Source organism: Sphingobium trunci, assembly GCF_022664535.1.
Lineage (GTDB): Bacteria > Pseudomonadota > Alphaproteobacteria > Sphingomonadales > Sphingomonadaceae > Sphingobium.
The window spans coordinates 57,672-114,663 of the sequence record NZ_JAKUJY010000006.1; the positions used below are offsets into that span (position 1 = coordinate 57,672).

56 protein-coding genes, 1 tRNA gene and 1 riboswitch (2 of these 58 only partly in view) are annotated in these 56,992 nt (G+C 65.9%); of the genes, 49 read left to right on the top strand and 8 right to left on the bottom strand.

Features of this window, described 5'->3' with window-relative positions:
- From MJ601_RS07335 to MJ601_RS07380, 10 genes are all read left to right on the top strand, one after another.
- Nucleotides 1-621, top strand: the 3' portion of a protein-coding gene (locus MJ601_RS07335; RefSeq protein ID WP_242124871.1) for an urea amidolyase associated protein UAAP1. The gene continues 204 nt to the left of window position 1, outside the view; 621 of the gene's 825 nt are visible here — the last part of the coding sequence; the start codon falls outside the window, past its left edge; the stop codon is at nt 619-621.
- A 15-nt stretch (nt 622-636) separates the two neighbouring features.
- On the top strand, nt 637-1,272 hold the full coding sequence (locus tag MJ601_RS07340; protein WP_242124873.1) for an urea amidolyase associated protein UAAP2: 636 nt from the start codon (nt 637-639) through the stop codon (nt 1,270-1,272).
- Nucleotides 1,269-4,877 (top strand): urea carboxylase, encoded by a 3,609-nt coding sequence (gene uca / locus MJ601_RS07345; RefSeq protein ID WP_242124875.1) that lies wholly within the window; start codon nt 1,269-1,271, stop codon nt 4,875-4,877. The genes MJ601_RS07340 and uca overlap by 4 nt, the downstream gene beginning before the upstream one ends.
- A complete protein-coding gene (gene atzF / locus MJ601_RS07350) occupies nt 4,874-6,643 on the top strand; it encodes an allophanate hydrolase (RefSeq protein ID WP_242124877.1) in 1,770 nt (589 codons plus the stop codon). Before uca ends, atzF begins: the two co-directional genes overlap by 4 nt.
- A gap of 45 nt (nt 6,644-6,688) precedes the next feature.
- On the top strand, nt 6,689-7,621 hold the full coding sequence (locus MJ601_RS07355) for a Vgb family protein (RefSeq protein WP_242124880.1): 933 nt from the start codon (nt 6,689-6,691) through the stop codon (nt 7,619-7,621).
- A gap of 40 nt (nt 7,622-7,661) precedes the next feature.
- Nucleotides 7,662-8,600, top strand: a complete 939-nt coding sequence (locus MJ601_RS07360) for a LysR family transcriptional regulator (protein ID WP_242124882.1) — start codon at nt 7,662-7,664, stop codon at nt 8,598-8,600.
- 93 nt (nt 8,601-8,693) lie between these two features.
- Nucleotides 8,694-9,116: a hypothetical protein gene (locus MJ601_RS07365; RefSeq protein ID WP_242124883.1), complete on the top strand. Its 423-nt coding sequence runs from the start codon at nt 8,694-8,696 to the stop codon at nt 9,114-9,116.
- 111 nt (nt 9,117-9,227) lie between these two features.
- Complete coding sequence (locus MJ601_RS07370; protein ID WP_242124885.1) at nt 9,228-9,560, top strand: UrcA family protein; 333 nt, start codon at nt 9,228-9,230, stop codon at nt 9,558-9,560.
- Nucleotides 9,561-10,021: 461 nt separating this feature from the next.
- Entirely contained in the window at nt 10,022-11,002 is a 981-nt protein-coding gene (locus MJ601_RS07375; protein ID WP_242124887.1) for a sterol desaturase family protein, read from the top strand.
- Between the two features lie 56 nt (nt 11,003-11,058).
- Entirely contained in the window at nt 11,059-11,685 is a 627-nt protein-coding gene (locus MJ601_RS07380; RefSeq protein ID WP_242124889.1) for a hypothetical protein, read from the top strand.
- Between the two features lie 215 nt (nt 11,686-11,900).
- Here MJ601_RS07380 and MJ601_RS07385 read toward each other — a convergent pair.
- Nucleotides 11,901-11,977: transfer RNA gene (locus MJ601_RS07385), tRNA-Arg, on the bottom strand.
- 83 nt (nt 11,978-12,060) lie between these two features.
- On the opposite strand from MJ601_RS07385, the gene MJ601_RS07390 reads away from it, so the two are divergent.
- Complete coding sequence (locus MJ601_RS07390) at nt 12,061-12,780, top strand: queuosine precursor transporter (RefSeq protein WP_242124891.1); 720 nt, start codon at nt 12,061-12,063, stop codon at nt 12,778-12,780.
- Here the strand turns inward: MJ601_RS07390 and truA are convergent, their stop codons facing one another.
- Nucleotides 12,781-13,527, bottom strand: coding sequence for a tRNA pseudouridine(38-40) synthase TruA (truA, locus tag MJ601_RS07395; protein ID WP_242124893.1), 747 nt, complete (start codon nt 13,525-13,527; stop codon nt 12,781-12,783).
- 5 nt (nt 13,528-13,532) lie between these two features.
- Nucleotides 13,533-14,438: a methionyl-tRNA formyltransferase gene (fmt, locus tag MJ601_RS07400; protein WP_242124895.1), complete on the bottom strand. Its 906-nt coding sequence runs from the start codon at nt 14,436-14,438 to the stop codon at nt 13,533-13,535.
- A 126-nt stretch (nt 14,439-14,564) separates the two neighbouring features.
- Here fmt and recR point away from each other — a divergent pair, with 126 nt between their 5' ends.
- Together recR and def are read left to right on the top strand one after the other, a co-directional pair.
- Entirely contained in the window at nt 14,565-15,161 is a 597-nt protein-coding gene (gene recR / locus MJ601_RS07405) for a recombination mediator RecR (RefSeq protein WP_242124897.1), read from the top strand.
- Nucleotides 15,162-15,209: 48 nt separating this feature from the next.
- Entirely contained in the window at nt 15,210-15,740 is a 531-nt protein-coding gene (gene def, locus MJ601_RS07410; RefSeq protein WP_242124899.1) for a peptide deformylase, read from the top strand.
- An 88-nt stretch (nt 15,741-15,828) separates the two neighbouring features.
- Here def and rnhA read toward each other — a convergent pair whose 3' ends face one another.
- Genes rnhA through ispH form a run of 3 tightly spaced genes read right to left on the bottom strand, consistent with a single transcriptional unit; the run spans nt 15,829 to nt 18,202 of the window.
- Entirely contained in the window at nt 15,829-16,275 is a 447-nt protein-coding gene (gene rnhA, locus MJ601_RS07415) for a ribonuclease HI (protein ID WP_242124900.1), read from the bottom strand.
- Nucleotides 16,272-17,249 carry a homoserine kinase gene (gene thrB, locus MJ601_RS07420; protein ID WP_242124902.1) on the bottom strand — a complete coding sequence of 326 codons (978 nt, stop codon included), beginning with the start codon at nt 17,247-17,249 and terminating at the stop codon, nt 16,272-16,274. The genes rnhA and thrB overlap by 4 nt, the downstream gene beginning before the upstream one ends.
- A gap of 5 nt (nt 17,250-17,254) precedes the next feature.
- Nucleotides 17,255-18,202 carry a 4-hydroxy-3-methylbut-2-enyl diphosphate reductase gene (gene ispH, locus MJ601_RS07425; protein WP_242124904.1) on the bottom strand — a complete coding sequence of 316 codons (948 nt, stop codon included), beginning with the start codon at nt 18,200-18,202 and terminating at the stop codon, nt 17,255-17,257.
- A 155-nt stretch (nt 18,203-18,357) separates the two neighbouring features.
- On the opposite strand from ispH, the gene MJ601_RS07430 reads away from it, so the two are divergent.
- From MJ601_RS07430 to tatC, 9 genes are all read left to right on the top strand, one after another.
- A complete protein-coding gene (locus tag MJ601_RS07430; RefSeq protein WP_242125169.1) occupies nt 18,358-18,966 on the top strand; it encodes a hypothetical protein in 609 nt (202 codons plus the stop codon).
- A 108-nt stretch (nt 18,967-19,074) separates the two neighbouring features.
- A complete protein-coding gene (gene argS, locus MJ601_RS07435; RefSeq protein ID WP_242124906.1) occupies nt 19,075-20,802 on the top strand; it encodes an arginine--tRNA ligase in 1,728 nt (575 codons plus the stop codon).
- Between the two features lie 19 nt (nt 20,803-20,821).
- Nucleotides 20,822-21,538 (top strand): SPOR domain-containing protein, encoded by a 717-nt coding sequence (locus tag MJ601_RS07440; protein ID WP_242124908.1) that lies wholly within the window; start codon nt 20,822-20,824, stop codon nt 21,536-21,538.
- A gap of 50 nt (nt 21,539-21,588) precedes the next feature.
- On the top strand, nt 21,589-22,602 hold the full coding sequence (gene nagZ, locus MJ601_RS07445) for a beta-N-acetylhexosaminidase (protein WP_242124911.1): 1,014 nt from the start codon (nt 21,589-21,591) through the stop codon (nt 22,600-22,602).
- 3 nt (nt 22,603-22,605) lie between these two features.
- Entirely contained in the window at nt 22,606-23,388 is a 783-nt protein-coding gene (locus tag MJ601_RS07450; protein ID WP_242124913.1) for a segregation and condensation protein A, read from the top strand.
- Complete coding sequence (gene scpB / locus MJ601_RS07455) at nt 23,385-23,978, top strand: SMC-Scp complex subunit ScpB (RefSeq protein ID WP_242124914.1); 594 nt, start codon at nt 23,385-23,387, stop codon at nt 23,976-23,978. The genes MJ601_RS07450 and scpB overlap by 4 nt, the downstream gene beginning before the upstream one ends.
- Nucleotides 23,979-24,007: 29 nt before the next feature.
- Nucleotides 24,008-24,241, top strand: a complete 234-nt coding sequence (locus tag MJ601_RS07460) for a twin-arginine translocase TatA/TatE family subunit (protein ID WP_242124916.1) — start codon at nt 24,008-24,010, stop codon at nt 24,239-24,241.
- 29 nt (nt 24,242-24,270) lie between these two features.
- The gene (gene tatB, locus MJ601_RS07465) at nt 24,271-24,711 is read left to right on the top strand and encodes a Sec-independent protein translocase protein TatB (protein WP_242124918.1); all 441 of its coding nucleotides are present in this window, start codon (nt 24,271-24,273) and stop codon (nt 24,709-24,711) included.
- Complete coding sequence (tatC, locus tag MJ601_RS07470; protein ID WP_242124919.1) at nt 24,708-25,493, top strand: twin-arginine translocase subunit TatC; 786 nt, start codon at nt 24,708-24,710, stop codon at nt 25,491-25,493. The genes tatB and tatC overlap by 4 nt, the downstream gene beginning before the upstream one ends.
- 47 nt (nt 25,494-25,540) lie before the next feature.
- On the opposite strand, the gene MJ601_RS07475 is transcribed toward tatC, so the two are convergent.
- Both MJ601_RS07475 and MJ601_RS07480 read right to left on the bottom strand, forming a co-directional pair.
- Nucleotides 25,541-25,669 carry an entericidin A/B family lipoprotein gene (locus MJ601_RS07475; RefSeq protein WP_242125172.1) on the bottom strand — a complete coding sequence of 43 codons (129 nt, stop codon included), beginning with the start codon at nt 25,667-25,669 and terminating at the stop codon, nt 25,541-25,543.
- Between the two features lie 406 nt (nt 25,670-26,075).
- Complete coding sequence (locus MJ601_RS07480) at nt 26,076-26,996, bottom strand: cell wall hydrolase (protein ID WP_242124922.1); 921 nt, start codon at nt 26,994-26,996, stop codon at nt 26,076-26,078.
- A 211-nt stretch (nt 26,997-27,207) separates the two neighbouring features.
- Here MJ601_RS07480 and MJ601_RS07485 point away from each other — a divergent pair, with 211 nt between their 5' ends.
- From MJ601_RS07485 to gcvPB, 27 genes are all read left to right on the top strand, one after another.
- Nucleotides 27,208-28,203: a cysteine synthase A gene (locus MJ601_RS07485; RefSeq protein WP_242125174.1), complete on the top strand. Its 996-nt coding sequence runs from the start codon at nt 27,208-27,210 to the stop codon at nt 28,201-28,203.
- Between the two features lie 42 nt (nt 28,204-28,245).
- Entirely contained in the window at nt 28,246-28,551 is a 306-nt protein-coding gene (locus tag MJ601_RS07490) for a hypothetical protein (RefSeq protein ID WP_242124923.1), read from the top strand.
- Nucleotides 28,552-28,566: 15 nt separating this feature from the next.
- Entirely contained in the window at nt 28,567-29,874 is a 1,308-nt protein-coding gene (locus tag MJ601_RS07495; protein ID WP_242124926.1) for a Gldg family protein, read from the top strand.
- 186 nt (nt 29,875-30,060) lie between these two features.
- A complete protein-coding gene (locus MJ601_RS07500; protein ID WP_242124928.1) occupies nt 30,061-30,558 on the top strand; it encodes a division/cell wall cluster transcriptional repressor MraZ in 498 nt (165 codons plus the stop codon).
- Entirely contained in the window at nt 30,555-31,523 is a 969-nt protein-coding gene (gene rsmH / locus MJ601_RS07505) for a 16S rRNA (cytosine(1402)-N(4))-methyltransferase RsmH (protein ID WP_242124930.1), read from the top strand. Before MJ601_RS07500 ends, rsmH begins: the two co-directional genes overlap by 4 nt.
- Complete coding sequence (locus MJ601_RS07510; protein WP_242124932.1) at nt 31,520-32,170, top strand: colicin transporter; 651 nt, start codon at nt 31,520-31,522, stop codon at nt 32,168-32,170. The genes rsmH and MJ601_RS07510 overlap by 4 nt, the downstream gene beginning before the upstream one ends.
- Nucleotides 32,171-32,172: 2 nt before the next feature.
- The gene (locus tag MJ601_RS07515) at nt 32,173-33,873 is read left to right on the top strand and encodes a peptidoglycan D,D-transpeptidase FtsI family protein (RefSeq protein ID WP_242124934.1); all 1,701 of its coding nucleotides are present in this window, start codon (nt 32,173-32,175) and stop codon (nt 33,871-33,873) included.
- A gap of 1 nt (nt 33,874) precedes the next feature.
- Complete coding sequence (locus MJ601_RS07520) at nt 33,875-35,344, top strand: UDP-N-acetylmuramoyl-L-alanyl-D-glutamate--2,6-diaminopimelate ligase (RefSeq protein WP_242124937.1); 1,470 nt, start codon at nt 33,875-33,877, stop codon at nt 35,342-35,344.
- The gene (locus MJ601_RS07525) at nt 35,341-36,729 is read left to right on the top strand and encodes a UDP-N-acetylmuramoyl-tripeptide--D-alanyl-D-alanine ligase (protein ID WP_242124939.1); all 1,389 of its coding nucleotides are present in this window, start codon (nt 35,341-35,343) and stop codon (nt 36,727-36,729) included. The genes MJ601_RS07520 and MJ601_RS07525 overlap by 4 nt, the downstream gene beginning before the upstream one ends.
- Nucleotides 36,729-37,802: a phospho-N-acetylmuramoyl-pentapeptide-transferase gene (mraY, locus tag MJ601_RS07530; protein WP_242124941.1), complete on the top strand. Its 1,074-nt coding sequence runs from the start codon at nt 36,729-36,731 to the stop codon at nt 37,800-37,802. Before MJ601_RS07525 ends, mraY begins: the two co-directional genes overlap by 1 nt.
- A 5-nt stretch (nt 37,803-37,807) precedes the next feature.
- Nucleotides 37,808-39,112: a UDP-N-acetylmuramoyl-L-alanine--D-glutamate ligase gene (gene murD / locus MJ601_RS07535; RefSeq protein ID WP_242124943.1), complete on the top strand. Its 1,305-nt coding sequence runs from the start codon at nt 37,808-37,810 to the stop codon at nt 39,110-39,112.
- Nucleotides 39,113-39,126: 14 nt separating this feature from the next.
- On the top strand, nt 39,127-40,329 hold the full coding sequence (locus MJ601_RS07540; protein WP_242124946.1) for an FtsW/RodA/SpoVE family cell cycle protein: 1,203 nt from the start codon (nt 39,127-39,129) through the stop codon (nt 40,327-40,329).
- Nucleotides 40,326-41,492 carry an undecaprenyldiphospho-muramoylpentapeptide beta-N-acetylglucosaminyltransferase gene (gene murG, locus MJ601_RS07545; protein WP_242124948.1) on the top strand — a complete coding sequence of 389 codons (1,167 nt, stop codon included), beginning with the start codon at nt 40,326-40,328 and terminating at the stop codon, nt 41,490-41,492. Before MJ601_RS07540 ends, murG begins: the two co-directional genes overlap by 4 nt.
- Nucleotides 41,489-42,922 carry a UDP-N-acetylmuramate--L-alanine ligase gene (murC, locus tag MJ601_RS07550; protein ID WP_242124950.1) on the top strand — a complete coding sequence of 478 codons (1,434 nt, stop codon included), beginning with the start codon at nt 41,489-41,491 and terminating at the stop codon, nt 42,920-42,922. Before murG ends, murC begins: the two co-directional genes overlap by 4 nt.
- A complete protein-coding gene (locus tag MJ601_RS07555; RefSeq protein WP_242124952.1) occupies nt 42,922-43,119 on the top strand; it encodes a hypothetical protein in 198 nt (65 codons plus the stop codon). Before murC ends, MJ601_RS07555 begins: the two co-directional genes overlap by 1 nt.
- Entirely contained in the window at nt 43,116-44,054 is a 939-nt protein-coding gene (gene murB / locus MJ601_RS07560) for a UDP-N-acetylmuramate dehydrogenase (protein WP_242124955.1), read from the top strand. The genes MJ601_RS07555 and murB overlap by 4 nt, the downstream gene beginning before the upstream one ends.
- Nucleotides 44,051-45,016 (top strand): D-alanine--D-alanine ligase, encoded by a 966-nt coding sequence (locus MJ601_RS07565; RefSeq protein WP_242124957.1) that lies wholly within the window; start codon nt 44,051-44,053, stop codon nt 45,014-45,016. The genes murB and MJ601_RS07565 overlap by 4 nt, the downstream gene beginning before the upstream one ends.
- Nucleotides 45,009-45,959 carry a cell division protein FtsQ/DivIB gene (locus MJ601_RS07570; RefSeq protein WP_242124959.1) on the top strand — a complete coding sequence of 317 codons (951 nt, stop codon included), beginning with the start codon at nt 45,009-45,011 and terminating at the stop codon, nt 45,957-45,959. Before MJ601_RS07565 ends, MJ601_RS07570 begins: the two co-directional genes overlap by 8 nt.
- 4 nt (nt 45,960-45,963) lie before the next feature.
- Entirely contained in the window at nt 45,964-47,250 is a 1,287-nt protein-coding gene (gene ftsA, locus MJ601_RS07575) for a cell division protein FtsA (RefSeq protein WP_242124961.1), read from the top strand.
- A gap of 110 nt (nt 47,251-47,360) precedes the next feature.
- Nucleotides 47,361-48,812, top strand: a complete 1,452-nt coding sequence (gene ftsZ, locus MJ601_RS07580; RefSeq protein ID WP_242124963.1) for a cell division protein FtsZ — start codon at nt 47,361-47,363, stop codon at nt 48,810-48,812.
- A gap of 110 nt (nt 48,813-48,922) precedes the next feature.
- Nucleotides 48,923-50,788: a tetratricopeptide repeat protein gene (locus MJ601_RS07585; RefSeq protein ID WP_242124965.1), complete on the top strand. Its 1,866-nt coding sequence runs from the start codon at nt 48,923-48,925 to the stop codon at nt 50,786-50,788.
- A gap of 10 nt (nt 50,789-50,798) precedes the next feature.
- Complete coding sequence (locus tag MJ601_RS07590; protein WP_242124968.1) at nt 50,799-51,956, top strand: deoxyguanosinetriphosphate triphosphohydrolase; 1,158 nt, start codon at nt 50,799-50,801, stop codon at nt 51,954-51,956.
- On the top strand, nt 51,956-52,246 hold the full coding sequence (locus MJ601_RS07595; protein ID WP_242124970.1) for a hypothetical protein: 291 nt from the start codon (nt 51,956-51,958) through the stop codon (nt 52,244-52,246). Before MJ601_RS07590 ends, MJ601_RS07595 begins: the two co-directional genes overlap by 1 nt.
- Nucleotides 52,247-52,312: 66 nt before the next feature.
- Nucleotides 52,313-52,412: riboswitch (glycine riboswitch) on the top strand.
- Nucleotides 52,413-52,584: 172 nt separating this feature from the next.
- Nucleotides 52,585-53,736, top strand: a complete 1,152-nt coding sequence (gene gcvT, locus MJ601_RS07600) for a glycine cleavage system aminomethyltransferase GcvT (RefSeq protein WP_242124973.1) — start codon at nt 52,585-52,587, stop codon at nt 53,734-53,736.
- Nucleotides 53,737-53,763: 27 nt separating this feature from the next.
- The gene (gene gcvH, locus MJ601_RS07605) at nt 53,764-54,135 is read left to right on the top strand and encodes a glycine cleavage system protein GcvH (protein ID WP_242124975.1); all 372 of its coding nucleotides are present in this window, start codon (nt 53,764-53,766) and stop codon (nt 54,133-54,135) included.
- A gap of 124 nt (nt 54,136-54,259) precedes the next feature.
- A complete protein-coding gene (gene gcvPA, locus MJ601_RS07610; RefSeq protein WP_242124977.1) occupies nt 54,260-55,618 on the top strand; it encodes an aminomethyl-transferring glycine dehydrogenase subunit GcvPA in 1,359 nt (452 codons plus the stop codon).
- Nucleotides 55,615-56,992 carry the 5' portion of an aminomethyl-transferring glycine dehydrogenase subunit GcvPB gene (gcvPB, locus tag MJ601_RS07615; RefSeq protein ID WP_242124979.1) on the top strand. 194 nt of this gene lie beyond the right edge of the window, so the window shows 1,378 of its 1,572 coding nt (coding positions 1-1,378); it begins with the start codon at nt 55,615-55,617; its stop codon lies off the right edge, out of view. The genes gcvPA and gcvPB overlap by 4 nt, the downstream gene beginning before the upstream one ends.

A 56,992-nucleotide genomic window follows, 5' to 3' on the forward strand; every position in this document is an offset into this window, starting at 1 on the left:
CTGATCGACCTCCGGGGCGATGCCTGTGCCTCGATCCTCATCTTCAACGCCGAGATGCCGACCGAGCGGCTCAATATCGCCGACACGGTCAAGGTCCAGTGGAACGCCTATCTCGGCGCGGGCAAGCTGCTGCTGTCCGACATGGGCCGCGTGCTGATGAGCATCGTCATGGACGACGCGGGCACGCACGACGCCTTGTGCGGCACCTCCAACCCTGCCACCAATGCCGCGAAATATGGCGAGGGCAGCAACAGCGGTTCCTATCCCAGCGGACGCGACAGGTTCCTGCTCGGTGTGGCCAAGCATGGGTTGGGGCGCCGGGACGTGCATCCCTGCGTGACGCTGTTCAAGGGCGCGAGGATTGAAGCCGACGGCAGCATCACGCCTGATGTCGGGCCCTTTGCGCCGGGCCGCAGCATCGTCCTGCGCGCGGAGATGGACGTGATCCTGGTCATTGCGAACGTGCCCCATGTGCTCGATCCGCGCGCGGAATGGAGCGTTACGCCGCTGCGCGCCTCGGCATGGCGTGGGCCGGTGACGGGCGAGGATGACCCGGTGCGCACGGCCACGCCGGAGGGCCTGCGCGCCTTCAGCAATGTCGAAGACTATTTCCGCCGCTGAAAGGACGCGAGGTTCATGAACACCGACCCCCACCTGTCCGGCCTTTCCGGCACCGTCATCCACGACGTCGTCGTTCCCGCCCGCGCGCCCTGGCTGCACCATGTCATGGCCGGGCAGAGTCTGCGGATCGTCGACCTGGAAGGCAATCAGGCCGTGGATTTCCTGCTCTATTCCGCCGCGGACGATGCCGAGCGCTACAGCGCGCAGGACACGGTTGCGGCACAGGGCAATCTGTTCCTGCGCGAAGGCACCAAGCTGCTGTCCAACGAGGGTAACGCGCTGATGACCATCACCGCCACCTCGGTCGACTATCATGACACGATCGGCGGCGCCTGCTCCTGCGAGTCCAACACGCTGCGCTACGGCCACCATACCAAGGCAGAGCATGCCTGCGTCGAAAATTTCCTGGAAGCCAATCTCAGCGAAGGGCGCGGCAAGCGGGATATCGTTTCCAACATCAACTTCTTCATGAACGTACCGGTGGAGCCGGACGGGTCGCTCGGCATTGTCGACGGCATTTCCGCGCCGGGACTGACCGTCGATTTGCGGGCGGAAATGGACGTGATCGTCGTCGTCTCCAACTGTCCGCAGATCAACAACCCCTGCAACGGCTTCAATCCTACCCCCGTCCGCATGATCGTCAGCGCATGAGCTTCGATACCGTCCTGATTGCGAACCGCGGGGCGATCGCCACCCGGATCATCCGAACGCTGCGGCGCATGGGCCTGAAATCGGTCGCCGTCTATTCGGAGGCGGACGAAGGGTCCAACCATGTGTCGGAAGCGGACGAGGCCGTGTTCATCGGCGGCGCCAAGGCGTCCGAAAGCTATCTCAACATTCCGGCGATCATCGCGGCCGCGAAGAAGACCGGGGCAGGGGCCATCCATCCCGGCTACGGTTTCCTGGCCGAGAATGTCGAGTTCGCGGAATCCTGTGCCGATGCCGGGATCGTCTTCGTCGGCCCGACGACGGACAATATCCGCACCTTCGGCCTCAAGCACAGCGCCCGTGCGCTGGCGGCCGCCCATGATGTGCCGCTGGCGCCGGGCACCGGCCTGCTCACCGACGAGGATGAGGCGGTCGGCGCCGCCGGCGCGATCGGCTATCCGGTCATGCTCAAGGCGACGGCCGGTGGCGGCGGCATCGGCATGCGCATATGCGAGGATGAGGCGCAACTGCGCGAAGGCTTCGCCAGCGTGAAACGGCAAGGCCAAAGCAATTTCGGCGATGCCGGGGTCTTCCTGGAACGCTATATCGGGCGGGCGCGCCACATCGAGGTGCAGTTGTTCGGCGATGGCGAGGGCCGCGTCATGGCGCTCGGCGAACGCGACTGTTCGCTCCAGCGGCGCAACCAGAAGGTGGTGGAGGAAGCGCCTGCGCCCCTGCTGCCCGATGCCGTGCGCGCCGCCCTGTTCGCCGCAGCCGTCCGGCTCGGCAAGGCGGCCAAATATCGATCTGCAGGTACCGTCGAATTTCTCTACGACGCCGATCGTGCGGAGTTCTTCTTCCTGGAGATGAACACCCGCCTGCAGGTCGAGCATGGCGTGACCGAGGCGGTGATGGGCATCGACCTTGTCGAATGGATGGTGCGCGGCGCGGCGGGAGACTTCGCTTTCCTCGATGGTCCCGCGCCCAGTCCCAAAGGGCATTCGGTGCAGATGCGCCTCTATGCCGAGGACCCGTCGCTCGATTACCGACCGACCTCCGGCACGCTGACGGCGCTCGAATTTCCCGCGAATATCCGGGTCGAGACATGGTGCTCGGCGGGCAGCACGGTCAGCGCCTGGTACGATCCGATGCTCGCCAAGCTCATCGTCCACGCACCCACCCGCGCCGAGGCGGTCGAGGCGGCGCAGCGCGCGCTCGATGTCAGCCGGGTCGACGGCATCGAAACCAATCTGCGCTGGCTGCGCGATGTCGTGCGCACGCCTGCCTTCACCAGCGGCGATGTTTCCACCCGCGTACTGGATGGCGTGGTCTATGGTCCGCGCTCGATCCGCGTGGTCAGCGGCGGCACCGCGACAACGGTGCAGGACTGGCCGGGCCGTCAGAAGCTGTGGGCCGTGGGGGTGCCGCCCTCCGGTCCGATGGACGATCAGTCCTTCCGTCTCGGCAACCGGCTGCTGGGCAATCCGGAAGGAACCGCAGGCCTGGAAGCCACCGTCACCGGTCCGACACTGGCCTTCGTCGCGCCCGCGCGAATCTGCCTGATGGGTGCGGATTTCGGCGCGACGCTGGACGGCCAGCCGGTGGCGCGGGGCGTTCCGATCGATGTGGGCGCGGGCCGGACGCTGGCGCTGGGCCGCGCGTCGAGCGGCGGCATAAGGGGCTATATCCTGTTCGCGGGCGGGCTGGACATCGCGCCTTATCTCGGCAGCCGCAGCACGTTCGAGCTTGGCCAGTTTGGCGGCCACGCCGCCCGCCGCCTGCTCGCGGGGGACACCCTGCATCTGGGCGATCAACTGGCCGGCGACGCAGCCGGGGTGGCGTTGCCCGCCGTCGCGCTTCCGGACATCGCCCATGAATGGACCCTGCGCGTCCTCTATGGCCCGCACGGCGCCCCTGACTTCTTCACCGGTCAGGATGTCGAGACCTTTCTGGGCGCGGAATGGAAGGTCCATTACAACTCCAACCGCACCGGCGTGCGCCTGATCGGTCCCAAGCCGCGCTGGGCGCGCACCGATGGCGGCGAGGCGGGACTTCATCCCTCCAACATCCACGACAATCCCTATGCCATCGGTGCGGTGGACTTCACCGGCGACATGCCGATCATATTGGGCCCTGACGGCCCTTCGCTTGGAGGGTTCGTCTGCCCGTTCGTGGTGATCGCCGCCGACCGCTGGAAGATCGGCCAGCTCTCGCCCGGCGACAGGCTGCGCTTCACCCCCGTCACCATCGAGGATGCGGCCGCCGCCGACGCGGCGCAGCGTGAACTCGTCGCGATGGGGGCTGTACCTCCGCCCAGCCCGGTGCGAACGGTGGAGGCGCTGTCGCCGATCCTTGGCGAGATCGCCGAGGGACCGGGCCGTCCCCGCACCGTATATCGCCAGCAGGGCGACCGGAACATCCTGGTCGAATATGGCCCGATCGTTCTCGATATCGAGCTGCGCATCCGGGTCCATGCACTGATGAGCGAGCTGGAACGTCTCGCCGCGCCCGGCATTATCGATATCGTGCCGGGCATCCGCTCGTTGCAGCTGCACTTCGACGGCGCGACGATGAACCAGCAGGCCGCGCTTGCCATGCTCATGGCGGCGGAGGAACGGCTGGGCGACCTGGAAGACTTCACCATCCCGTCGCGCATCGTCCATCTGCCGCTGAGCTGGCGTGATCCCGCCACCATCGAGACGATCGACAAATATATGGCGACGGTCCGCGACGATGCGCCATGGTGCCCCGACAATATCGAGTTCATCCGTCGCATCAACGGCTTGCCAGACGTGGCCGCGGTGGAAAATCTGATATTCGAGGCGAACTATCTCGTCATGGGCCTGGGTGACGTCTATCTGGGCGCGCCGGTGGCGACCCCTGTGGACCCGCGCCACCGCCTCGTCACCACCAAATACAATCCTGCGCGCACCTGGACGCCGCCCAATGTCGTGGGCATCGGCGGCGCCTATATGTGCATCTACGGCATGGAGGGGCCGGGCGGTTACCAGCTGTTCGGGCGCACCATTCAGGTGTGGAACACCTATCGCCAGACCGACGCCTTCATCGAGGGCAAGCCCTGGCTGCTGCGTTTTTTCGACCAGATCCGCTTCTATCCGGTGAGCGCGGAGGAGCTGGTCGAGTGGCGCCGCGAATTTCCGGCGGGGCGCCGCTCGATCAGGATCGAACCGTCCGAATTCCGGCTCGCGGACTATCGTGCCTATCTGGCCGACAATGCGGCGGGCATCGCGCAGTTCGAACAGCGCCGGCAGGCTGCCTTCGACGAGGAACGGGCCGAATGGCAGCGCCGGGGCGAATTCGACCATGCGGCCGATCTCAACGAGGCGGACCTGCCAGCGGAGGAGGCAATCGAACTGCCCGACGGTTCGGACCTCGTCGAAGCGCCCTATGGCGGCAGCGTCACGCGCCTGCTCGTCGCAGCAGGCGATACCGTTGCTGCGGGCGACAGGATCGCGGTGATCGAGGCGATGAAGATGGAATGTCTGGTGGAAAGCCCTGGCAGCGGAACGGTCGAGGCGCTCTACATGCGCGTGGGCCAGTCGCTCCAGCCTGGCGCGCCGATGCTGGCGCTGCGGAGGCATGCATGAACGCGCCCGACCGCCTGAGCGCCCTTGCCATCGCCGCGGCCGTCAATGCCGGTGAGACCACTGCCCTCGCCGTGGCGGAAGATGTCTATGGCCGCATCGATGCCTATAATGCCGTTCAGCCTCATATATGGATCAGTCGCGCCAGCCGCAGGGATCTGCTGGCCGCTGCGCGCGCCGTCGATGCCCGTGTCGCGGCGGGAGAGCAACTGCTGCTGGCGGGTGTGCCTTTCGCGGTGAAGGACAATATCGATGTCGCCGGTTTCGAGACGACGGCCGCCTGTCCCGCCTTCGCCTATGAGCCGGAGGGCAATGCCGGCGTGATCGATCGCCTGCTGGCGGCGGGCGCGATCTGCGTCGGCAAGACCAATCTCGACCAGTTTGCGACCGGCCTCAACGGCACGCGCAGTCCCTATGGCATTCCGCGCAACGCCTCCAACCTCGCCTATGTCAGTGGCGGGTCGAGTTCCGGTTCGTCCGTCGTGGTCGCGGCGGGGCTGGTTCCCTTCGCGCTCGGCACCGACACCGCGGGTTCCGGGCGCGTGCCTGCCGCGTTCAACCATCTGATCGGCTTCAAGCCCACCAAGGGCCGCTGGAGCACGCGCGGGCTGGTCCCCGCCTGCCGCACGATAGACTGCATCACCGTCTTTACCGACGACACGGCCGACGCCCGGCTGGTGGACAGGGTGGTCGCGGGTTTCGATGTTGCCGACCCTTATTCCAGGTCGCTGGCCGACCGCGCGCTGCGCGTGAAGCGGATCGGCGTGCCGCGTCGCGACCAGCGCGTCTGGTTCGGTGATGGCGAATCCGAATATCTCTATGACCGTGCCTTGGAAAAGCTTGCGGCGCTGGGCGAGATTGTCGAGATCGACTTGGCCCCGCTGCTCGAAGCGGCGCAGCTGCTTTACGGCGGGCCCTGGGTGGCGGAGCGAACCGCCGCGATGGAGGCGATTCTGGCCAGCAACCCGCTCTCCATCGATCCCACCGTGCATGATGTCGTGGCGCCGGGTGCGTCGATCAGCGCCGTCGAACTGTTCAACGGCATCCATCGCATGGCCGCTCTCAAGCGTCAGGCCGACCTGATGTGGGACGCGATCGACATGCTGGCCTTCCCCACCACCGGGACGACCTATCGCGTCGTCGAGATGCTGGCCGCTCCGATGGCGCTCAACAGCAATCTGGGACTGTACACCAATTTCGTGAACCTGCTCGACATGGCGGCGGTTGCCGTGCCCGCAGGTGTTCGCGCCAATGCCACCGGATTTGGGATCACCCTGATCGGCCCGGCCGATACCGACCGCGCCCTGCTCGACGCGGCGGACGCCTATCTCGCGGCGGCGGATCTTCCGCCGCCGCCGCCACTTGACCTGGAGGGAAAGATGCAGACCGTAAAGCTTGCCGTCGTCGGCGCACATCTGAAGGACATGCCGCTGCACTGGCAGCTGACCTCCCGCGACGCCAAGTTCGTCGGCGCCTTTGAAACGGCGCCGACCTACCGCCTTTATGCCATAGCCGACAGCGTGCCGCCCAAGCCCGCGCTGGTGCATGCCGAGGACGGCGCGCCGATCAAGATCGAGGTCTATGAACTGGGTGTCGCCGAATTCGGCAGCTTCACCGTGGACGTTCCCGCTCCGCTCGCGATCGGCACCGTCACCCTGGCCGATGGCAGCAGCGTCAAGGGTTTCGTGGCCGAACCGCGCGCGCTGAAGGGGGCGGAGGACATCACCAGCCTGGGCGGCTGGCGCGCCTATATCGCCAGCAAGGGCTGAACGGCGGGTCCGATCGACGCAGGTTCTATCGACAGGGGAAAATCCATGCGCAAGTCCGATTTGTTCGTTCTGATGGCCCTGGCGGGAATGGCCGCCGTCGCACCCACGGCTCGCGCGCAGGTGGGCAAGGTCATCGCCGTGCCGGGCTTCGCCGATTTCCTCGCCGTCGACGGCAAGACCGTCTGGACCACCAACAAGGGCCGGGTCGAGCGTTGGTCGCGCAAGGGCAAGCTTGCCGAAGTGGCGATGGAGCATCCCTGCGGTGCGATGGCCATCGCCAGCGGCTCCCTGTGGGTGGCCGATTGCGCGAAGGGCGCCGTCGTCCGCATCGACCTGCGCACAGCAGCCGTGATCGCGACGATCCCGACCGGCATCGCCAATCCCCAGGGTGAACTCAACGTCGTTGCGGGCGCGGGATCGGTCTGGGTGGCGAGCGACGGCAAGGGCGTGGTTTCCCGCATCGATCCCGCCACCAATGCGGTGGCGGCGACCGTCTCCGTCGATCCGGGTACATGGTATCTTGCCTGGGGCTTCGATTCGCTCTGGGCAGTGAGCGCCACGCAAGCGTCGCTCCAGCGGATCGACCCCGCCACCAACAGCGTCGTTGCCAGGGTGCCGCTCGGCAGGGAGCCGGGCTTCCTCGCGGCCGGCGAGGATTCGGTCTGGGTGCAAGAACAGGGCGACGGCACGGTCGCGCGCATCGATCCGGCCACCAATGCACTGGGCGGCCGCATCAAGGTGGGCGACAATCTCAAATGGGGCGATATCGATACGGGCGGTGGCAAGGTCTGGTTGCGCACCACCGACGACCAGGTCTTCGCTGTGATCGACGCCGCATCCTCCACGGTGAAGGCGCGCGTCGGCAAGCCTGCGGGTAGCGGCGCCCTGCGCTATACCCGTGCGGGCGTGTGGACCACCGCGCATGACGAGCATACGCTCACCTGGTGGTCCAGGTCGGAACTGAAGAAGAACAGGTAGATACCGCTGTTCGCGTGACCGCCGACGGGACCGATGACGCATGAGCGAACGCACGCCTTGGACCGACAGGAAGTTCGCCAGCCGCGTGGACTGGAACCTGATGCGCACCTTCGTGGACATTGTGCGGGCAGGCGGCATCGGGGCGGCGGCGCGGCAGCTCAACAAGCAGCAGCCCAGCATCAGCGCTGCCCTCAAACGCCTGGAAGATCACGTCGGCGCCACGCTGTTGCATCGCACGGCCAGCGGGGTCGAAATGACCGCTGCGGGAAAGGCGATGATGGCCCTGTGCGAGGACATGCTCGAATCCGCCAGGATGATGCCGCATCAGGTCGCGCAGGCTACCAAGAGCATCAAGGGGCTGGTGCGGATCCAGATCGTCTCGGCCATCGTCTCGCCAGAGTTTGACGAGGCGATAGCGAGCTTCCACCGGCGCAATCCCGACATCCAGATCGAAATCCGCGTTTCCCCATGGCGCCGGCTACTCGATGCGCTGGAGGCGGGCGAGGTGGAGGTGGGCATCGGACATGACACCGGCGTGCGCGGCGGACTGGTCTACGAACCCCTGTTCGTCGAACGGCAGCAGCTTTACTGCGGCCGCAGCCATCCCCTGTTCGGTTACCGGATCACCCGGCCCAGGGAGCTTGCCGACGAAGCCTTCGTGCTCATGAGCGAAGACGAGATCGAGAGCATTACCCAGCTGCGCCGCCGGTACCGCCTCGGCACACGGGTGACTGGCCTCGCCGGGGACATGAACGAGGCACGGCGGCTGATCCTGTGCGGAGTGGGCATGGGTTTCCTGCCCATGTCCGCCGTTCGCGCCGAAGTGGCGCGCGGCGCGCTCTGGCCGCTGCTGCATGGCGATTTCGAACCGGCCTATGATATCTTCCTGCTGGCCCGGGCCGAGCCTGAGCGCAACACCGCCACCCAGCTGTTCATCGACGAGGTGTTTCGCCGTATTCGCGCGCAGCCAAGGCCATAGGCGCGATCTATGACCGGCATCATGATTTTGCCCCTGCCCGGACCTTCCGTCGCAGCGCACTCTTGACCTCCCAGAGCAAGTTGAAGGTCGCAGATGAGCATCATGGCTGGCTTTTCCTCCCAGGGGGGCCGGACCGGCCTCTTGAAAGGGCTTGCGCTCGTTGGCGCAGCATGGGCGATTTCCGCAGCGGCGCCCGCGATGGCCGCGCCCCGTCAAAGCGCCCGGCTGGTCTCGTGCGCGGATGGGGACTGCCTGCTGGTGTCAGCCTCTCGTGCCAACCCGCAAGCGCGAATATTGATCAACGGACATCCGGTTCAGGCGGAAGGCGGGCGCCGATGGAAGGCGTTGCTTCCGGTCGAAACGGTGCGTGCCTGGTCCATGCCGGGCGCTCGGAACATTGCAGTCACGACCCTGGAGCCGGATAAGGGCAATCAGATAACGACCGATATCAAGTTGCCGGGCGGCATGCTGGGAAATATTACTGAGCTGGCCTATCTGGTAATACTTCAAAGATAGTTGGCTTTCGCAAGATGATTTGATGATCTTCGATTGTCTGTTCTCCTGGTTGGCGCTATGTGAGGGGTAATCACCGGCGAGTGATGCTCTATATGTGCTTGGGAGAAGATGATGAAGATTGGCTTTCTGGCGATGGCCTCGCTGGCCTTTGCCACCTCGGCCGTTGCGGCTGGCGGCGAAAACCCGTTCGCCCGCGATCAGGCGGTGCTGCACCTCAACGGACTGGATCTCGCCACGGCTGACGGGCAGCAGCGACTCGCCATCCGCATGGATCAGGCGGCCCGCTCGGTCTGTGGCGACAGCGTGGCGAGCGTGCACCTCGCGCTCGAACGCAAGGCGCAGGATTGCCGCGCCGCTGTAGTGGCCGATATCCGCAGGCAGATTGAGAGCCGGCAGGCCGCCGCGTCGGACGCTTCTGCGGTCAAGCTCGCTCTCGCGCGCTGAGCCGGTCGGCAATCTGCGCATAGAGTTTGGAAGCATCTCGCGGAGAAGCAGGTACTGCTTGCCGCGGATGCTTCAGCGGACAATCGCGCGCCCGGCGTTGATGGGCGCTGTCCCATCGGGCGAAGACTGATCCCGATCGATCGCTGCGAAAGGCAGCGTTCCCGAATCACCTGTTCCTGACAATGGACGGGACGGGCATGCCCGCGCGCCCTCCGAACATCGCGCCCGGTGCCCAGGCGATCGTCGCCCATATTCGCTCCGAACGCCTTCAACCCGCCAGAGAGCGCGGAAATCCTGCATCATATTGCCCATGATGGCCCGACGAGCGGCGCCGTTTCGCAACTTGCCGGACGGCCTGGAACAGCATTTTCGATAAGCTATGGACGCGACGAATATTTCGTATTACCATCTTTTAAATAAGTATTACTGAAATGGGTGACCTAATATTACGAGGGTGACGCATGCAGGGAGTTCGCGTAGGTAAAAGGCTGATAGGCGCGCAGTCGCCGGTCACGATCGGTTGGGAAAATATTCCCCGGGTAGAGGGCGGCCCGGTGAAGCAATTCATCTTCACCTGCTTCCAACCCGCAATATTGTTCGCGCTGATCATATTCTGGTACTACGCTCCCAATTCCATCGCCAAGGCATCGACTGCCATAGGCATCGGTATCGGGTTCAAAATTCTCCTTCTGACGCTCGAATACTTCTATCCTCGCTATGAAAGCTGGCGCCTGACTTGGAAAGAGTTGGCTACCGACCTCTTCTATGTCGGTCTGGGCTACACGCTGCTCCGCACGGTCGACAATTATATTGGCGATGGGGCCATGATCGAAGCGATCCAGCAACAATTTCATTGGGACAAGTTCATCTGGTTCATGAGCCTGCCGTTGCTGGTCCAGGCCTTCCTGATCTCTTTCATTTTCGATTTCGGGCAATATTGGATGCATCGCGGGATGCACAACTGGTATCCGCTCTGGCTCCCGCATTCCGTGCATCATTACATCACCCAGTTGAACATCAACAAGGGAGCAGTCGGCAATCCGGTCGAACTCTTCCTGATCGGCCTGGGCATTGGCGGTTTCTTCGACTTCCTGCCTCGCGCTGCCCTTCTCGCCGGTGCGATCGGCATGTCGATTTCGACCTATCAGCATATCAACGTCCGCTTCAACACGCCGCGCTGGTGGCGATTCCTCTTCAACACCACCGAGCATCACAGCCTGCATCATTCGCGCGACTTCGAAGCCACCCGCAGCAATTATTCCAACACCTATATCTTCATCGACCGGATGTTCGGCACTTGCGTGGATGGCGAGGCGGAACTGCTGGGCATGGAAGGCGGGCGCCGCATGTCGATCCGCGAACAGATGACCTTTCCCTTCACGGAGGGCTACAAGGCGATTAAGGCGCGATTTGCGTCGCCGATGCCGATGCCTGCCGAATGAGCGGATCGATACTGCCTGCCGCCGCATGGAAGAAAACTCCTCCGCAAGGAGATGGGATGAACGCGCGTTTCGTCGATTGGATCTGGCACATCAAGGGAAGCGTGGCGCTGTCGCCGGATCAGTCGGGCGATGATATCTTCGGCAAGCTCGACCCGCTGTTCCAGCAGCCAGGCACCACCCATGAGCGGACAAATGACAGGCTGGTTTTCCGCAAGAAGGATCAGGCCGCCCAGGATAAGATGGCCGTCTTCGATGGCGGCACATTGCAGGTGGAAAAGGATGTGGCGGGCTCCGTTCTGCGTTATCACCTGACCAGCCGCGCATTGCTATACTGTTTTCTTGCGCCTTTGCTGTTCCTCGCCATGGGCCAGCTCACCATCGCCATCGCCCACTTCGACAAACCGGCGGCCAAGTCGGAGAAGGGGACCGGGAAGACTTCCGATCATTCCAAAAAGGACGCGAAGAAGGAAACGCCCTTGCCGATGAACCCGATAGACAAGGCATTGGGAGCACCCGCGCCCGAAAAGAAGGATGCCGACAAGACCGGCGACGAGAAGAAGAAATCCTCGCCCATTGCCGCCTATGTCTTCGCGGGGCTATTCGCAGCGCTCTACCTCATCGGGCGATTTTGGGAGGCCAGGCAGGTCAGGAACCTGTTCAGAAAGAGCCTGGCGGGGTCTTAGAGCCTGTATGGAAATGCGCGGAAGAGCGCATTCGGGACTGCACCGGCCCTCTCCCCCACCCGGCCACCCGTAGAATACTGCCGTTGGGTGGCCGGGTGGGGGAGAGGGCCGGTGCCGCGATGCATGCAAAGGCGCATTTTCAGAAAGGCTTTTAGCGCCATGGGCGGCTTGCTGATCGCCCCAATGCCCTTCAAGCCCGATGTCCTTCAAGAGAGTGGCGACCCCGACAGGATTCGAACCTGTGACCATTCGCTTAGAAGGCGAATGCTCTATCCAGCTGAGCTACGGGGCCGTCGGGCCGTTCGATAGCGGGGCTTGGCCTCGCACGCAATCATGCCATTGCTTTTGCCCGGCGGCCATTTATGCAGATGGCCTATGACCGATCCGGTGATAAGGAAAATCGATGCGGATGCGCTGGGCGCGCGTCCGCTGCGCTATTTCGATTTCTGCATGGCGGCCTTCGTCGCCATATTGCTGCTTTCCAACCTGATCGGTGCAGCCAAGCTCTCGACCGTGGGCGGCTTCACCTTCGGCGCCGGTATCCTCTTCTTCCCGCTCGGCTATGTGCTGGGGGACGTGCTGACCGAAGTCTACGGCTATGCGCGGGCGCGGCGCTGCGTCTGGGCGGGCTTTGGCGCGATGCTGTTCATGGCTCTGATGAGCTGGGTGGTGGTGAAGCTGCCACCGGCCGAGGGGTGGCCCGACCAGAAGGCCTATGAAGCCGTGTTCGGCAGCACCTGGCGCATCGTCTTCGCCTCGGTCACGGCCTTCTGGGCCGGAGAGTTCGCCAACAGCTTCGTCCTTGCCAAGATGAAGCTGCTGACGCAGGGCAAATATCTGTGGACGCGGACTATCGGATCGACCGTCGTGGGGCAGGGCGTCGACAGCATCTTCTTCTATCCCCTGGCCTTTTACGGCGTCTGGACCAATGATCAGGTGCTGACCGTGATGATCACCAACTGGGCGATGAAGGTCGGGTGGGAGGCTGTGCTGACGCCGGTCACCTATATGGTGGTGGGCGGTCTCAAGCGCGCCGAGGGGCTGGACGTCTATGACGAGGGCACGAATTTCACCCCGTTCCGCACCAGCCTCTGATCATTCGCCCGGATAAAGGGCGCGCACGAAATAGAGACCGTCGGGCGGCGCGTTCAGGCCGAGCGCGGCACGGTCCTTCGCGTCGCGTGCGGCCTCCAGATCGCCGGGCGACCAGCGGCCCATGCCCACCATGGCGAGGCATCCGACCATCGAGCGCACCTGATGATGCAGGAAGGACCGTGCCTCCGCATGGATGGCGATGCGGTCGCCCATACGCTCCACGTCCAGCCGGTCGAGGGTCTTGACCGGACTTTCGGCCTGGCAATGGACCGACCGGAATGTGGTGAAGTCATGGCGGCCGACCAGCAGTTGCGCGGCTTCCTGCATCGCGGCTTCGTCCAGCGGCTGGATGACCCGCCAGCAAAGACCGCTTTCCCAGGTCAATGGCGCGCGGCGATTGGCGATGCGATAGACATAGGAGCGCCCCAAGCAGGAAAAACGGGCATGCCATTCCTGCGGCACCGTTTCGCAGGCGAGGATGGCGACCGGATGGGGCCGCAGCAGGGCGTTGAGCGCCTCCATCAGGCGGAAGGGGGTGATGGCCTTGCCGATATCCGCATGCGCCCGCATGGCGATGCCGTGCACCCCGGCGTCGGTGCGGCCCGCGGCATGGATCGCGACGCGTTCGCCGGTCACCTCGTGAATGGCGTCCTCGATCGCCTGCTGCACGCTGGGGCCATGGGCCTGTCGCTGCCAGCCCATGAAAGGGCGGCCGTCAAATTCGACGGTGAAGGCGAAGCGTGTCATGCCTGTCAGTCGATCCGGCTGCCTGCGGGCATATCGTAGCCGCGCAGCAATTCGCCCACCGACATGGCGCCCTTGCTCGCGCGCTGGATCAGCGTCGGCCGGATGGCGCCGTGGCCGCAGCCGATCAGCAGACTGTTGTCAAGCAGTTCGCCTGCCGCGCCGCCATGCTCTTCGGCATGGGCGGCGAGGATGCGGAAGCGCTCGCCGCGATATTCGAAAAAGGCGCCTGGGAAGGGGTTGAAGGCGCGCACCTGCCGCTCGACCTGATGCGCGTCGCGGCTGAAATCGATCCGCGCTTCCGCCTTGTCGATCTTGGCCGCATAGGTGACGCCTTCTTCCGGCTGTGGGACGGGCGGGTGGAGGGCGATATCGTCCAGCACCTCGACCATCAGTTCGGCGCCCGCACCGGCCAGTTCCTGCGTCAGTTCGCCCGCCGTCTTGCCCTCCACCGGCGTCACATGCTTGGCCCGCATCGGCCCGGTGTCGAGGCCTGCCTCCATATCCATGATCGTGACGCCAGTGACATTGTCGCCCGCCAATATGGCCCGCTGGATCGGCGCCGCGCCGCGCCAGCGGGGGAGGAGCGAGGCGTGGATGTTCATGCAGCCGAAGCGGGGCGCATCCAGTATCGCTCCGGGAAGGATGAGGCCATAGGCGGCCACCACCGCGACATCCGCCTCGAGCGCGGCGAAGGCGGCCTGGACCTCGGCATCCTTCAGGGAAACGGGCGTGCGCACCTCGACGCCCATTTCCTCCGCCTTCGCATGGACGGGGGAGGGGCGCAGCGCCTTGCCCCGCCCTGCGGGCCGGGGCGGCTGGCTGTAGACGGCGGCGATCTCATGCCCGGCCCTTGCCAGTGCGCCCAGCGCCGGAACGGCGAAATCGGGAGTTCCCATATAGACGATACGCATGGCGGGCCTTTTATCGGGTTTCGGTCGTCGGCGGACGCTGCCTTCTGAAACTTGCCGGATATGTATTTCAGAGGACGCCTCTCAAACTCCTTGTGTCCATGACTTGCAAGCCCTTATTCCGGTTCCATGGCTTCTCCCGAGATCGAAGCGCTGACGCAGGCGCTCTCCCGCCTGCCCGGCCTTGGCCCGCGGTCTGCGCGGCGCGCCGTCCTGCACCTGCTCAAGAAGCGCGAATCCGCGCTGGAGCCGCTGTTGCGCGCGCTGGACGCCGTGAATGACCGGCTGGTGACGTGCGGCATATGCGGCAATGTCGATACCGTCGATCCCTGCGGCATCTGTGCCGATCCCAGGCGGGATGGGCGGGCGCTCTGCGTGGTGGAGGATGTGGCGGATCTCTGGGCGCTCGACAAGTCGCGCCTGTTTCCGGGGCGTTTCCATGTGCTGGGCGGGCGGCTTTCCGCGCTGGAGGGGGTGCGGCCGGAGGATCTGACGATCAACGCGCTGGTCGGACGGGTCGCGGCGGGCGGCATCGATGAGGTCGTGCTGGCGATGAACGCCACGCTGGAAGGGCAGACGACCGCCCATTACCTGGCCGAGCGGCTGGAGGGATTTCCCGTGCGGCTGACCCAATTGGCGCATGGGGTGCCGGTTGGCGGCGAACTGGACTATCTGGACGAGGGCACGCTGGCGCAGGCTTTGCGGGCGCGGCGGCCTATTTCCTGACTTTGGCGGTCGCTTGAATTTTCCCGGACGCCGGATTATTTTACGGTCATGGCCATTCTAACTATATTGGAGGCGCCCGATCCGCGCCTGCGTACCATCTCGTCTCCGGTGGAGGCGATCGATGACGATTTGCAGCGTCTGATCGACGATATGTTCGAGACCATGTATGACGCGCCGGGTATCGGCCTCGCCGCGATCCAGGTCGGCGTGCCCAAGCGGGTGCTGGTGATCGACCTTCAGGAACCGGAATCGGATGAGGAAGGCGCGCCGCCGGTGAAGCGGCCGATGGTGTTCATCAATCCGGAAATTCTGGAAGGGTCGGAGGATCTTTCGGTCTACAATGAGGGGTGCCTGTCGGTTCCCGACCAGTTTGCCGAGGTGGAGCGGCCCGCGTCGATCCGCGCAAGCTGGATGGACCGTGACGGCCGGATTCATGAGGAGCAGCTGGAAGGGCTGCTGGCCACCTGCCTCCAGCATGAGATGGATCATTTGCAGGGCGTGCTGTTCATCGACCATCTTTCGCGCCTGAAGCGCGACATGCTGATGAAGAAGCTGACCAAGGCGCGCAAGGCGGCCTGAGGCTGGCGAAAGCCTGGAAGCAAGAGCGCCCCGGCCAGACAGTCGGGGCGCTCTTGCTTTCCCGCCCATAAGCGCGAACATTTGCTACCTATTTCCGGAAACTCTCCGCCGCTGCGCAGGCGAGCTGGTCGGCGCGCTCGTTTTCCGGATGGCCGGCATGCCCCTTCACCCATTGCCACGTCACCTTGTGACGAGCGGCGGCTTTCACCAGCTCCTGCCAGATTTCGGCATTCTTGACCGGCTTCCTGTCCGCCGTCTTCCAGCCATTCCTCTGCCAGCCGAAGACCCATTTGGTGATGCCGTCCATCACATATTTGCTGTCGGTGTAGAGCGTCACCTGGCAGGGGCGCTTCAATGTCTCCAGCGCCTGCACCGCCGCCATCATCTCCATGCGGTTGTTGGTGGTCTGCGCCTCGCCGCCGGAAATCTCCCTTTCCTTGTCGCCGAATCGCAACACCGCGCCCCAGCCGCCGGGGCCGGGATTGCCCTTGCATGCGCCGTCGGTGAAAATCTCGACTTGCGGCAGGTCGCTCATGCGCCAAGCAGGTCCGCCGGCCTGGCACCGGCATAGAAATCGAGACGCCGCAGATAGGCCAGCGGATCCTTGCGAATCACCAGCGCGTCGGCGGGGGTGTTGATCCAGTCATAGGCCCGCGTCAGCAGGAACCGCAGCGCCGCGCCCCGGCAGAGGATCGGGAAGGCGGTGCGTTCGGCTGCCGAAAGGCCGTGGGTGGCCTCATAGCCTGCACCCAGCGCCTTGGCGCGCTCTCCGAACCAGGTCGCGCCGTCCTGGCTGAAGCACCAGGCGCTGTGCGTCACCGCCAGATCATAGGCGCGGATATCGGTGCAGCTGAAATAGAAATCGATCAGGCCCGTCACCTCGTCGCCCAGCATCAGCACATTGTCGGGAAACAGGTCCGCATGGATGACCGAGCGGGGCAGGCCGGCGGGCCAGTGCGCATCGAGAAAAGCCAGCTCCTCCGCCACGCGGGCGCCCAGGCCCGGCGCGATCCGGTCGAAATCCTCGCCGCATCTGGCCGCGAGATCGTGCCAGCCGGGCAGGTCGAGCGCATTGCGGCGCTCGCCGGTGAAACCCTCCGCCGCCCTGTGCATGGCGCCCAGCGCCGCGCCTGCCGCCCGCGCCTGACCCACGGTCGGCTCGGTCACGGAGATGCCGGTCAGGAACTCGATCAGGCAGGCAGGCCGCCCGGCCAATTGCTGCAGGCGTTTGCCCTCCCGATCCGCGATGAAGCGGGGAACCAGGCAGCCGCGCGCACCCAGATGGTCGAGCAGGTCCATGAAGAAGGGCAGGTCCGCCTCATCCACCCGCTTTTCGTAAAGGGTCAGGATATAACGATGCCCATTGCCGTCATGGCCCGTGGTTTCCAGCAGGTAATTGCTGTTTTCCACCCCCTCCGCGATGCCCTTGGCCGACACGAGACGACCTGCGTCATAGCGGGTGAGGAAAGCGTCGATGTCTTCGGCGGGAACCTGGGTGTAGACGGCCATCGGATTCAGGCGGCCTCCAGACCGCGAGGAAGTTTGAAGGAAATGCTTTCTCTGGCCGTTTCGACCTGTTCCTCGGCCACGGCGAATCGTTCGCCGATCCGGTCGACCACTTCGCGCACCAGCACTTCGGGGGCGGAGGCCCCGGCCGTCAGGCCGAGGGTCCGCACGCTGGCCAACCAGTCGAAATCGACCTCGTCGGCCCGCTGGAGGAGGCGCGCGGGGGCGCCTTCGCGCTCCGCCACCTCGACCAATCGCAGCGAATTGGAACTGTTGGGTGCGCCGATCACATAGACGGCGTCGCACTGTCCGGCGATCGCCTTGACCGCCGCCTGCCGGTTGGAGGTGGCGTAGCAGATATCCTCGCCCCTGGGGGCGTGGATCGCCGGGAATCGGCGTTGCAGGGTGGCGACGATGGCAGCGGTGTCGTCCACCGAGAGCGTCGTCTGCGTCAGGAAGGCGAGATTGCCGGGATCGGCGGGGGTGAAGCTTTCCGCATCCTCCACCGTCTCGATCAGCGTCATGCTGCCCGCATCGACCTGGCCGAAAGTGCCGATCACTTCGGGATGGCCGCTATGCCCGATGAACAATATGTGGCGCCCCGCGTCCACCTGCCGTTCGGCCTGGCGGTGGACCTTGCTGACCAGCGGGCAGGTCGCGTCAAGATAGTCGAGGCCCCGTTCCTGAGCCTTGGCGGGCACGGCCTTGGGCACGCCATGGGCGGAAAAGACCACGGGGAAGCCATCTGGCACCTGGTCCAGTTCCTCGACGAAGATCGCGCCCTTGGCCCTCAGGCTGTCGACCACATATTTATTGTGGACGATCTCATGCCGGACATAGACCGGCGCGCCATATTTTTCGATCGCCCGTTCGACGATGATGATGGCGCGATCGACGCCGGCACAAAAGCCGCGGGGGGCGGCGATCAGCAGCTTCATGGGCGGGCGGGTGGTCATGGGTGGCGGCTTAGGCGAATGTGGCGCTGGATGAAAGCCGCTTCCTTTCAGTTGCGCCCAGTTTCAGTTGCGCCCATTGCGGGCTGCGGATAAGAAGCCCAACGCCTGTTCCCAAGGGATTGCCTGTGACCTTTTCTCGAATTGCGCTGACCGGAATGCTTGCCCTGGCCCTGGCGGGCTGTTCGCGGCGGGGCGAAATCGACCCCACCGGCGGTATCGTGGCCGTCCGTTCGGCCTGTCCGGTGGCGGCGATTCCGGCCCAGACCGGCGATGTCACCCTGTTCAACCCGGCGGGCAGCACCGATGCGCGGGCGATCGATGTGGTGGCGGAGATCACCAATCTGCGTTCGACCTGCGCCGATGGCGAGCAGCTCTATACCGAAGCGACCTTCACGGTGAACGCGCGCCGCAGCGATGCGGGCGCCGCGCGGCAGGTGACGCTGCCCTATTTCTCGGCCGTGGTGCGGGGCGGCAATGCCGTGGTGGCCAAGCGCGTCGGCCAGGTGGTGCTGGATTTCCCGGCAGGGCAGTATCGCGCGAGCGTGACGGCCAAGGCGGGTTCCTATGTGAACAAGGCGGCGGCCACGCTGCCCGACGATATCCAGCGCAAGATCACGGAAAAGCGCAAGGCCGGCGATGCCGATGCCGCGATCGATCCGTTCGCCCAGCCGGACGTCAAGGCGGCCCTGCAGCGAACCAGCTTCGAGCTGCTCGTGGGTTTCAACCTGACCCAGGATCAGCTCCGTTACAACGCTACCCGTTAAGCCCGTTTCACCGTTCGGGCTGAGACAAGTCGAAGCCCCTTTCTTGAAGAACAGGGCGGCCTCTCGACAGGCTCAGGGCGAACGGTCTTTGTAGGAAAGTTCGCTTCCGTGTCCCTGTACAACCGTTTCGCCGCCCATCTCGACGCCGTCCTCGACGCGCTGGAGGCCGAGGGCGCGCTGCCCGCCGGGCTCAACCGCAAGCCGGTGACGGTGGAACCGCCGCGCGATGCCAGCCATGGCGACCTTGCCACCAATGCCGCCATGGTGCTGGCCAAGCCGGCTGGCACCAATCCGCGGGAACTGGCCGGGAAGATCGTGGCGGGCCTGGAAAAGCTGGACGAGGTGGAAAGCGCGTCCATCGCCGGGCCGGGCTTCATCAACCTCAAGCTGACCGACGCCACCTGGCGCGCGGAACTGGCGGCGATCCATGCCGAGGCGGAAGGCTATGGCCGCTCCTCCTCCGGCGAGGGCGTCACGGTCAATGTCGAATATGTCTCCGCCAATCCCACCGGTCCCATGCATATGGGCCATTGCCGGGGCGCGGTGGTGGGCGATGCGCTCGCCACCCTGCTGGAGCATGTCGGGCACCGGGTGATCCGCGAATATTATATCAACGATGCGGGCGGCCAGGTGGACGTGCTCGCCCGCTCCGCGCATGTGCGTTATCGCGAGGCGCTGGGCGAGGCCGTGGGCGAAATTCCCGAAGGCCTCTATCCGGGCGACTATCTGGTGCCGGTGGGACAGGCGCTGGCCACCGAATATGGCGACAAATATGTTGGCGCGCCGGAGAGCGAATGGCTGGTGCCGTTCCGCACCAGGGCCGTTGCCGCGATGATGGACATGATCCGCAGCGATCTGGCGTTGCTCGGCATCCACCACGACATCTTCTCCTCGGAGGCGAAGCTGCAGGCGGCAGGCAAGCCGGAAGCCGCCGAGCAATGGCTGCGGGCGCATGATCTGGTCTATGACGGCGTGCTGGAAGCGCCCAAGGGCGAAACGCCGGACGACTGGGAACCGGTCGAGCTGCCGCTCTTCCGCTCGACCAGGTTCGGCGACGATCAGGACCGGCCGATCAGGAAGTCGAACGGAAGCTGGACCTATTTCGGTGCCGACATGGCCTATCACTTCCAGAAGGCGCAGACCGCAGACCAGCTGATCGACATCTGGGGCGCCGACCATGGCGGCACGGTCAAGCGTATCCAGGCGGCCGTCGCCGCGCTGACCGAGGGCAAGGCGCGCTTCGACGTCAAGCTGATCCAGATGGTCCGGCTGCTGCGCGACGGCGAGCCGGTGAAGATGTCGAAGCGCGCGGGCAATTTCGTAACGCTGGCCGATGTCGTGCGCGAAGTGGGCAAGGATGTGGTCCGCTTCACCATGCTGACGCGCAAGGCCGATGCGCAGATGGACTTCGACTTCGCCAAGGTGGTGGAGGCGTCGAAGGACAACCCGGTCTTCTACGTGCAATATGCCCATGCCCGCATTTCTTCGCTGGGCCGCCGCGCCGAGGAAGCGGGACTCGGCCTGCCCGCGCCCGACCTGTCCCGCCTTGGGACGGAGGAGCTGGGGCTGGTGAAGCTCGCCGCGCAGTTTCCGCGCGTCGTGGAAGGGGCGGCTTCGGCCCGCGAGCCGCACCGTATCGCCTTCTATCTCAATGATTTGGCCTCTGCTTTCCATAGCTGGTGGAATCTGGGCAACGACAATCCGCAGGCCCGCGTCATCCTGACGGATGACCCGGCCACCACTTCCGCGCGGCTTTTCTTGAGCCGGGGAATCGGGCAAATCATCCGCAATGGCCTCGCGCTGATGGGCGTGGCCGCATTGACGGAAATGCAATGACCGGCGGAGTTTTGGACTGATGGGCGACTATGCGCGGGGACGGCTGGACCTGGACGATGATGAGCGTCTGCCCTGGCTCGAACCCGCTATCGAGGATGAGGAGGAGCAGGGGCTCTCGCCGCTCAGGCTGCTGGGCTTCATCCTGTTCGGACTGGCGCTGATCGGCGCGGTCGTCGCGGGCGTCTGGCTGATCCAGAACCGCTCGGGCGGTGCTGGCGGCGAGGGCAAGCTGATCGCCGCGCCCGCCGGCGACTACAAGATCCCGGCCCAGGAGGCCGACGCCAAGAAATTCGACGGCGAGGGCGACGCCAGCTACGCCGCGAGCGAAGGCGTGGCGCGCGACGGACGAATCGATCCGACGCGGGTGCCGGAGGCGCCGATCACGCCCACCGGCGCTGCCGGCAATGCGAGGCCCGCCGTTTCCGGCAAACCCGCGCAGAGCGTCACGGCAAAGGTGGCCGATGAAACCAACGTGAAGCCCGCGGCGGCCGCCGCCCGGCCGGCCGGCGGCGGCACGATCCAGCTTGGCGCCTATGGCAACCAGGCCTTCGCCAAGGATGCGTGGACGCGCCTGTCCAAGCGCTTCACCTATCTGGAGCCGCTGCCCATGTCGATCGAGCAGGCGGAGGTGGGCGGCAGCACCGTCTATCGCCTGCGCGCGGCGGCGGGCGGGCAGGCCGCCATGCTCTGCGGCAAGCTCAAGGTTGCCGGCGAGAGCTGCATGGTGGTCAATTAAGGGGTCAAACCCCTTCGACAGCAGGCTTCCGAGCCGCTACCATCTGCCGTATGAAACCCGTTATCTTCGGCCTTTCCGGCGAAACACTGACTGCGGACGAGCGCGCCTTCTTCGCGGAGGCGCAGCCTGCCGGCTATATCCTGTTTCGGCGCAATATCGCCAGCAAGGCGCAGCTTCGGGCACTGACCGACGATCTGCGGGCGCTGCATGGCCGTGACGATCTGCTGATCATGATCGATCAGGAAGGCGGCCGGGTGGCGCGAATGCAGGCGCCGGTCTGGCCAAGCTTCCCGCCCGGCGCGCTGTTCGACAAGCTCTATGAGATCGCGCCCTCCAGCGCCATCGCCGCGGCGCGCGCCAATGCACGCGCCATTGCCGCCACCCTGACGGAAGCGGGAATCACCGTCGATGCGCTGCCGCTGCTCGATGTGCGGCAGGATGGGGCGAGCGACATCATGGGCGACCGGACGCTGGGCGCCGAACCGATGCGGGTGGCGGCGCTGGGGAGGGCGGTGATCGAGGGGCTGGCCGACGGCGGCGTGGTCGGCATCGTCAAGCATATGCCGGGCCACGGCCGGGCGACGGTCGACAGCCATCATGAATTGCCCATCGTCACCGCCGACGAGGATGCGCTGGCCATCGACCTTGCGCCGTTCCAGGCGCTGAAGGACGCGCCCATCGGGATGACGGCGCATGTCGTCTATACCGCCTGGGATCCCGACCTGCCCGCCAGCCTGTCGCCTTCGGTGATCGAGACGATCATCCGCGGACGGATCGGCTTCGACGGGCTGCTGATGTCCGACGATCTCGACATGAAGGCGCTGAAAGGCAGCATCCCCGAACTGGCGGCGGCGACCGTCGCGGCGGGGTGCGATCTGGCGCTCAATTGCTGGGGGCGGATGGACGATATGACGGGCATCGCCGATCTGCTGCCGGACATCACGCCGCAGGCAAGGCTGAGGCTCGATCGCGCCATGGCGTCGACCCACAGGCTGTCCGATGCGCCGCCGCTGGAGGCATTGCTGGCCACCCGCGACGCATTGCTGGCGCCGGTTCTGGTTTGACCAGTGGACGACCTTTTCACGCCCCCCGCCGTTCCGCGACCTGAAACGCTGACGGTCAGCTTCGAGAGTTGGGAGGGGCCGCTCGACCTGCTGCTGGCGCTGGCGCGGACGCAGAAGGTCGATCTGCGCGAAATTTCTATCCTTGCCCTCGTCGAGCAATATCTGGCCTATATCGAGGGCGCGCGGAAGCTGAAGCTGGAACTGGCCGCCGATTATCTGGTGATGGCGGCTTGGCTGGCCTATCTCAAGTCCGCGCTCCTGCTGCCCCGGGAAGCCCAGCCCGAACCCAGTCCCGAGGAATTGGCGCTGCGGCTGCAACTGCGGCTCCAGCGCCTGCAGGCCATGCGGGAGGCGGGGGCGCGGCTGATGGCGCGCGACCGGATCGGACGCGACGTCTTCCAGCGTGAGAAGCCAGAGGGCCTGCGCCTCGTGCGCAAGGCGAAATGGGCGGCCAGCCTGTTCGACCTGATCCAGTCCTATGGCCAGATCCGTGCCCGCACCCAGCCGGTCGTCCATATGGTTGCGGTGCGGCCGGTGATGACGCTGGACGAAGCGATCCAGCGGGTGGGAACGCTGGTCGGCGCGGCGATCGACTGGACGGCGCTTGAAGCCTTCCTGCCGACCGGGCAGGATGGGCCGATGGCACGATCGGCGCTCGCCAGCAGCTTCGTCGCCGCGCTCGAACTGGCGCGGCAGGGGCGGCTGGAAATCCAGCAGGAGGGAATTTTCGAACCCATCTTCCTGCGTGCCGCCGTGCCGGAACCGACTGCGGGGCGCCTATTGTGATCGAAGAACAGGACGACTTCCTGCGCGCCGTGGAGGCCGTGCTGTTCGTATCGGAACAGCCGCTGACACTGGCGGAGCTCAAGCTGCATGTCGGGGAGGCGGGGGATTTGCTGGCGGCGCTCACAACCCTGAGCGATCATTATGCCGGGCGGGGCATCAATCTGGTCGAGCGGGGCGGGCGCTGGCATTTCCAAACCGCCGCCGATCTGGCCCATATCCTCCGCCGCGAGAAGGACGAGACGCGCAAGCTGTCCCGGGCGGCCATGGAAACCCTGGCGATCATCGCCTATCATGAGCCGGTGAGCCGTGCCGAGATCGAGGCCATTCGCGGCGTTCAGGTGGCCAAGGGCACGCTCGACGTGCTGATGGAGGCGGGCTGGGTGCGGCCCGCGGGCCGCCGGGAAGTGCCGGGGCGGCCGCTGATCTACGCCACGACGCACGAGTTCCTCTCCCATTTCGGCCTCAGCAGCCGCCGCGACCTGCCTGGGATAGACGATCTGCGCGCAGCCGGGCTGCTTGACCCGGTTGATTTGGCACTGGAGGGGCTTGGCGCCCAATCCGTTGTGGAAAATGACGAGGAAGATGCTTAGATAAGCGGCAGTTTCAGGAGTACGTTCAAATGGGTTCCTTTTCGTTGATGCACTGGGTCATCGTTCTCCTGGTGGTCATGCTGCTGTTCGGCGGCGGCCGGATTTCCGGGCTGATGGGTGACGTTGCCAAGGGCATCAAGAGCTTCAAGAAGGGCATGGAGGACGATGACGATGTCCCTGCCAGGCCCGCCACGCGCATCGAGGGCCATCGCGTTCCGGAACAGGATGCGCCGACCGCAACGGAAGAAAAGACCAAGGCCTGATTTTCCTTCGGCCGGGGCGGTAGGCACGCATGTTTGGCATCGATTCGTCTGAGCTTCTGGTGATCGTCATCATCGCGGTGATCGTCATCGGCCCGAAGGACCTGCCCCGCGCACTCTACAAATTGGGACAGATCGTCGGGAAGGCGCAGGGCATGGCCCGTCACTTCCGCACCGGCATCGATGCCATGGTGCGAGAGGTCGAACTGGAAGAGCTGGAAAAGAAATGGGCCGCTCAGAACAAGCGGATCATGGAAGAACATCCTCCTGAGACCAGCGGCGATCCCGAGCCGTTGCCAGCACCCGCGGCGCCAATCCTGACGGACGAGGAAAGCGCTCCCATGGGTGCGGAATCGGCACCTGTTCCGCAACCAGCCGGCGAAGTCCCCCCACATGTCCCGGCCCGGCCAGCGAGCGACGGCCCGCCCTATCTGGCGCAGGAATCCGTGCGAAAGGGTGACGCGGCGGCATGAAGGACATTGACGACAGCAAGGCGCCGCTGCTCGATCACCTGATCGAACTGCGTGGACGGCTGCTCAAATGCGTCTATGCGTTGTTCATAACGGGCGCGATCTGTTTCTATTTTTCGGAACAGCTGTTCGCCATCCTGGTCCATCCGTTGAAGGAAGCCTTTGGCGACGGTGGTGGGCGGCTGGTCTATACCAAGCTTTACGAAGCCTTTTTCGTGCAGGTGAAGATCGCGGTTTTCGGGGCGTTCTGCCTGTCCTTCCCGATCATCGCGAACCAGCTCTGGGCCTTTGTCGCGCCGGGCCTTTATGCCAAGGAAAAGCGGGCGCTGCTGCCCTTCCTCATCGCCACGCCCTTTCTGTTCGCCATGGGTGCGTCCCTGGCCTATTTCGTCGTGATGCCGACGGCCTTCCATTTCTTCCTGAAATTTCAGGGAAACAGCAGCGGGCTGCAACTGGAGGCGCTGCCGAGCGCGGACGCCTATCTGGGGCTGGTGATGCAGTTCATCCTCGCCTTCGGCGTCAGCTTCCTGATGCCGGTGCTGCTGATGCTGCTCAACCGCGCCGGGTTCGTCAGCCGGGCGCAGCTGATCGGGCTGCGCCGTTATATGATCGTCGCCGCCTTCATTCTCGCGGCGGTGCTGACGCCGCCCGACGTGGTGTCGCAACTGATGCTCGCGGTGCCGCTGCTGTTGCTGTACGAATTCACGATCATCGCCATCTGGTTCACGGATCGTAAGCAGGCCAGGGAACTGGCTCTCGCGGACGCGGCCGACGCCGCTAACTGATGGGAAAGAGGCCCGTCCAAAAAAGGGCGGGCCTTAATTTCGGGCGGTTATTTGGCGGCGTTTTCCACCGCCTCGCCAGCGCTTTGCACGTCTTTACCGGCGCCTTCCACCGTGTTGCAGGCGGCGACCATCAACGAACCGGTCAACAGCAGAGCGGCTAGGATATTCCTGGTCATCATTATCTCCTTGAAACTTGTCATTTTTCCGCACTGCTTTTGGCGCAGGGCGATATTCCATCCGGCCGGATGATCCATGCCGGCGACCAAGGAACAACCCGCCGACGGAAAAAGCGTTCCGCGCGCGAAAATATCTCTGATTTCTGAGGGATAGGCCCAAAAATTCTGAGCCCGGAACGCGTCGGGGGGGGGGAGATGCGTTCCGGGCTCATGTTTTTTTGGATAGCAAGAGCGGGGGGCAAAAGATTTGCTATCCGGGGTGTAGAACTATCGGTGAAGCCGTTCGGTTCCGCCGGTTCCAAAAAAAAATCATTATTTATATGCGTTTATTTTTCAAAGGCTTGGATAGTTTCCTGGATGCTAACCATGAAAATGCCGGGCGGCCGCCGGAAAAATGGGGGCGGGATCAGATCAGGGGGCGACCGCTGTTGCGGAATTCGGGCCGAATGGCGGACTGCGGCAGGGCCGGTCCGTTGACCGGCGCGGTCATGCCGGCAGCGGCGTCTGTTTTGGGAAGATCGGGCGCGGGCCTCGATGGCGCCATGTCTGTGATCGGCAAGGGAAGGGGAGGTTTGATCCACGCCGCCCGCGCGGGTCCGGATTGGGTTTCCCGGCCCAGATAGACCGCGCGGAAGGCGGAAGCGGCGCCGCCAGCCCCCGATGCCCGGTAGAAGATATGGGCGCCGATCACGGCAACGGGCTGCATGGCATTGGCCCAGTCGGGGCGGACCGCCAATGTGTGATAGAAGGTGGCGAGTCCGACGGGTTCGTAAACCCGGCCCGCCAGGGCCAGGGCGGCTATGCGCCGGGCGCGAGCCCAGCCTTCGGCACTCGCCAGGCGCACCATGGAACCGTCGCAACTGAAGGTGAACTGGCAACGGGCGTCGGTGCGTTCCGACCCCTCATAGATGACGCCGCAGATGCTTTTCGGCCAATTGGGGTTGCGCACGCGGTTGAGGACGACCTGGGCTACGGCGCGCTGGCCGTCCTCCGGCTCGTTCCCCGCTTCATAATAGATGGCGGAGGTCAGGCAATTGAGCGCGCGATAGCTGTCGAGCGCCGTCAGCCCGCGGAACGCCATGGCGGGCGCGGCCTGCACCGCTTCCAGGCCCATCACATGTTCGCTTCGGATCGTCGCGACGCCGGGAGCGGGATCGAAAGCGCCCTGCGCGAAGAAAAAGGCCGAGCCGGGAAAATTGTCCCCCGGCTTTTCGGCAGGATCGCTCTCGCTTGCCGACGTGGCGAGCAGGTCGAGCGGCGCGGCGGTGATCAGGCGCGGCGCCGCCAGCGCGACCAGCGCCAGCGCGGCGACGGCGCCATGCCCCATCGATATTGCCCTGCTCGCCAAAGGCCGGTTTTCCTCGAAATATCCACCTGCTGTCCTGGTTTATAGGGGAAAAGCCCTGCCACTTCCTCATCGGATTTCGGCCTGTCCCGGCCTGGGACAATCACAAGGAGGCACGTTAACAATCGGCGCTTTCAGCCCGGCAGCAATGTGTTGCTTGGCAAGCGCGCATCTGGTCCGCTATGCGGGGGTGATGCTGGTTCAGAAAGATAGCCTTGCCCTGATTGGCAACACGCCGATGGTGCGCCTGACCGGCCCGTCGCAAGAGACGGGCTGCGACATTTACGCCAAGTGCGAATTCGCCAATCCCGGCGCCTCGGTGAAGGACCGCGCGGCGCTGTTCATCGTCAACGATGCCGAGGAAAAGGGGCTGTTGAAGCCCGGCGGAACCATTGTCGAGGGTACGGCGGGCAATACCGGCATCGGCCTGGCGCTGGTCGCCAATGCCAAGGGGTACCGGACGATCATCGTCATGCCCGAAACCCAGAGCCGCGAGAAGATGGATACGCTGCGCGCGCTGGGCGCGGAACTGGTGACGGTTCCCGCCGCGCCCTATTCCAATCCCGGCCATTTCGTCCACACCTCGCGCCGTCTGGCGGAGGAAACGGAGGGAGCGATCTGGGCCAACCAGTTCGACAATATCGCCAACCGCAAGGCGCACATCATCGGTACGGCGGAGGAAATCTGGACCCAGATGGATGGGCAGATCGACGGCTTCACCTGCGCGGCGGGCACAGGCGGCACGATTGCGGGCGTGGGGCTGGGTCTCAAGGCCCATGACGAGAATATCACCATCGCCTTGAGCGATCCCCATGGCGCGGCGCTCTATAATTATTATGCCCATGGCGAGTTGAAGGCGGAGGGCAATTCGGTGGCCGAGGGTATCGGCCAGGGCCGGATCACCGCCAATCTGGAGGGCGCGCCGATCGACACCCAATTCCGCATTTCCGACGAGGAAGGGCTGCTCTGGGTGCGGCGCCTGCTGGCGGAGGAAGGGCTGTGCCTGGGCCTCTCGTCGGGCATCAATGTCGCGGGCGCGGTGGCGCTGGCGAAGCAGTTGGGACCAGGCAAGCGGATCGTCACGATCCTGTGCGATACGGGTTTCCGTTATCTTTCAACCCTTTACAATCGCGAGTGGCTGGAATCGAAGGGCTTGACTGTCTTCCCCTGGCTCGCGCAAACTCGTTGACCGCCGACACGGGTCGCGGCGGCAAAGAAAAAAGAGCAGTTCATGGCTGAAACACCCCGCCAACAGGAAGGGTTGCAGCGTGTCCAGATCGGCCTCACGGGGCTGGCGGGCGTGGTGTTGCTCGTGGGCCTGGCGAATATCGTTATCGACAAGGCGCGGATCGACGATCCGGCCGTGCCGCCACCGACCGTGCCGACGGTGGACGTCAATGCCGTCTCGCCCAAGGAGCCGCTGGCGGAGCTGGGCGTGCAGCCTGCGCCGGAACAGGCGCCGATCGTGCCGGATTTGCAGCCCGACCCCAATCTCAAGAAACCGATGGATCGCGAGATTCAGCCCGCAACGCGCTGATCCCGGCCCTGCCGCTTGAAATTCCTGCTCCGCACATGGCTGATGCTGGCTTTGCCGGGGCTGCTGGTGCTGCTTGCCGGCTTGCCTGCCCTGCTGCGGACGGGGCAGGTCGATCCGCGCGGCTGGATGCTGCCTGCGTTGCTGCTGGTTCCGGCGGCCGCTCTGCTGAAAAGATGGCGGGGTGAGGGTGCGGCCTGGTGGGCCGGGCTGGGCACGGCCGGATCGGTCCTGTCCTGCGCGTTCCTGGCGAGCTGGCGGGTTCCGGCGCTGGTGCCGCTGCTGTGGTGGATCGGCGTCCTGATCTTCGCGATCCTGGCCGGTCTTGCGTTCGAGGGGGGAGGCAATCCCGCAGGGTCAGGAGTCGGGTCGCGCCGTCCGGACTGGGTTGCTGCCTTCGCGGGAACACGGCCCATAACCGGACTGGGACTGACCCTGCTGGCGCTGGCGATAGGCTGGCTTGGCAGGGACGCGCCTGTCGAACCTGTGCAACGGCGGCCGGAACTGGCAGTGATCAGCGGCCTGCCGCTCTTCTGGCGCGAGGGCGAGCGGGGATTGGCCGCCAGGAACGACGCGCCGATCGTCACGGTTCTTCGCCAGCGCTTCACGGTGACGGCTCTCGACAGTCCCCTCGCGCTGGAAAGGGGCCGGGCCAGGGCGCTTTTGCTGGCCCAGCCGCGTGCCTTCTCGATGGATGAACTGGTCGCGCTCCATGGCTGGATCAGCCGGGGCGGCAAGGCTCTGATTCTCGCCGATCCGCAATTGCGCTGGCCGATGGACCTGCCGCTCGGCGACCGGCGCAGGCCGCCGGCGGTCAGCCTGCTCTCCGCGATGCTGGAAGTCTGGGGCGTCAAGCTGATGCCGCCTTCCGCCGGAGCGGGGGAGGAGCGCCATTTCCTCGGCGATGGGCGGATGCTGACCGTCTATGCCGCCTCCGCTTTCGAGGATGCAGGTCCCGATTGCCGCATCGCCGGGCGTGGGCTGGTGGCGCGCTGCCAGGTGGGGAAGGGGACGGCGACCATCGTGGCCGATGCCGATCTGATCGACGACCGGCTCTGGCTGGCCGATCCGGCCGCGCCGCTCGACCCCGGCCAGTGGACCGCCGACACGCCGCAATTCGTCGCGCAGGCCCTGGGCGCGGAGCTTGCCGCAGGGCGCCGCTGGGTCAGGTCGGGTGACGCGCTGGTCCATGCGGTCCGCTGGGCGTTCCTGGCCGGGATTTTCTGGGCGGCCCTGGGCGCGGTGCTGTTTCGCCGGAGGAGTCGGGAGCATTTTGGCCCCTCCGCGCCACGGCCTGCCCTCCTGAAACCGGAAATGGGAGACTAAATACCAGAACAAAACAGGATTTCCCGGCTTATCCCAAAATATCCCTTTTCTTGAACCCCGGGGCTTGGTATTTGATGGCCATAGGGGTTTGTCAGGCTTTGCTAGTCCTGTTGCCCGGGTCGCGAATGGCGCATCCGGACGGCGATGGCCTGCGCCCTCGGAAACGGATGGGGCAGCAGTCCAAAAGTGTCGGAAGTCATTCTCTATACGGGCAACGCGTTCAGCGTCGCGGACGGCAAGGGCCGTTTCGTGCTGCCCCTGGAGATGCGCCGGCAGGTCAAGCTTTCCAGCGGCAATGAAACGCGGCTGTTTCTCTCGGTCCATGGCGGCAACCCCTGCGCCACGGGTTTCGGAGAATCGCACCGCCGCCATCTGTTCACCGAAGTCGAGGAACTGGCCCGCGAAGCGCGTGCCGCCGGCCGCGACTATGATGCCGACCTGGAGCTGGAACGCCGCCTCGGCACCATCGAGGAGGTGAATTTCGACGAAGGCGGCCGCTTCGCCATGCACCCCGACATCAAGGAGGAATATGGCATTGCGGACGCCGTCTTCTTCTACGGCGTGGGCCGTTACATCCAGATCTGGAAGCCCGAGACGCTGGTCGACAGCAAGGACCGGCCCGAACTGATCCGCAACAAGGTCCGCCGCTGGCTCGACCAGCGCGCGGCGGGGGGCGGCAAGTGAGCGCTTCCCCCGGCCATGACCGCCATATCCCGGTTCTCATCGACGAAGTGCTCGACGCCCTCGCCATCAACCCCGGCGAGGTCCATGTCGACGGCACATTCGGCGCGGGCGGCTATTCCAGCGCCATGGCGGGCAAGGGGGCGAAGGTCTTCGCCTTCGACCGCGATCCCGACGCGATCCGCGAAGGGCAGGCTCTGGCGGATGAGAAGGGCATCACCCTCATCCCCGGCGAGTTCTCGCGCATGGAAGGGCTGCTGGCGGAACGCGGCGTGACCTGCGTTTCGGGGGTGACGCTGGATATCGGCGTCTCCTCGATGCAGCTCGACCGGCCAGAGCGCGGCTTTTCCTTCCAGGGCGACGGGCCGCTCGACATGACCATGAGCCGGAGCGGGATGAGCGCCGCCGATTTCCTGAACACCGCCCCGGAACAGGAAATCGCCGATATCCTATATCGCTATGGCGAGGAGCCGCGTTCGCGCCGGGTGGCGAAGGCGATCGTCGAGGCGCGCCCGCTGGTGCGGACCGGCCAGTTGGCCAGCGTCGTGCGCCGCGCGCTAGGCCACAAGCCGCATGACAAGAAGGATCCGGCCACCCGGACCTTCCAGGCGATCCGCATCCATGTGAATCGCGAACTGGAGGAACTGGAGCGCGGGCTGGAGGCGGCCGAGGCGATGCTGGAGGAAGGCGGGCGGCTGGCGGTCGTCACCTTCCATTCGCTGGAGGACCGCATCGTCAAGCAGTTCCTGCGCAACCGCAGCGGCGGGGAGTCGGGCGGCTCGCGCCATCTGCCGCAGAAACAGGCGGGGTCTTCGCCCACGTTCGAAAAGCCCGCCAAGGCGGTGCGGCCCGGACAGGCGGAACTGACCCGCAACCCCAGGGCCCGATCCGCCACGCTGCGCAGCGCCATCCGGACTGCCGCCCCTGTTTCGTCCCGCCCAACCCAAGACAGGAATCCCCGCTCATGATCGCGGTCAAGAGATTGCAGAGCCTGATCTGGATCCTGCTCGTCGCGCTGGGGGCGCTGGGGGCCTATATGGTGTCGCTGAAAGTCGCGACCGAGCGCAACGAACTGATGAAGGTCCGCGTCCAGATCGCGCGGGCGAAGGCGGATATCCGCTATCTGGAGACCGAGTTCAGCGCGCGGGCGAACATGCGCCAGCTCGAACGCTGGAACCAGGACGATTTCCTCTATGCGACGCCGACCGCCCAGCAATATCTGGCGGGCGAGCGCGCTCTGGCGCATCTGGACGGCGTGCAGCCCAACGGGCCGGACTATGTCGCGCCGCCGGTGATGGTGGCGATGGTGCAGACCCCTGCCGACCTGCCCTCCGCGCCGCAGGCCGCCCCGGCGAGTCCCGCCCCGGCCCAGATCCGCAGCGACATCGCCGTGATCCGCGAGGCGCACGCCGCCGACAATGTCGACAGGATCGCGGCGGCCCCGGCCAAGACCGCCAGGGAAAAGGCGAAGGACGACGCCGACACGTCGAAGCCCAATCCCGTCGCCCGCCGAGCCGAGCGCATGGCGATGCTGGACGCCAAGTTGCTGGACGACAGCACCATGGGCGACATCAGCGCCCACGCGAAGCGGGAACGCGCCAAGGGGGATCGCTAAAAATGGCGACGATCATCGTCCAGCCGGGCGGCGCCAGGGCGGGCAAGCAGCGGGTCGACCTGACCGCCATCGCGCATAACCGGCTGATGCTGCTGCTGATCCTGTTCATGCTGATTACCGGCGTTGTGATCCTGCGCCTGACCTGGGTGGGGATTTTCGCGGGCAATGGGCAGGGCGGCGACATGGCGGCGGGCGCGCCCGCGCGGGCCGATATCGTCGATCGCAACGGCGTGCCGCTGGCGCGGACGATGGACGCCTATTCCATCGCCGTGCGCCCTTCGAAGCTGATCGGCGATCCCGGCGAACTGGCCCGCAAGCTGCACGAAATCTTCCCGGATGAACCGGAATCGGCCTTCTACAAGAAGCTGACCGGCCGGGGCTGGGCCTATCTGCGCCGCCGCGCCTTGCCGGAGGAGGTCGCGGCGGTGAACGCGCTGGGCGAGATCGGCATCGAATTTCCGCGCGAGAAGGAGCGGCTCTATCCGCAACGCACCTTGGCCGCGCATGTGCTGGGCTTCGCGCCCAATGCGGACGGCAAGGGCGGCATGGGTGTGGAGGCCGCGTTCAACGACCGGCTGACCGATCCGGCGCTGCGCGGCCAGCCCTTCGCCATGTCGATCGACAGCCGGGTGCAGGGCGCGCTGGAGAGCGAACTCTACGCCCAGCTTGTCCAGACCCATGCCAAGGGGGCTGGCGGCGTCATTCTCGACGCCAACACCGGCGAAGTGATCGCCATGGCCTCGATCCCGGTCTTCGATCCCAACAAGCTGGAAAATTACGCGGGCAAGACGTGCAGCGAATCGCCGCTCTGCAATCATATGGTTCAGGCGCGCTACGAACTGGGCTCGGCCTTCAAGCCGCTTTCCATCGGCGCGGCGATGGACCGGGGGATCGTCACCTCCATGTCCAAGACCTATGATGCGACCGCGCCGCTCGCCATTGCCGGTTTCCGCATCAAGGACGACCATCCGCTGGGCCGCTGGATCAACGTGCCGGAGATTCTGGTGCACAGCTCCAACATCGGCACGGCGCGCATCGCCGACCAGATGGGCGCGGAGCCTTTGCAGCATCTTTTCCGGGAGTTGCACTTCGACCAACGGGCCCCGATCGAACTGAACGAACGGGCCGGGACGCTCTGGCCCGTCAATTGGGGGCGAATCACCACGCTCACCGTCTCCTACGGCCATGGCATCGCCGTAACGCCTTTGCATCTCGCTTCGGCTTATGCGGCGCTGGTCAATGGCGGGCTGTGGCGGCCCGCTACGCTGCGCAAATTGAAGGCGGATGAGGTGCCGGAAGGCCGCCGGGTCTTTTCCGCCGCCACCAGCGCGCGGATGCGGCAACTGTTGCGGATGATCGTCGCCGCGGGTACAGGTCGCAGCGCCGACGCCAAGGGATACCGGGTGGGCGGCAAGACAGGTTCCGCCGAAAAGCCCCAGGAGGGCCGGTATAACAAGACTTCGCTGGTGACGACTTTCGCTTCTGCCTTCCCGATGGACAATCCGCGCTATGTGGTCCTCGTCACCATGGACGAGGCGACGGGCCAATATGGCCTGCGCACGGCGGCCTGGACCGCCGCGCCGGTGGTGAAGCGGGTGGTGGAACGCACCGGGCCGATGCTGGGCGTGTTGCCCGACGAACGCCGCGACGTCGATATTTCCGACCTCATGCCGTTGCTGCACGGCGACAAGGAGAAAGAATAGAATGCGCCTCGGGTCGCTTATCGAGGGGCTGGATGCGAAGCTCGACACCAACGCACCGCTAGATGCGCCAAATCTAGAACAATCGGTGTCGGGCTTCGCAATCGATAACCGGAAGGTCGCGCCGGGCACGGTGTTCGGCGCCTTCCAGGGCATGCGCGTGAATGGGGAGGATTATATCCCTGCCGCCGTGCAGGCCGGGGCCGTGGCGGTCGTCGCCCGGCCGGAGGCCAGGGTCGCGGGCGCGATCCATATCGCCCATGCCAATCCGCGCCGCCTGTTCGCGCAGTTGGCCGCGCGCTATTTCGCGCCTTTCCCCGACGTGACCGTCGCCGTCACCGGCACCAACGGCAAGACCTCCACGGTGGAGCTGGCGCGGCAATTGTGGCGGATGCTGGGGCATCATTCGGCCTCGATCGGTACCTTGGGCGTCACCACCTCGGTCGATCAGGTGTCCACCGGCCTCACCACGCCGGACATCGTGACCTTCCTTGCCAACATGTCGGGCCTGAAGCGCGAAGGCATCACCCATGCCGCCTTCGAGGCGTCGAGCCACGGGCTTGCCCAATATCGCACCGAGGGGCTGCCGGTATCGGCGGCCGCCTTCACCAACCTGTCGCGCGACCATCTCGACTATCATGGCGACATGGACAGCTATTTCGACGCCAAGATGCGGCTGTTCGACGAAGTCGTCGCGCCCGATGGCGCGGCGGTCGTCTGGGCCGATGACATATGGTCCGACAAGGTCATCCAGCGGGCTACGAAGCGGGGGCTTCGTGTGCTGAGCGTCGGGGTGCAGGGGCAGGCATTGCGCCTTGCCAACCGCACCCCGACCCAGTTGGGCCAGACGCTGGAGGTCGAGGCAGGCGGTGAATTTGGGGGCAGGCCCTACAAGGTCGATCTGCCGCTGATCGGCGCCTATCAGGCGGCCAATGCGCTGACCGCCGCCGCCCTGGTGATCGCGGGCGGCGAGGATGTGGGCAAGGTGCTGGAACTGCTTGGCCGGGTTCAGCCGGTGCGCGGGCGGCTGGAACGCGCCGTCATCACGCGGGCGGGCGCGCCGGTCTATGTCGATTATGCGCATACGCCCGACGGCCTGCGCGCCGCGATCGAGGCGCTGCGGCCGCATACGCGCGGGCGCCTGATCGCGCTGTTCGGCGCGGGCGGGGATCGCGATGCGGGCAAGCGTCCGCAAATGGGCAAGGTGGCCGCCGACCTCGCCGATCATGTCATCGTGACCGACGACAATCCGCGTTCGGAGGAACCTTCCGCGATCCGCGCCGCCGTCATGGCGGGCGCGCCGGGGGCGGAGGAAATCGGCGGGCGCCGCGCCGCGATCGCCGCCGCCATTGCGCAGGCCGGTGCGGATGATATCGTGCTGCTGGCGGGCAAGGGGCATGAGCAGGGGCAGATTATCGGGGACCGGGTGTTGCCCTTCGACGACGTGACCGTGGCGCGGGAATGCGCCGGATGAGCGCACTCTGGACCTCCGAAGAGATTGCGCAGGCCACAGGGGGCGTCGCTTCGGCGCCCTTCGCCGTTTCTGGCGTGGCGTTCGACAGCCGGGAAGTCGCGGCGGGCGACCTGTTCGTCGCGATGAAGGGCGAGGCGACGGACGGCCATCGCTTCGTCGACAAGGCCTTCGGTCAGGGCGCGGCCGGTGCCATCGTCAGCGAAGCCATCGCCCGGCCGCATGTGCTGGTGCCCGATAGCGCGGCCGCGCTGGAGGCCCTGGGCCGTGCCTCGCGCGAACGGATGCAGGGCAAGGTGGTCGGCGTCACCGGATCGGTCGGCAAGACGGGGACCAAGGAAGCGCTGTTCCATGCGCTGGATCGCGTTCGTCCCGGCGCAGTGCATCGATCGGTCAAGAGCTACAACAACCATGTCGGCGTGCCGCTCAGCCTTTCCCGGATGCCGCGGGACTCGGCCTTCGGCGTGTTCGAAATGGGCATGAACCATGCGGGCGAGCTTTCGGCCCTGACCCGGCAGGTGCGGCCGCATGTCGCCATCGTCACCGCCATCGCGCCCGCCCATATCGAATTTTTCGGCACCGAGGAGAAGATCGCCGAGGCCAAGGCCGAGATTTTCGAGGGGCTGGAGCCGGGCGGCACGGCGGTCATCCCCTATGACAGCCCGCATGTCGCGACCCTCTATGCCAAGGCGGAGCAGCATGCCGCGCGCATCCTGACCTTCGGCTTCGATGCGGAGGCCGATGTCCGCGCCCGCGACATGGTTCCGGCATCGGGCGGCGGAACGCTGGTCACGGCGACGCTGCCGGGCGTGGAGCTGTGCTTCACCGTGGGGGCGCCGGGCGAGCATTGGGTGTCGAATGCGCTGGCCGTGCTGGCCGCGGTCGAGGCGCTGGGCGGCGATCTGGCGGCGGCGGGGCTGGCGCTGGCGGAGATGCCGGGGCTGCCGGGCCGGGGCGAGCGGCGCATCCTGCCGGTGCGGGACGGCGAGGCGCTGCTGATCGATGAAAGCTATAATGCCAATCCCTTGAGCATGGCGGCGACGCTCAAGCAGCTGGGCCGCGAGCAGGCGGGCCGCCGCATCGCCGTGCTGGGCGGGATGCGCGAACTGGGCGAGCGCAGCCGGGAACTGCATGCGGGTCTGGTCGAACCGCTGATGGGAAGCCATGTCGACTATGCCATCCTGGTGGGCGAGGAAATGCAGCCGCTGGCCGAAGTGCTGGCCCACAACCGGAAGGACGCGATCGCCTTCGATCATGTGCCCGACGCCGCCCGGGCGACCGATCTCATTCAAACCGAAATGCGCGCGGGTGACGCTATCCTGGTGAAGGGCTCGAACGGCATCGGCCTGTCGCGCCTCGTCGCCGCGCTACAGGAAGCAAAGAACTGATGCTCTACTGGCTTGCCCAGACCATGGATTTCGCGGGTGTGCTCAACCTCATCCGCTATTTGAGCTTTCGGGCCGGTGCGGCGATCGCGACCGCGCTGATCATCGGTTTGCTGATCGGGCCGCGCTTCATCGGATGGCTGCGCGTCCGGCAGGGCAAGGGCCAGCCGATCCGCGACGACGGCCCCCAGACCCACCTTGCCAAGCGCGGCACGCCGACCATGGGCGGCCTCATGATCCTGACCTCGGTCGTGTCTTCGGTGCTGCTGTGGATGGACCTCTCGTCCATCTATGTATGGGCCTGCCTGTTCGTGACGCTGGGTTTCGGCGCCATCGGCTTCCTCGACGATTATGACAAGGTGACCAAGGCCAGCCACAAGGGCCTGTCGGGCAAGATGCGCCTGGCCTTCGAATTCCTGATCGCGGGCGTCGCCGCCTGGATGATCGTCCAGCATCACGGCAATACCGCGCTTTACGTGCCTTTCTACAATGGCCCGGCGATCGAGCTGGGGCCGTTCTATTTCATGTTCGCCGCCTTCGTGATCGTGGCCTTCGGCAATGCGGTGAACCTGACCGACGGCCTGGACGGCCTTGCCACCATGCCGGTCATCATCGCCTGCATGGCGTTCATGGCGATCGTCTATCTGGTCGGCCGCGCCGACTTCGCGACCTATCTCGGCATCCCCCATGTGCCGGGTGCGGGTAACCTTACCATCCTGTGCGGGGCGATCATCGGCGCGGGGCTGGCCTTCCTCTGGTTCAACGCGCCGCCGGCCGCCGTGTTCATGGGCGATACCGGCAGCCTGGCGCTGGGCGGCACCATCGGCGTGATCGCCGTCACCGCGCATCATGAGATCGTGCTGGGCGTGATCGGCGGCCTGTTCGTGGTCGAGGCCATGTCCGTCATCATCCAGGTCTTCTTCTACAAGCGGACCGGCAGGCGCGTGTTCAGGATGGCCCCGATCCACCATCATTTCGAGCAGCTGGGCTGGGCCGAGCCGACCGTCGTGATCCGGTTCTGGATCATCTCCTTCGTACTGGCGCTCGCGGGCCTTGCCACGCTGAAGCTGCGGTGAGCGCGATGGGGATTGTATCCGGCGTCTTTGCGGGCAGGAAATATGCGGTGCTGGGGCTGGCGCGCTCCGGCCTTGCCACGGTGGAATGCCTCGCGGCAAGCGGGGCCGACGTCGTCGCCTGGGACAGCCGCGACGAGGCGCGCGCCGCCGTCGCGGGCAAGGCGGAACTGGCCGATCCCACCGAAATCGACCTTCAGGGCTTCGACGGCGTGGTGGTCTCGCCCGGCGTGCCGCTCAACAAGCACCCCATCGCCATGCATGCCAGGCTGGCGGGGGTGCCGGTCATCGGCGACATAGAGCTGTTCGCGCTGGCGCGGCCCACCCTGCCCAGGCATCGCGTGGTCGGGATCACCGGCACCAACGGCAAGTCGACCACCACCGCGCTGGTCCATCATATCATCGAGACGGCGGGCATCCCGACCCGCATGGGCGGCAATATCGGCCTGCCGATTCTGGGGCAGGATCCGTTGCCCGAAGGCGGCATCTATGTGCTGGAACTGTCGAGCTACCAGATCGACCTGACGCAAAGCCTCGATTGCGATGTGGCGGTGCTGCTCAACATCACGCCGGACCATCTGGACCGGTATAATGGCTTTGCGGGCTATGTGGCGTCCAAGGCGAGGCTGTTCGCGATGCAGTCGGCGGACCATGTCGCCGTGATCGCGATCGAGGACGAGCCGAGCCGTTCCATCGCCGCCCAGCCCGGCGCACCCCGCGTCGAGGTGAAGGCCGCCGACATCGATCCCGCCGCCCAGGCCGGCTGGCCCTCGCTGCAAGGCCCGCACAACGCCCAGAATGCCGCCGTCGCCATCGCCGTCGCCCGCGCGCTCGGCATCGATGAGGCGACCATCGGACAGGGCCTGCAAAGCTATGCCAGCCTGCCGCACCGGATGCAGCGGGTGCGGGAGCTGAACGGCGTCCTCTACGTCAACGACAGCAAGGCGACCAACGCCGCCTCGACCGCGCCCGCTCTCGCCGCCTATCCGCCCGTCGACGGCCGCAAGCGGCTGCACTGGATCGTCGGCGGCCTCGCCAAGACCGACAATCTGGACGAGTGCGCGCCCTGGTTCGGCCATGTCGCGCAGGCCTATACCATCGGTGAAGCGGGGCCTATGTTCGCCGAACTGTTGCGGCCCGCCATGGCGGTGGATGACTCCGAAATGCTATCTGCCGCCGTTCGCCGCGCGGCGAGGGTGGCCCAGCCGGGGGATGTGGTGCTGCTGTCGCCCGCCTGCGCGAGTTTCGACCAGTTCCGCGATTTCGAGGCGAGGGGCGATGCCTTCGCCGCCGCCGTCGCCGCGCTGGAATAAGGGGGGCAAGAGGCATGTCCAGAGCTGGTGAACTGGTCAGGGAGTTCAGGAACCGCACCGTCCCGCGGGAGCGCACGGCGCTGGCCATCTGGTTCTGGGAGATCGACCGCGTGCTGCTGTCGCTGATCGTCGCGCTGATGGCGATCGGGCTGGTCGCGGTGGCGGCCGCCTCGCCCGTGGCGGCGATCGACCGGTCCACCAGCACGGTTTCGGTGACGCCGCTCATCTATTTCTACCGCCAGCTGATGTGGGTGTTCATCGGCCTACCGATCATGCTGGTCATCTCCATGCTGCCGCGCACGCAGGCAAAGCGGCTGGCGGTCGGCCTCTGCGTCGTCTTCGCCATCGCCCTGCTGCTGGTGCCGGTGCTCGGTTCCACGGTGAACGGGGCGAAGCGCTGGATCGACCTGCCGGGCTTCCGCTTTCAGCCCTCGGAGTTTCTGAAGCCGGTCTATGTCGTGACCGTCGCCTGGCTGCTGTCCCTGCGCAGCAAGGACATGACGCTGCCGGTGATACCCTTTACCGGCGCGACCACGGCGCTGATCGCGGCGATCCTGATGAAGCAGCCGGATTTCGGCCAGACGGTGATCTTCCTTGCCTGTTGGGCGGGGCTGCTGCTGCTGTCGGGCGTGTCGATGCGGGCCATCGGCGTTCTGGCGGGCGCCGGGCTGGGCGGGCTGGTGCTGATGTATATGTTCTATGAAAATGGCCGCCAGCGCATCAACGACTTCCTCGGCATCGGCGTCGCGCAGGACATGGGGCCGGACCAGACCGAACTCGCCTTCCGCACCATCACCCATGGCGGTTTCCTGGGCGTCGGGCCGGGCGGCGGCCAGGCCAAGTTCCGCCTGCCCGAAGCGCATACCGACTATATCTTCTCCGTCATCGGGGAGGAATTCGGTCTGCTCGCCTGCATCGGCATTGCCTGCGTCTATCTGGCCATCGTCGTGCGCGTGTTCCTGCGGATGCTGGACGAGGATGATAATTTCACCATCCTTGCGGCGGCGGGCCTCACCACCCAGTTCGGGCTTCAGGCGATCATCAACATGGGCGTCAATGCCCAGATATTTCCGTCCAAGGGCATGACGCTGCCCTTTATCAGCTATGGCGGCTCCTCTATGCTGGCGCTTTGCATCGGCGTCGGCCTGTTGCTCGCATTCACGCGGCGCAACCCCTTCATGGGCCGGCACACGGTCGTCAAATGGAGTGGTCGATGAGCATTTCCCGACACTTCGTCCTCGCCGCGGGCGGGACGGGTGGTCATATGATTCCGGCGCACGCCGTCGCCGAGGAACTGATGGCGCGCGGCCATCATGTCGCGCTGGTGACGGATGAGCGCGGCGCGAAGATTCCCGGCATTTTCGACAAGGCACAGGTCCATGTCATGCCCGCCGGGCGCCTGACCAAGAATCCGAAGAGCTGGCCGGGCGCCTTGAATGCCATTCTGTCCGGCCGGGCCATGGCGCGGCGATTGAACGAGACGTTCCGTCCCACCGCCGTGGTCGGTTTCGGCGGCTATCCCGCGATGCCCGCGCTGCTGGGTGCGCTGGCCGACGGCATCCCGACCGCGATCCATGAGCAGAATGCGGTGCTGGGCCGGGTGAACCGCTATCTCGCCGGGCGGGTCGATGCGATCGCGACCGCCTATCCGGAGGTCGAGCGGCTCAAGGACAAATATGCCGGGAAGGTCCATCTGGTCGGCAATCCGGTGCGTGAGGAAGTGAAGCAGCTGCGCGAGGAGGAATTTCCCGCGCTGACCGATGAGAGCGTGTTCCGCGTGCTGGTGATCGGCGGCAGCCAGGGGGCGACGATCCTCTCCAGCGTGGTGCCCGACGGCCTCGGCATGTTGCCGCTCAGCCTCCGCCGCCGCCTGCAGGTGACGCAGCAATGCCGTGCCGAGGATATCGAGCGGGTGCGCAAGCTCTATGCCGACCTCGAAATCCCGGCGGACCTTGCGACCTATTTCAACGATGTGCCGGAAAAGCTGGGCTGGTCGCATCTGGTGATCGCCCGGGCAGGCGCTTCGACGCTGGCGGAACTGACCTGCGCCGGCCGTCCGGCGATCCTGATCCCGCTGCCCAGCGCCATGGACGACCACCAGACCGCCAATGCCCGCGAAATGACCGAGGCGGGCGGTGCCCGCACCATTCCGCAGGCGCGCTTCACCGCGGTCGAACTCGCCAAGCAGATGCAGAAGATGGCGCTCGAACCCGGCGCGCTGCAGAATGCCGCCCGGCGCGCCCGCGCCTGCGGCCGCCCCAATGCGGCGCGCGACATGGCCGACCTGCTGGAAAGCATCGGCCCCGCGCCCATCATGAACGATCCGCTCAAGGTCGGCCCGACGCCGACCAGCCTCAATCTCCAGGGAGTTCCCGCATGAAGGGTGTCGGCACCGACATCGGCACGATCCATTTCATCGGCATTGGCGGCATCGGCATGTCCGGCATCGCCGAAGTGATGCACAATCTGGGTTACAGGGTTCAGGGGTCCGACGTCGCCGAAGGCTATGTAGTCGAGGGGCTGCGCAAGAAGGGCATATCGGTGATGATCGGCCACAAGGCCGAAAATCTAGGCGATGCCGCCGTGGTCGTGACCTCCACCGCGATCAAGAAGGGGAACCCGGAAGTCGATCTCGCGCTGGAAAGGCGCGTCCCCGTCATCCGCCGCGCGGAAATGCTGGCGGAGCTGATGCGCCTCAAATCCACCGTCGCGGTGGCGGGCACCCATGGCAAGACCACGACCACCTCCATGGTCGCGGCGCTGCTGGATGCGGGCGGGGTGGACCCGACCGTCATCAACGGCGGCATCATCAACAGCTATGGCTCCAACGCGCGTCTCGGCAAGAGCGACTGGATGGTGGTGGAGGCCGACGAAAGCGACGGCAGCTTCCTGCGGCTGGACGGCACGCTGGCGGTCGTGACCAATATCGACCCCGAGCATCTCGACCATTATGGCAGCTTCGACAAGGTGAAGGATGCCTTCGTCGAGTTCGTCGAGAATGTGCCCTTCTACGGCGCGGCAATGCTCTGCCTCGACCATCCCGAAGTGCAGGCGATCCTGCCGCGCGTGCAGGACCGGCGCATCGTCACCTATGGTTTTTCGGCGCAGGCCGATATTCGCGGCGAGAATGTCCAGCCCATCCCCGGCGGCAACCGCTTCGACGTGCAGATCCGCGAGCGCGACGGGTCGATCCGCCGCATCGAGGGCATCGAAATGCCGATGCCGGGGCGGCATAACGTGCTGAACGCCATGGCGGCGATCGGCGTGGCGTTGCAGATGGGCATTGACGACGCGACCATCCAGACCGGCTTCGCCAAGTTCGGCGGGGTGAAGCGCCGCTTCACCAAGGTCGGGGAAATCCCCGCCGGAACCGGCGTCGCCACGGTCATCGACGATTATGGCCACCATCCGGTCGAGATCAGGGCGGTGCTCGCCGCCGCCCGCGAAGGCGCGAAAGGCCGTGTCATCGCCGTGGTCCAGCCGCATCGCTTCACCCGCCTGCGCGACCTGATGGACGAATTCCAGCAGGCCTTCAACGACGCCGATATCGTCTATGCCGCCCCGGTCTATCCTGCGGGCGAGCAGCCGATCGAGGGGGTGGACAGCGCCGAACTGGTGGCCGGTCTCAAGCGCCGGGGCCACCGCCATGCCGCGACCATCGAGGGCGCCGAAGAGCTTGCCCGCGTGATCGCCGCCGATTGCCAGGCCGACGACATGATCATCTGCCTGGGCGCGGGGGACATCACCAAATGGGCGGCGGGGCTTGCCTCCGCCGTGGCGGGGCCAAGCAATCGGGGGGAAGCGGCCTGATGTTTGAGCTGTTCAATGTCGGCCTGGAAATGCAGAAGCGCATGATCGATGTCCAGATGCAGGGTATCGAGGCCGCGCAGCAGATGGTCGATGCGGCCCAGCGCAATGTGGAAGCGGGCATGGCCGCCCATCAGGCGGGCGAAGCGGGCATGAAGGCGATGAAGGGCTGGATGCGGCTCTGGGGGATGCGCGATTGACGCTGGCGGCAACGTCCCTTCCTTCGGTTCGCGGCTCGCTCAGGGCCGATGCGCCGCTGGCGCCGCTCGTCTGGTTCAAGTCGGGCGGGGTCGCGCAATGGCTGTTCGAGCCGAAGGATGCGGCTGACCTCTCCGATTTTCTGCATGATCTGGACCCGGCGGTCCCGGTGATGGCGCTGGGGCTCGGCTCCAACCTGATCGTGCGCGACGGCGGCGTTCCCGGCGTGGTCATACGCCTCGGCAAGCCCTTCACGAAGGTGGAGCAGGTCGATGCGACGGCGCTGCGCTGCGGGGGAGGGGCTTCGGGCATTCTCGTTTCCTCGACCGCGCGCGATGCGGGGATCGCGGGGCTGGAGTTCCTGCGTTCGATCCCCGGCACGGTCGGCGGCTTCGTGCGGATGAACGGCGGCGCCTATGGCCGCGAAACCCGCGACATATTGGTGGAATGCGATGTCGTGCTGCGCTCCGGCGAGAGGGTCACGCTGCCGCTGGATGCGCTGGGCTATAGCTATCGCCACAGCAGCCTGCCCGACGGCGCGGTGGTCGTGAGCGCGGTTTTCCGGGGCGTGCCGGGCGAACCCGCCGCGATCCAGGCCGAAATGGACCGCATCGCCACCGCCCGCGAGGAAAGCCAGCCGCTGCGCAGCAAGACCGGCGGCTCGACCTTCAAGAATCCCGACGGCCACAAGGCCTGGCAGCTTGTGGACGAAGCCGGATGCCGCGGCCTGCAATGGGGCGGAGCGCAGGTTTCGGAGAAACACACCAATTTCCTCCTCAACCTGGGTGACGCGACCAGCGCGGACATCGAAGCCCTGGGCGAGGAAGTCCGCCGCCGGGTGAAGGAAAAGTCCGGCATTGACCTCGAATGGGAAATACAGCGTGTCGGAAGGTTTGCCGACGACGTTCGGGAAAAGCTTTCAGGAGTGAAGAAGTGAGCCGTGGTCCTTGGCATGTTGCCGTCCTGATGGGTGGCTGGTCCGCCGAGCGGCCCGTCTCGCTGTCTTCGGGCGAGGGCGTCGCCAGGGCGCTGGAATCGCGCGGCCACAGGGTCACGCGCATCGACATGGACCGCGATGTGGCCCTGCGCCTCTCCGAAACCAGGCCGGAGGTGGTGTTCAATGCCCTGCACGGCGTCCCCGGCGAGGATGGCACGGTGCAGGGGATGATGGACCTGATGGGTCTCACCTACACCCATTCGGGCCTTGCGACCTCGGTCATCGCCATTGACAAGCAGCTCACCAAACAGGCGTTGGTCCCCCATGGCATCCCCATGCCCGGGGGCCATATCGTGAAGAGCGAAAGCCTGTTCGAAGCCGATCCCCTGCCGCGCCCCTATGTGGTGAAGCCGGTCAATGAGGGCAGCTCGGTCGGCGTCGCCATCGTGACGCGGGACGGCAATTATGGCTCGCCCATCGGCCGCGATGTCGAGGGGCCATGGCTGCATTTCGACGAGCTGCTCGCCGAACCCTATATTCGCGGCCGGGAACTGACGACCGCGGTGCTGGGCGACGAGGCGCTGCTGGTGACGGAACTCAGGCCTAAAAGCGGCTTCTATGATTTCGACGCCAAATATACCGACGGCATGACCGAACATGTCTGCCCGGCGGACATCCCCAATGAGATAGCGGAAGCCTGCAAGGCGATCGCCCTGCGCGCCCATCGGCTGCTCGGCTGCAAGGGCGCCTCGCGCTCCGATTTCCGCTGGGACGACGATCAGGGGATCGAGGGGCTGTTCCTGCTGGAGGTCAACACCCAGCCGGGCATGACCCCCCTGAGCCTGGTTCCCGAACAGGCGGCTAAGCTGGGCATTGACTATGCCGAGTTGGTGGAGCGTATTGTCGAGGACGCGTTGAAGGGCGCGCAAAAGGGGGCGCAAATGGGGGTGGGGCATGGCTGAAGCACGCATCCGCCGGGGCGGGACGGCGCGGTTGACGCGCACGACCGGCGCGCGCGGCCGCAGCACGTCGGGGCGGAGCCGCCCGGTCAAGCGCCGAAGCTGGATCGACAGGCTGATCGCCATGCTGCCGGTGAGCGAGGAGACGCTCCAGCGCATGGCAAGCTGGGCGATCGTCGGCATCGTGCTGGCGGGGCTGGCCGGTGTCGCGATGCTGCTGGGCCTTCCCGCCATGGCCGGGCAAAAGGCGTCCGAACTCGCCGCCAACGCCGGTTTCGAGGTCGAAAAGGTCGAGGTGCGCGGCGTTGAGCGGATGGACGAACTGCCCATCTACAATATCGCATTGGGGCAGGTCAGCCGCTCCATGCTCGCGCTCGACCTGCCCAAGGTGCGCGACGACATGCTGAAGCTCGGCTGGGTCAAGGACGCGCGCATTTCCCGCCGCCTGCCCGATACGCTGGTGGTCGACATCGTCGAGCGCGATCCGGTCGCCGTCTGGCAGCATGACGGCCAGTTGCAGCTGATCGACGTGCAGGGCGTGGTGCTGCAGTCGGTCTCGGCGGGCGCGATGCCCGACCTGCCGCTGGTGGTGGGACCGAACGCCAATCTTCAGACGGCGGGCCTCAACAAGCTGATGGAGAATGCCCCGGCGCTCAAGCCGATGCTGGCTGGCGCGACCTGGGTCGGGAACCGCCGCTGGGACCTGCGCTTCCAGTCGGGCGAGACGCTGTCCCTGCCCGAAGGGGACAAGCCGTCGGCCACGGCCCTGGTCAATTTCGCGCGGATGGACGGCGTCAACCGCCTGCTGGGCCGGGGCATCGTCAAGTTCGACATGCGCGATCCCGACCGCTTCATCCTGCGCCTGCCCGAAAGGCCGGCGGCGGACCCGTCCGGCGAAAAGCCGGCGACGAGCGCGGCCGCGCCCGCCAAGGGGGAGGAAGGCTGACGCCATGGCCCAACCCAAGGTCGAAAAGTTCGTCACCGCGATCGACATCGGATCGTGGAAGGTGTCCGCGCTCATTGCGGGGCGCACCGAAGCCGGCGAACTGGCGATATTGGGCACGGGCCAGCGCGAGAGCCGGGGCGTGCGGCGCGGCTTCATCGCGGATATGGAGCGGACCGAACTCGCCGTGCGCGAAACGGTCGAGCAGGCCGAGCGCGTCGCGGGCACCAATATCGAGGATGTCTGGGTCAGCTTTTCGGGCGGTTCGCTGGTCAGCGACGTCGTCACGGTCGAGCGCGACATGGGCGGCTACCGCGTCGAGCAGGCCGATATCGACGATCTTCTGACCACCGGCCAGCAGGGGATCGATCCCGATGGCCGCGTGGTCCTGCACGCCCAGCCGACCTGCTTCACCATCAATGGCCGCGTGCCGGTGAAGAAGCCGCTGGGGATGCATGCCGACCTGCTGGGCGTCGATATCCATGTGGTGCTGGCCGACGGCGCGCCGCTCGCCAATCTCGACCTCTGCGTGCGCGGGGCCTATCTCAACGTCAACAGCATCGTCGCGTCCCCGATCGCCACCGGTCTTGCCTGCCTGTCCGAAGAGGAGCGGGACCTGGGCGTCGCCTTGGTGGAACTGGGCGCGGGCGTCACCAATGTCTCGCTCTATGCGGGCGGCATGCTGGTGGGCCTGCACAGCATCCCGATCGGCGCGTCCGACATCACCGACGACATCGCCTCGGCCTTCGGCATTCGCCGCAGCCAGGCGGAACGGATCAAATGCTTCTATGGTTCGGCCATGCAGAACCGCCGCGATTTCCGCGACATGATCGAGATCGCCGCCCCTCATGGCGACGTCGCCATTCCGGGGCAGAGCGCCGGACCCAATGCCGACGGCGGCAAGATCACCCGCGCCGCGCTGGTCGCGGTGATCTGCGAACGGCTGAACCAGATCATGGTGGAGGTGAACGCGGCGCTGGCGGGCATGGGCTTCAACACGCCGACCGGGCGGCAGGTCGTGCTGACCGGCGGCGGCGCGGAAATGAAGGGCATTGCCGACTATGCCCAGGGCGCCCTGGGTCGCGCGGTGCGCATCGGGCGCCCCCGTGGCCTTGCCGCGCTGCCCGAAGCGCATAGCGGCCCGGCCTTCGCGACGCTGGCCGGCCTTGCGCTTTACGGCGCTTCAAACCCGGTTGATCTTAGAACGATAGCGCCCGCTCCTCAGACGGTTCATCGTATTGGTGCGCCAGCCTGGTGGCAGAGAATGGTCAAGGCGATGAAGACGAACTATTGAAATAAACGCAGGTCAGACGAAATTTGCTGGTGAAATACACCATTATCTGTTGCATTAACCTTCGATGACAGTTTCGCTCACGACATCGAAGCTGGAGGGAGCTAGAATTTATGAGCATTGAAATCAGCCCACCGCATGTGGACGAGTTGAAGCCACGCATCGCGGTGATCGGCGTCGGCGGCGCGGGCGGCAACGCCATCGCGAACATGATCGCCGCCTCGGTCGAGGGCGTGGATTTCATCGTCGCCAATACCGATGCGCAGGCGCTCAACAGCTCGCCCGCCGAGCGGCGCATCCAGCTTGGCCCGCAGATCACCGAGGGGCTTGGCGCCGGTTCGCGCCCCGAAATCGGCAAGGCGGCCGCCGAAGAAACCATCGCGTCGGTCGAAGATGCGCTGAACGGCGCGCATATGTGCTTCATCACCGCGGGCATGGGCGGCGGCACCGGCACCGGCGCGGCTCCCGTCATTGCCAAGGCCGCCCGCGATCGCGGCATCCTGACCGTCGGCGTCGTGACCAAGCCCTTCACCTTCGAGGGCAATCGCCGCATGAAGTCGGCCGAGGCGGGCATTGAAGAACTGCAGAAGCATGTCGATACCCTCATCGTCATTCCGAACCAGAATCTGTTCCTGATCGCCAACCCCAACACCACCTTCAAGGAAGCCTTCCAGATGGCGGACGAGGTGTTGCAGCAGGGCGTTCGTTCCATCACCGACCTCATGATCATGCCGGGCCTCATCAACCTCGACTTCGCCGACGTCCGTTCGGTGATGGGCGAGATGGGCAAGGCGATGATGGGCACCGGCGAAGCCGAAGGCGACGGCCGCGCGCTCCAGGCCGCCGAAAAGGCGATCGCCAACCCGCTGCTAGACGGCGTGTCGATGCGCGGGGCCAAGGGCGTGATCGTCTCCATCGTCGGCGGCGACGACATGCGCCTGATGGAAGTCGACGAAGCCGCCAACCATATCCGCGAACTGGTCGATCCGGACGCGAACATCATCTGGGGTTCGGCCTTCAACGACAATCTGAACGGCAAGATCCGGGTGTCGGTGGTCGCCACCGGCATCGACAGCGATTCAGGCGCCCATGCCGCGCCGCTGACCCAGCCGTTCAGCTTCGCCAGCCGCCCGGCCGTTGCGGTGCCCGGCGCCGCCGCCCCGAAGCCGGCTGCGGCTCCCGCGCCTGCTGCCGTCGCTGCGCCCGAGGCGGAACCCGAAACGCTGGAACTGGACGTGCCGGCGGCGCCCGCGCCCGCTCCGCTCAGCCCCCCGGCCGCCGAAAAGGCGCCCCCGCCGTTCGCGCCGCCACGTCCGGCCGCCGTTTTCTCCGACGAGGATCCCTCGCAGGATGAACTGCTGCTTGGCGCGGAGGAAGCGGAAGAGGCCCCCGCGCCTGCTCCGGCTCCCGCTCCGCAAGCGGCGCCGCGCGTCGCCACCGGCGGCACGCTGTTCGAACGCATGGCGGGCCTGACCCGCGGCGCGGACAAGGGCGCCGCAGCCAGCGAGGACGGCGCATCGGCCCCGGATATCCCGCGGTTCCTCAACCGCCAGAGCAACCAGTAAACCGCTCCACATCGACCGGAAAAGCGCGCTATCGGCTGCCATGGGCAACCGGGCGCGCTTTTTCTTTCGACATATTCCCTTGCCCCGCCTCCATCCGCTAAAGGATCGCTGTGAGACGTTACGACATTCGGATTCTCGGCGGGCTGCTTCTAGCGGGAACCGCGCCCCTGCAACCGGTCCTGGCGCAGCCTGCCCAGGTGCAGGCGATCCGGCCTTCCAGCGCCGAAAGTCTCAACAGCAATCTCGCCCGTCTGGCGTCCAATCCACGCGATCTCAATGCGTTGATCGGCGCGGGGGAGGCTGCGCTGGATATGGACGATCCGCGGGCCGCCGCCGGTTTCTTCGCCCGCGCCGACACGCTTGCGCCCAATAATGGCAGGGTGAAGGCCGGTCTCGGCCGGGTGATGCTGAAGAACCAGAATCCCGCCGAGGCGCTGCGCCTGTTCGACGAGGCTGTCCGTCTGGGAGCGCCCGAAGCGTCGCTGCTGGCGGATCGCGGATTGGCGAAGGACATGACCGGAGATCAGGCGGGCGCGCAGCGCGATTATCAGGCGGCCCTGCAACGACAGCCGGACGATGTCGAACTGACCCATCGCTACGCCGCCTCGCTGGGGATATCGGGGCAGGTGGATGCGGCGGAACGGGTGCTGAAACCGCTGCTGTACAAGAGCGACCGGGCCGCGTGGCGATATCGGGCCTTCATCCTGGCGATGAACAACCGGCAGGCGGACGCCAAGAAGATCGCCGAGCAGACCATGCCTGCGCAACTGGCCAGCGCGATCATCCCCTATATGCAGAAAATGCCCTATCTGACCGCGGCGCAGAAGGCGGCGGCGGTCCATTTCGGGCATTTTCCTGCCAATGTCGGGACGACGATCGCGGCGGTCACGCCGACGCCGCCTGCTTTCGCGCATCCCGAACCGGCCGCGGCAGCCAAGACCCCGGTTGCACAGACCCCGCCACCCGCCAAGCCCACGCGGGAGGAGCGTCGCGCACGCCGTAACGGAGCGGGCGCCGCGACCCTGGCTCAGGCGCAAACGCAGGCGCAAACCCAGGCGCAAACAATGCCTCAGCGCCCGACCTCATCGCAACCGGCGCCCCTGAAACCAACACCAACGCAACCAACACCAACGCAACCAACGCCCACCCAGCCGGCCCCGACGCGGCCGGAAACCCTCCCGTCATCGGCGCCTGCGGCTTCCGCCTCGAATGTTCAGGGACCGCCAGCGCCCGGATCGGATTCGGCGCCGAATGTCGCGTCGCCGCCCGTCAGCCGTCCCGCCTCGTCGAGCCAGCTCAATGCCATCACGCTGGCCCAGGCATCGGCACCGGCGGTTCCCGCAGCGCAGCCGCCCGCCGCGTCCCGGACGCCCCCCCTAGCCGCGCAGGCAGCGCCGCCTGCACCCGCACCCGCGCCTCAGCCGCAGATCGACCCCGCGGTCACGCGCAGCCTGGCCGACATCATCCGCGCCATCGACGTGCCGGAGGCCGAGCGCCAGTCGAATGTGGCGGCCGTCGATCTGGCGGAGGTCGCGCAAATCCAGGCCACCCGTCGCGCCGAGCGAGAGGCGGCCGCCACCGCCGCCGCGGAAAAGGCCAGGAAGGCGGCCGCCGCCAAGGCCAAGGCCGAAGCGGACGCCAAGGCGAAGCAACTGGCCGAGGAGAAGAAGAAAGCCGCCGAGGAAAAGGCGCGGCTGGCCGCCAATCCCTCGCGCAACTGGCTTCAGGTCGGAACCGGCGCCAACAAGGGCGCTCTGGCCTTCACCATGAAGGGGCTGCGCAGGAAATACGACTCGCTGGCGCCGCAGGATGCCTGGGTCGCCGGTTGGGGGCGGACCAATCGCCTGCTCGTGGGACCGTTCAGCAGCTTCACCCGCGCCAAGACGCTGGAGGACAAGCTGAAATCGGCGGGCGCCGACGCGTTTGCGTGGAAAAGCGATGCGGGGGAGGTGGTCGAACGGCTGCCGTCCGACTAGAGGGCGGGGCATGACGATGCTCGCGCCCTATGCCTCCCACCCCGAAGCCAGCCGGGGCCGCCTCCATGCCGAAGCGGGCGGAGAGATGCGCGGTCCCCGCGACATATTCCAGCGCGACCGCGACCGCATCATCCACAGCATCGCCTTCCGCCGCCTGCGCCACAAGACGCAGGTTTTCGTCTCGCCCGACGGCGATCATTTCCGCGTCCGCCTGACCCACAGCCTGGAGGTCGCGCAGATCGGCCGCACCATCGCGCGCACGCTGGGATTGAACGAGGATCTGACCGAGGCGCTTTGCCTTGCCCATGATATCGGCCATCCGCCCTTCGGCCATGCGGGCGAGGATGCGCTGGAGGCGGCGATGGACGACCATGGCGGCTTCGACCATAATGCCCATACGCTGCGTACGCTGATGCTGCTGGAAAGCCCCTATCCGCGCTTCCGGGGGCTGAACCTCAGCTGGGAAATGCTGGAGGGGCTGGCCAAGCATAATGGTCCCGTCACAAAGCCTGGCTGGGCGATGCGGGAAGTCGATCATCTGTTCCCGCTCGACCTTGCCAGCCATGCCTCGCTGGAGGCGCAACTGGCTGCGATCGCCGACGATATCGCCTATGACAATCACGATATCGACGATGGCCTGCGGGCGGGGCTGCTGACGCTGGAGCAGCTTCTTTCGGTGCCGCTCGTCAAAGGCTGCTGGGATCGGGTGCGCGGCCGCTATCCCGACGTGCCCGAAGATCGGCTGCTGCGTGAGCTGGTGCGCGAGCAGATCGGCGTGATGGCCAACGACCTGATCGCTGCGACCCGCGCCAACATCGCGGAATCGGGCGTCGAGACCGTCGACGAGGTCCGCCGCGCCGGGCGGACGCTGGTGGGCTTCTCGCCCGAACTGGCGGCGCAGGAGCGTGACCTCAAGCGCTTCATGTATGCGACGCTCTACCATCACCCCTCGCAACTGGCGGCGGCGGATCGGGCGCGGGTGATCGTCACTGACCTGTTCCGCGCCTATCAGGCGGACCCCAGGCTGATGCCCGAATTGTGGCGCGGCGATTGCGTGGCGTCCGAACCCCGGCGCAGCCGCCATATCGGTGATTTCATCGCCGGCATGACCGACCGCTATGCCGAAAAATGCCATGCCGAAATTTTCGGCAAGCTGGAGATGGCCTGATGCCGCTGCACCCCCAGATCGCCGCGCTCGCGGCCAAGCTCGAAGACCTTGCCAACCTGCTGCGGGCGAATGGCGACCGGCTCTGGTCGGGGCGGATCGACCTGATCCGCCATCTGGTCGCGGATTCCAATTTCGCCGGTGTCGAACGGTTTTTGCGCCTGTTCGAGGGGGAGGAGGGGCTGGGCGCGCTGGTGCTGGCCGATGCGTCGGCCCATGCGCGCCTGGACGAACTGCGCCAGTCCGCCCGGATCCTCGCGCAACGGCTGGCAAAAGAGGAAGGCGCCGATTGAGCGATTGACGTCGCGCCCGGTTTCACGCAATGCAAAAAATGTCGCCGGGCACGAGGATTCGGGTCCGGACTTGATGCGGGAGAGCATGGGAAGCCTTGCAGGCCACCCCGTCGCCGAAGGAGCAACCGCCCCGGAATCTCTCAGGCCAAAGGACCGCATCATGGGCAGGCACTCTGGAAAGCGGACGGTTCAGGCCGTCCCACCGAAGGGGTAAGCCATCCGGTCGAATGACCGGTGGTCAAAGCTCTCAGGTTCCGTGACAGAGGGGGTGGCAGGCAGGATGAGTCCGAATCCGGACTTGCCGTTTGTCGCCGGTAACCCGCACGGAAAGGCCGCCCATGTCAGGCAATGACGACATCGCCCATATCGAAGAAGAATTGCCGTTGCAGGCGTTGCCGCTGGACGCGTGGCATCGCGCCAGGGGCGCGCGCATGGTCGGCTTTGCGGGCTATCATATGCCGATCCAGTATGAAGGCATCATGGCCGAGCACGCCTGGACCCGCGAACATGCCGGGCTGTTCGACGTCAGCCATATGGGGCAGCTCAGCTTTTCGGGGGAGGGCGTGGACGAGGCGCTGGAACATCTGCTGCCGAGCGACATCAAGGGGTTGAAGCCGTTTCGCCAGCGCTATTCCATGCTGCTCGATGAAGAGGGCGGGATTCTGGACGATCTGATGGTGTCGCGCCTGGGCGGGGACGCCTTCGATGGCGCGGACATCTATATGGTCGTCAACGGCGCGACCAAATATGACGATATCGGCTGGATGATCGAGCATCTGCCCGATGAAGTCGTGATGAATCACATGGACGAGCAGGCGCTGCTCGCTCTGCAGGGGCCGGAAGCCGGTGAGGCGCTGGCCAGCCTGATCCCCGAGACCGCCGATCTGCTTTTCATGCAATCCGGCCCCTTCACCTGGCGCGGCGTGCCGCTGTGGATCAGCCGTTCGGGCTATACCGGCGAGGACGGGTTCGAGATCAGCGTGCCCGCCGGGGATGTGGCGCTGCTGGCCGATGCGCTGTGCGAACTGCCGCAGGTGAAGCCGATCGGCCTTGGCGCGCGGGACTCGCTGCGGCTGGAGGCGGGGCTGCCGCTCTACGGCCATGACCTGACGCCCGCCGTCAGCACCATCGGCGCGGACCTGGGCTTCGCGATCCAGAAGCGCCGCCGCGAGGAGGGCGGCTTCATCGGCCATGCCCGCGTGATGAAGGAACTGGCCGATGGGCCGGGTTCCAAGCGCGTGGGGCTGAAGATCGAGGGGCGCTTGCCCGCCCGCGAAGGCGCCGCCATCTATGCGGGCGGCGTGCTGGTGGGTGAGGTCACGTCCGGCGGTTTCGCGCCGACCGTGGGCGCGCCGATCGCCATGGGCTGGGTCAGCCTGCCCCATGCCGGGCTGGACGAAGCGCTGGAAATCGAGGTGCGCGGCAAGCGCATCGCCGCCACCGTCGCGCCGATGCCGTTCGTGCCCCACCGTTACCGCCGCAAAGCCTGATTTTATTCTTTCCGAGGGGAGAGTAGTATGAGCCGTTATTTCACCGACGAACATGAATGGATCGATGTCGAGGGCGAAATCGCCACCGTCGGCATCACCGACTATGCGCAGGAGCAGCTGGGCGACATCGTGTTCGTCGAACTGCCCGCCGAGGGGACCAGCTTCGAAAAGGGCGACGACGCCGCCGTCGTGGAATCGGTCAAGGCCGCTTCCGACGTCTATGCGCCGATCTCCGGCGAAGTGATCGAAACCAACGGCGCGCTGGAGGACGAACCCGCGCTGGTGAACAGCGATGCGGAGGAAGACGGCTGGTTCTTCAAGCTGCGCATCGCCGACGCCAGCGAGCTGGACGGCCTGATGAACGAGGCCGCCTACAAGAAGTTCGTGGCCGCGCTCTAAGCAACAAATAGCCCCTCCCTTTCAGGGAGGGGTTGGGGTGGGGAACCGCCCCAGGCGCCGCGTCCGGCGGTCAGTCCCCACCCCCGGCCCCTCCCCTTGAAAGGGGAGAGGAGAAGGAGTCAGAATGCGCTACCTACCCCTTACCGACGCCGACCGGCAGGACATGCTGTCCGTCATCGGCGCGTCGTCGGTCGACGACCTGTTCGTGGACGTCCCCGCCGAGGCCGGCCTGTCCGGCAAGATCGCCGGCCTGCCCGATCATGCCAGCGAACTGGCGGTCGAGCGTCACATGGCGGCTCTGGCGCGGAAAAACCTGTCGGCAGGGGAAGCGCCCTTCTTCCTGGGCGCGGGCGCCTACAGGCATCATGTTCCCGCCAGCGTCGATCATCTGATCCAGCGCGGCGAGTTCCTGACCGCCTACACCCCCTATCAGCCGGAAATCGCGCAGGGCACGCTGCAGGTGCTGTTCGAATTCCAGACCCAGGTCGCGCGCCTGCTCGGCTGCGACGTCGCCAATGCGTCCATGTATGACGGCTCGACCGCCTGCTGGGAAGCGATCGGCATGGCCCGCCGCATCACCAGGCGGGGCAAGGCGATCCTCTCCTCCGGCCTGCATCCCCATTATGTCTCGGTCGCCAACACCATGGCGAAGTTCACCGGCGACGCGCTGGTGCATGCGGCGCCGACGCTCGACGCCGCCACCGACATCGATGCGCTGATCGCCGGGATCGACAAGGATACGAGTTGCGTCGTCGTCCAATATCCCGATATTCTGGGCCGCATCGCCGACCTCACCCCGCTCGCCGACGCCGCCCATGCGGCTGGCGCGCTGCTGGTGGCGGTCGTCACCGAGCCGGTCGCGCTGGGCGCGATACAGGCGCCGGGCCATATGGGCGCGGACATCGTCGTCGGCGAAGGCCAGTCGATCGGCGTCGGCCTCCAGTTCGGCGGGCCTTATCTGGGCCTCTTCGCGTGCAAGCAGAAATATGTCCGCCAGATGCCCGGCCGCCTCTGCGGCGAGACGGTGGACGCGGCGGGCAAGCGCGGTTTCGTGCTGACCCTCTCCACCCGCGAGCAGCATATCCGGCGTGAGAAAGCCACGTCGAACATCTGCACCAACTCCGGCCTCTGCGCACTGGCGTTCAGCATCCACATGACGCTGCTGGGCGAAAGGGGCCTGCGCGAACTCGCCACCCTCAACCATGCGCTCACGGTCCAGGCCGCCGACCGTCTGGCGCAGGTTCCCGGCGTCAGGCTGCTCAACGACAGCTTCTTCAACGAATTCACGCTGGTCCTTTCGAAGGACGCGCGCGAAGTCGTCCGCAACCTCGCCGACAAGGGCGTGCTGGGCGGCGTTTCGCTCGGCCGCCTGTTCCCGGACGCGCCGGGGATCGGCAACGGCCTGGTCGTCGCCGTCACCGAAACCGTGACCGCCGAGGATATCGAAGCCTTTGCCAAGGCGCTTGAGGAGGAACTGGCATGACCATGCTGAAGGAAGGCCGCCCCACCGCGCCGCAAGCCGTCGCCGAAGCCGACGAGGCCCCCGTGACCGCCACCGGCAATCGCGCCCTGATGCTGGAGGAAGCGCTGATCTTCGAGATCGGATCGACGGACACCACCGGCGTCGATTTCGCGCAAGCGCCCCAGGTGGCCAGCCGCCTCGGCAGTCTCGCCCGTACCGGCAGCATCGGCCTGCCCGGCCTGTCGGAGCAGGAGACGGTGCGCCACTATACGCGTCTCAGCCGCCAGAATTACGCCATCGACCTGGGCCTGTTCCCGCTCGGCTCCTGCACGATGAAGCATAATCCGCGCCTTAACGAAAAGGTCGCGCGGATGCCCGGTTTCGCCGACCTCCACCCGCTTGCACCCCAATCGACGGTGCAGGGCGCGCTGGCGGTGATCCATGAACTGGCCGCCTGGCTGGTGACGCTGACCGGCATGCATTCGGTCGCGATGAGCCCCAAGGCGGGCGCGCATGGCGAGCTGTGCGGCCTGCTGGCGATCCGCGCCGCGCTCGAAGCCCGTGGCGACGCCCGCAGCGTCATCCTGGTGCCCGAAAGCGCGCACGGCACCAACCCCGCCACCGCCGCCTTCTGCGGCTACAAGGTGGAGGATATTCCCGCGACCCCGGACGGCCGTGTCGACCTCGAAGCGCTCAAGGCCCGCCTCGGCCCGGACGTCGCGGCGGTGATGATCACCAACCCCAATACCTGCGGCCTGTTCGAGCGCGACATGAAGACGATCTCCGACGCGGTCCATGCCGCCGGGGCCTTCGTCTATTGCGACGGCGCGAACTTCAACGCCATCGTCGGCCGGGTCCGCCCCGGCGACCTGGGCGTCGACGCCATGCACATCAACCTGCACAAGACCTTTTCCACGCCCCATGGCGGCGGCGGTCCCGGCTCCGGCCCGGTGGTGCTCAGCCAGGCGCTCGCCCCCTTCGCGCCGCTGCCCTTCGTCGAAAAGCAGGGCGACAGGTTCGTGCTGGTCGAGGAGGAAACGGCGGAGGACCATCACGCCCAGACCTTCGGCCGGATGGTCGCCTTCCATGGCCAGATGGGCATGTTCACCCGTGCCCTGACCTATATCCTCAGCCATGGCGCGGACGGCCTGCGCCAGGTCGCGAGCGACGCGGTGCTGAACGCCAACTATATCCTGCGCAGCCTGGACGATGTGCTGGACGCGCCCTTCGGCGGCAGCGGCCCCTGCATGCATGAGGCGCTGTTCAGCGACAAGGGGCTGGCCGAAGGCTTCACCACGCTCGACATCGCCAAGGGGCTGATCGACGAGGGCTTCCACCCGATGACCATGTATTTCCCGCTGGTCGTCCATGGCGCGATGCTGGTCGAACCGACCG

Coding starts and splice junctions, on each gene's coding strand:
- MJ601_RS07510 (WP_242124932.1), top strand. CDS start 31,520: ATGATCGCGGTCAAGAGATTGCAGAGCCTGATCTGGATCCTGCTCGTC.
- truA (WP_242124893.1), bottom strand. CDS start 13,527: ATGACACGCTTCGCCTTCACCGTCGAATTTGACGGCCGCCCTTTCATG.
- gcvPA (WP_242124977.1), top strand. CDS start 54,260: ATGCGCTACCTACCCCTTACCGACGCCGACCGGCAGGACATGCTGTCC.
- ftsZ (WP_242124963.1), top strand. CDS start 47,361: ATGAGCATTGAAATCAGCCCACCGCATGTGGACGAGTTGAAGCCACGC.
- uca (WP_242124875.1), top strand. CDS start 1,269: ATGAGCTTCGATACCGTCCTGATTGCGAACCGCGGGGCGATCGCCACC.
- MJ601_RS07475 (WP_242125172.1), bottom strand. CDS start 25,669: ATGACCAGGAATATCCTAGCCGCTCTGCTGTTGACCGGTTCGTTGATG.
- recR (WP_242124897.1), top strand. CDS start 14,565: ATGGCTTCTCCCGAGATCGAAGCGCTGACGCAGGCGCTCTCCCGCCTG.
- gcvH (WP_242124975.1), top strand. CDS start 53,764: ATGAGCCGTTATTTCACCGACGAACATGAATGGATCGATGTCGAGGGC.
- MJ601_RS07570 (WP_242124959.1), top strand. CDS start 45,009: ATGGCTGAAGCACGCATCCGCCGGGGCGGGACGGCGCGGTTGACGCGC.
- MJ601_RS07590 (WP_242124968.1), top strand. CDS start 50,799: ATGACGATGCTCGCGCCCTATGCCTCCCACCCCGAAGCCAGCCGGGGC.
- tatC (WP_242124919.1), top strand. CDS start 24,708: ATGAAGGACATTGACGACAGCAAGGCGCCGCTGCTCGATCACCTGATC.
- MJ601_RS07480 (WP_242124922.1), bottom strand. CDS start 26,996: ATGGGGCATGGCGCCGTCGCCGCGCTGGCGCTGGTCGCGCTGGCGGCG.
- MJ601_RS07375 (WP_242124887.1), top strand. CDS start 10,022: ATGCAGGGAGTTCGCGTAGGTAAAAGGCTGATAGGCGCGCAGTCGCCG.
- MJ601_RS07555 (WP_242124952.1), top strand. CDS start 42,922: ATGTTTGAGCTGTTCAATGTCGGCCTGGAAATGCAGAAGCGCATGATC.
- MJ601_RS07340 (WP_242124873.1), top strand. CDS start 637: ATGAACACCGACCCCCACCTGTCCGGCCTTTCCGGCACCGTCATCCAC.
- murG (WP_242124948.1), top strand. CDS start 40,326: ATGAGCATTTCCCGACACTTCGTCCTCGCCGCGGGCGGGACGGGTGGT.
- thrB (WP_242124902.1), bottom strand. CDS start 17,249: ATGGCCGTCTACACCCAGGTTCCCGCCGAAGACATCGACGCTTTCCTC.
- ispH (WP_242124904.1), bottom strand. CDS start 18,202: ATGACCACCCGCCCGCCCATGAAGCTGCTGATCGCCGCCCCCCGCGGC.
- MJ601_RS07430 (WP_242125169.1), top strand. CDS start 18,358: ATGCTTGCCCTGGCCCTGGCGGGCTGTTCGCGGCGGGGCGAAATCGAC.
- MJ601_RS07390 (WP_242124891.1), top strand. CDS start 12,061: ATGACCGATCCGGTGATAAGGAAAATCGATGCGGATGCGCTGGGCGCG.
- nagZ (WP_242124911.1), top strand. CDS start 21,589: ATGAAACCCGTTATCTTCGGCCTTTCCGGCGAAACACTGACTGCGGAC.
- MJ601_RS07485 (WP_242125174.1), top strand. CDS start 27,208: ATGCTGGTTCAGAAAGATAGCCTTGCCCTGATTGGCAACACGCCGATG.
- MJ601_RS07525 (WP_242124939.1), top strand. CDS start 35,341: ATGAGCGCACTCTGGACCTCCGAAGAGATTGCGCAGGCCACAGGGGGC.
- MJ601_RS07380 (WP_242124889.1), top strand. CDS start 11,059: ATGAACGCGCGTTTCGTCGATTGGATCTGGCACATCAAGGGAAGCGTG.
- MJ601_RS07490 (WP_242124923.1), top strand. CDS start 28,246: ATGGCTGAAACACCCCGCCAACAGGAAGGGTTGCAGCGTGTCCAGATC.
- mraY (WP_242124941.1), top strand. CDS start 36,729: ATGCTCTACTGGCTTGCCCAGACCATGGATTTCGCGGGTGTGCTCAAC.
- MJ601_RS07460 (WP_242124916.1), top strand. CDS start 24,008: ATGGGTTCCTTTTCGTTGATGCACTGGGTCATCGTTCTCCTGGTGGTC.
- MJ601_RS07595 (WP_242124970.1), top strand. CDS start 51,956: ATGCCGCTGCACCCCCAGATCGCCGCGCTCGCGGCCAAGCTCGAAGAC.
- ftsA (WP_242124961.1), top strand. CDS start 45,964: ATGGCCCAACCCAAGGTCGAAAAGTTCGTCACCGCGATCGACATCGGA.
- def (WP_242124899.1), top strand. CDS start 15,210: ATGGCCATTCTAACTATATTGGAGGCGCCCGATCCGCGCCTGCGTACC.
- fmt (WP_242124895.1), bottom strand. CDS start 14,438: ATGCGTATCGTCTATATGGGAACTCCCGATTTCGCCGTTCCGGCGCTG.
- tatB (WP_242124918.1), top strand. CDS start 24,271: ATGTTTGGCATCGATTCGTCTGAGCTTCTGGTGATCGTCATCATCGCG.
- MJ601_RS07360 (WP_242124882.1), top strand. CDS start 7,662: ATGAGCGAACGCACGCCTTGGACCGACAGGAAGTTCGCCAGCCGCGTG.
- MJ601_RS07540 (WP_242124946.1), top strand. CDS start 39,127: ATGTCCAGAGCTGGTGAACTGGTCAGGGAGTTCAGGAACCGCACCGTC.
- MJ601_RS07515 (WP_242124934.1), top strand. CDS start 32,173: ATGGCGACGATCATCGTCCAGCCGGGCGGCGCCAGGGCGGGCAAGCAG.
- murC (WP_242124950.1), top strand. CDS start 41,489: ATGAAGGGTGTCGGCACCGACATCGGCACGATCCATTTCATCGGCATT.
- MJ601_RS07440 (WP_242124908.1), top strand. CDS start 20,822: ATGGGCGACTATGCGCGGGGACGGCTGGACCTGGACGATGATGAGCGT.
- rnhA (WP_242124900.1), bottom strand. CDS start 16,275: ATGAGCGACCTGCCGCAAGTCGAGATTTTCACCGACGGCGCATGCAAG.
- MJ601_RS07370 (WP_242124885.1), top strand. CDS start 9,228: ATGAAGATTGGCTTTCTGGCGATGGCCTCGCTGGCCTTTGCCACCTCG.
- MJ601_RS07520 (WP_242124937.1), top strand. CDS start 33,875: ATGCGCCTCGGGTCGCTTATCGAGGGGCTGGATGCGAAGCTCGACACC.
- murD (WP_242124943.1), top strand. CDS start 37,808: ATGGGGATTGTATCCGGCGTCTTTGCGGGCAGGAAATATGCGGTGCTG.
- atzF (WP_242124877.1), top strand. CDS start 4,874: ATGAACGCGCCCGACCGCCTGAGCGCCCTTGCCATCGCCGCGGCCGTC.
- MJ601_RS07355 (WP_242124880.1), top strand. CDS start 6,689: ATGCGCAAGTCCGATTTGTTCGTTCTGATGGCCCTGGCGGGAATGGCC.
- MJ601_RS07365 (WP_242124883.1), top strand. CDS start 8,694: ATGAGCATCATGGCTGGCTTTTCCTCCCAGGGGGGCCGGACCGGCCTC.
- gcvT (WP_242124973.1), top strand. CDS start 52,585: ATGTCAGGCAATGACGACATCGCCCATATCGAAGAAGAATTGCCGTTG.